This is a genomic window from Peptoniphilus duerdenii ATCC BAA-1640 (assembly GCF_000146345.1).
Lineage (GTDB): Bacteria > Bacillota > Clostridia > Tissierellales > Peptoniphilaceae > Peptoniphilus_B > Peptoniphilus_B duerdenii.
Window position 1 is genome coordinate 1,956,695 of record NZ_GL397071.1, and the last position, 57,671, is coordinate 2,014,365.

Sequence of the window (57,671 nt, forward strand, 5' to 3'; positions counted from 1 at the left end):
TTGAAGAAGAAAGATTTGGTTTAGGTTATGTATAGGATATTTATTTAAATTTATTATAATTTTTGAAATTATTTCATTTGCAAAGACTTGACCGTCGGAAGTTATACCCGTTCGACTCACTTCGTTCGCTCAGGGTGACTGTAGTTGGGAGGATATTGTAGCGTCGAAGCCCTAGCCGAAATCTTTGATTTCGTAGCAGGTCTTATGCATAGTTCCTAAGAAGCCGAATGTAATGAAGGCTGATTTGTTGAACTCGACTGCCCGGCTGTGGAAGCAAAATGCTTCCGCTACAGAGATAAATAATAGGAATGGTTGTCGTACGCCTTACGCCTGAGTTAAGAGAGTTTAATACCGATGTTGATGGAAGCAGATTGCTTCCGCTACAAAGCAGTTTTGATGGGTGAACCTATATAATAAATTACACAAAAAAAGAGACTTGTTACAGTCTCTTTCTTTAATATTTTTTACTTCTATTTTTTAGAATCCTGTTGCTGATTTAAAGAAGAAGTATCCTAGTGGTGTGTAGTAGATTCCCTTGATGTTTGGCTTAGCCATATAAGAGTTGGTGTAGAAGTAGATTGGTGCTACTACTGAGTCTTCTCCTATTAGGATGTCTTCTGCTTTATGCATGTTTTCCATTCTTAACTTTTGATCTGATGTTGCTTTTGCTGCTTTTACTAATTCGTCGAATTTTGGATTCTTGTATTGTGCGTCGTTGTTTCCACCACCGGTCATCCACATATCTATAAATGACATTGGATCGTTATAGTCTGCTATCCAGCCATGTCTTGCTATGTTGAAGTTTCCTTGTTTTCTTTCTGTTAAGAATACGTTCCAGTCTTGATTTTGAAGTGTTACTTGTACGCCAAGTTTTTCTTGCCACATATTTTGTAGTGCTTCTGCTATCGCTTTATGACTTTCCATTGTGTTGTATAGATATTCTATTTGTGGGAAGCCTTCTCCGTTTGGATATCCTGCTTCTTCCATTAATTTCTTAGCTTCTTCTACATTCTTATCGTAGTCTTCAGGTTTAACTGAGTAGTAGTCTCCGCCTGTAGTTCTGAAGTCTTTTCCTTCTGCTCCGTCTGCATCATATACTCCTGCTGGTACATATGCTGATGCTGGTTGTTCTCCTTTTCCTGTAACTTGTTTAACGATGAAGTCTCTATCTATTACTAGTGAGAATGCTTTTCTTACTCTTGCATCATCAAATGGTGGTTTTTCTGTGTTGAAACATACGAAGTAAGTTCCTACTTGTGGTAGTACTTTTAGTTCTTTTGTTTCTAGAAGTTTTTGTATTTCTTCTTGTGGTACTGAGTTTATAAAGTCCAAATCTCCTGATCTATATGATGCGTAGATTGCGTTTTGATCGTCTTGTAAGTGGAAGTTTAATTTTTCTGCTGTTACTGATGATGCATCATAGTATTCTTCGTTCTTAGTTAGTATTAGTTGAGAGTTGTGGTCCCATTTTTCTAGTTTGTAAGGTCCATTACTTACTAGTGTATCTGCGCTAGTTGTCCATGTTTTATTAGATACTACGTCTTCTCTTACTGGCATTACTGCTGGGAATGCACAGATTTCTTCGAAGTATGGGCATTTTACACTTAGATTAACTACAAATGTCTTGTCGTCTGGTGCTGATATGTCTAGTTTCTTGTCTTCGCTGTCATATCCTTTTACCATGTCTAACATGTATTCGTAGTCTGCTCCTGTTTCTGGGTTAACTAATCTGTTCCATGTATATACAAAGTCGCCTGCAGTCATTGGTTTTCCGTCTGACCATTTTGCGTCTCTTAGGTGGAATGTCCATGTTAATCCATCGTCACTTACGTCCCAAGATTCTGCTATACCTGGTTTAAGTACTGCGTTTCCTTGTCCGTCGTCATCCCATCTAATTAGTGATTCAAATAGGTGTGATTCTATGATAGCTCCATCAACTGATGTATTTAGTTGTGGGTCTATGGTTTCTGGTTCTGATGCTATATTTAAATCTAGAACTCCGTCTACTTTTCCTGGTTCAAATTCTGATACGGCTGTATCTCCATTTCCTTTTTCTGCGTTTTTGTTTGCAGGCTTACTGCCTCCACCACATGCTGTTAAAAGCATGGTAAATGCTAATGCTAAGATTAATAGTTTTGATTTTTTTAACATTTTTTTCCTCCTAAACGTTGTGGCAACTTACAAAGTGACCATCTTCTAATTCTCTTATTTGTGGTTCTACTTGACTGCATTTTTCCGTCGCGTACTGGCATCTTTCATGGAACCTACATCCAGTCGGCGGATTTATAGGAGATGGTATCTCTCCTTGTAGTTTTATCCTGGATTTCTGTCTAGTTACTTCTGGGTCTGGTACTGGGATTGCTGATAGCAAAGATTTTGTATATGGATGTAGCGGATTTTCATAGAGTCTTTGTGCATCTACTAGCTCGACTAATTTTCCAAGATACATAACTCCTATTCTGTCGGAGATATGTTTTACTACTGAAAGGTCGTGAGCTATAAATAGATAGGTTAGACCTAGTTCATTTTGCATATCCTCAAGCATGTTTACTATTTGGGCTTGGATGGATACGTCAAGTGCTGAAATCGGCTCATCACATACTATGAACTCTGGCTCTACTGCCAGTGCTCTTGCTATCCCAATTCTCTGTTGTTGTCCTCCAGAAAACTCATGTGGATATCTATTTGAATGTTCCTCATTAAGTCCTACTTTTTTAATCAGTTCTTTTATTCTTTCATTTCTATTTTTTTGGCAAAGTCCATGTATATCCAGTGCTTCTCCTATGATTTCCCTTACAGTCATCCTTGGATCTAGGGATGCGGATGGATCTTGGAAGATGATTTGCATCTTTCTTCTATATGGATACATGTCCTTTTTTATATTTTTTTCACTGTCATAGATCACTTCGCCGTCATAGACTATTCTTCCACTAGTCGGTTCATGAAGTCTTAGTATTGTTCTTCCAAGTGTGGTCTTTCCACATCCAGATTCTCCAACTAGTCCCAATGTCTCTCCCTTTTTTATAAATAGGGATACATCGTCTACAGCTTTTACTTTTGCTTTTCCACTAAAGGCTGAGTTTACATCGAAATGTTTTACTAAGCGATCTATTTCTACTAGTTTTTTATCTTCCATGTACTGCCTCCTTTACGTGTAAGAAACATTTTGATTTGTGATCTTCTGATATATTTATCATCGGTGGTTCTTTTCTCAAGCAGATGTTCATACAATGGTCGCATCTATTTGAGAATCCACATCCTTCCGGTGGATTTAACATGTCCACCGGAGTTCCTTCGATGGATTTTAATCTTTCATTTTCCTTTGAGTCAATTCTTGGCATTGAGCCAAGTAGACCCTTTGTATATGGATGTTGTGGGTTGTAGAATATTTCTTCTACAGTTCCCTTTTCAACGATCTTACCTGCATACATTACGCATACCGTATCACAAATTTGTGCAACTACCGCCAAGTTGTGGGTGATAAAGATTACACTCATCTTGGTCTTTTCTTGAATCTTTTTGATAAGTTCAAGGATTTGTGCTTGAATGGTTACATCCAGCGCAGTAGTCGGTTCATCAGCAATAAGTATGTCTGGTTCACAAATAAGTCCCATACCTATCATGACCCTTTGACGCATACCACCTGATAATTCGTGAGGGTACTGTTTCATACGCCTTTCTGGGTTTGAAATTCCGACTAGTTCAAGTATGTTAACCGCCTTGTCATAGGCTTCTTTTTTAGAAATATTACTATGAACTAGGACAGCTTCCATAAGTTGGTTTCCAATTGTATATACTGGATTTAGACAGGTCATAGGATTTTGGAAGATCATGGAGCACTTAGCTCCTCTGAAATTTCTCATCTGTTTTTTGTCATAGTCTAGGACATTTTCTCCTTTGTAGAGGATTTTTCCACCCTTTACCTTGCCCGGACTTTGTAGAAGTCCCATAATCGCATATGATTCAACGGATTTACCTGAGCCTGACTCTCCAACGATGCCCATGATTTCATTTTCGTGTAAGGTGTAGCTAATCTTGTCCACCGCTTGTACCTCTCCTACTGGTGTGTAGAAAGATACTTGCAGGTCTTCAACCTTTAATATTTCTTTTCTATCTTCTATCTTTAATTCTTTATTTAATTCTGTGTTCATTTCTGTATTCATTGTTCACCTACTCTACTTTTTAAGTCTTGGGTCCAGTGCATCACGTAAGCCGTCTGAAAATAGGTTAAGTGATAGTATCATAAGACTTAGGATTAATGATGGAATGATGAGCCTATATGCGTAGGAATATATACCTCCTAGAGCATCTGCTGCCATAGCACCAAGAGACGTCATCGGAGCTGAAACCCCTATTCCTAAGAAGGATAGGAATGATTCTAGAAATATCGCTGATGGAATTTGCATGGCTGTCATTACGATTATCTGTCCTATACAGTTCGGGAACAAGTGTCTCCAGATAATTCTCTTTCTAGATCCACCTAGAGCTTCCACTGCAGTGATAAACTCTTGTTTCTTAAGCATAAGAACCTGACCTCTTATCATCCTCGCCATTCCGACCCAGTATAGAAGTCCAAAGGCTATAAATATAGATATAAGCGCAGGACCAAGGACTGCAATCTTCTTGGCAAACTCTGAATTGGAACTGTTTACAAAGTCCTTTAAAGGAGTTGATATTCCGATTGAAAGTAGAATTACTACAAGTACATCAGGAATTGAGTAGATAAGATCTAGAAATCTCATCATAAGAGCATCGACTTTTCCACCGAAGTATCCAGAAACCGCTCCATATATAGAACCTATGAAAAGTACGATAAGTGAAGCGAAAACTCCAACTATAAGAGAAACCCTGGTACCATACATAGTTCTTACCATGATATCTCTTCCTAGCTTGTCTGTTCCAAAAGGATACCTAGCACATGGAAATAAATTTTCGTCTCCTCTAAATTGAGTGGTGTAATCCCCTTCCACAAATAGTGGTCCGATGAAGGCAAATATGACAACCACCACGATGAACATAAGAGCCACCATGGCAATCTTGTTTGCTTTTAACCTTCTCATCGCATCCTTAAAATAGGAGGTAGAAGGAGCTTTAGTCATGAAATTTTCCTTTTGTTCAACTGACGCAAGATCAAAGTCGTTTTCAGTGAAGTTATATTCATCAAGATTTAGTTTTTTGTTAAGATTGAAAAAATTTTCCATTCTAAGCCCCTTTCGTTAAGTCAATTCTTGGATCTATAAATCTATATAGAATGTCAACTACCATGTTCATAAAAACAACCAAGGTCGCAAATAATAATGTGGTAGCCATAATAATCGGATAATCTCTATTCAAAACTGAGTTTACAAAATATCTGCCCATACCTTGTACTGAAAATACAGATTCAACAACCATAGAGCCTGTAATAATACCAGCAGTAAGTGGTCCTAAGTAGGTAAGTACAGGTATAAAAGCATTCTTAAGAGCGTGTTTAAAAAGAATCTTAGACTCGGAAACACCCTTTGAACGGGCCGTCCTGATATAGTCTTGACCGATGGCATCAAGCATGGAAGACCTAGACAGCCTAGCGATATAACACATAGAGTAAAACCCTAGAGCGAACACCGGCATAAAGTAGGATTTGATTCCTACAAGCCCCATAGTTGGAAGCAGCTTCAGCTTAACTCCAAATAGTAGAAGTAGAAGCGTCGCAACTACGAATCCAGGAGCAGAAATACCAATGGTGGTCAACACCCGCAGGATTGAATCAACAGGTTTACCTCTGTTATATGCTGCAAGGCAACCTAGAGGAACCCCAACTAATGTTGCCCATGTAAGTGCAAGAAGTCCGAGTTTGGCACTGGTTGGAAACATCTCTTTTATGATGTCAATAACTGGCCTATTCTTTTGCATTTTTAAAGAAACTCCAAAATCTCCTTTAAGAGCATTTAATATAAAATTTTTGAGCTGAACCATCTTAGGTTGATCTAGCCCGTACTTTTTATTTAGAGCAGCCAGAACTTCCGGTGATTGGGATTTTTCACTGGCAAAAGGGCTCCCTGGAGCTAAGTCCATAAGAACAAAAGTGATAATACTTACGAGAAGAATAACCCCAATTGCCTGTAATATTCTTTTAAAAATGTACTTTATCATATTAACCTCCTAATATAGTTATGTATTATATACTTTAACTTGGTAAATTGCAAGCGTTAAAAAGTAAACAATCAAACGGCTATTTCTCGCGAAAAATATGTATAGTAAGCGATTGATATCGCATTCCTAAAAATGAATGCAAAAAAATAATTCAAAAAAAGTTTTGTAATTTTGTTAAATTTTGCGATTTAATGAGTTAAACGATAATAGTTACTATTTATTTAATGATTTTTAATAAATGATAATGTTCTATTAGAAAAAATTTTCTACTTAAAATAAATTTTGTTAGGAGAAATTTGTAGTCAAAATAATATCTGGTTGTACTATATGTAGTTTTGCATAAAAAAAATAGAGCCATCTGGCTCTAAGTTTCATATCTTTAAGTTTTTATTTTTTTCTTTTATTTTCTATTCTTCTTATCTTTTACTTTTTTTAGTCTAAAGAAATCTTCTCTTTCCTTTTCTTGCAAGATATTTTCGATTTCTTTTACTATCTTTGTGTACTTCGGAATCTGTATTTTATCCAAGGCATTGGCTCTCTTTTGAGTCTTTTTTATTTCTTGGGCAAGTTTAAATACTGAGTTTTCTACTTCTGCTAGTTCGTAGATCAAGTACTTAACTCCGTGAAGGTCGATGCTTGCTTCGTCGAAGGCAGATGTAGTTCTATGGAAAGAATATTCTGCTCGTCTTTCTTTTTCTTCGTACTTCACCTTTGGAAGTTCTACTCCCATGACGGATCTGAATTTTACTTCGTAGTCGTCTTCTATTGGCACTGCTTTTGATACTTCAAAGATGGATTCTGTTCCCATGGTGATGGTTGCATCTTCTAGTGCTCTATAGGTCTTGGCAAATTCTACTACGATTTTATTCTGTATTTCCGCTGCCTTTTTGTTTAGGTCCATCATCTCTTTTATAAGGACGGTCCGTTTTTTATCCAGTAGGTCGTAGCCTTTTTTCGCAAATTCCAAGGACGCTTTTGTCTGTAAAAGATTTGCTTTTGTAGGTATTACTTTGGTTGCCATTTTATCCTACCTTCTACTATTTATTGTCTTTACTTTGTGTCTCTACTTCTTCGTGAGTTTCTTTATTATCTTCTACTTTTCTATTTAAATATTTCTTCTTTAGTTCTGGGTCTATTCTGTCTAGGCTTTCTTCTGGCAATATCTTTAAAAGTTCCCATCCTAGGTCCAATGTTTCTTCTATATTTCTATTTTCATCGAATCTTTGGCGTAGGAATTTCTTTTCAAATTCATCTCCAAAGTCTAGAATCTTCTTATCTGAATCGGATAGATCTTCTCTACCGATTATTTGTGAAAGAGCTCTTACTTCTTGCACCTTTGAGTAGGATGCAAAGAGTTGTGAGGATAAGTCCGCATGATCTTCTCTCGTGTAGCCTTCTCCGATTCCGTCCTTCATTAGTCTTGATAGTGAAGGCAAGACGTTGATAGGAGGATATATTCCTGAGCCGTGAAGATCTCTTGATAGTACGATCTGTCCTTCTGTTATATATCCTGTAAGGTCTGGGATTGGATGGGTGATATCATCATTTGGCATGGTTAGTATCGGTATAAGTGTTACTGATCCATCTATTCCCTTTATCATTCCCGCTCTTTCGTATAACATTGCAAGGTCTGAATAGAGATGGCCTGGGTATCCTTTTCTAGATGGAACTTCTTCTCTAGATGATGATACTTCTCTTAGGGCTTCTCCGTAGGATGTTATATCTGTCATGATTACTAGCACGTGCTTATTACATTCGTACGCCAAGTATTCTGCACAGGTTAGGGCACATTTAGGCACGATAAGTCTTTCCATTATTGGATCGTCTGCGTAGTTTACATACATGACTACATTTTCTGATACTCCTGCGTTGTTGAATTCTTCGCGGAAGTAATCTGCTTCATCGTGTTTTACTCCTATGGCTGCAAATACTATGGCGAAGTTATCTTCTCCACTTGCATTTGATATTTTTGCCTGTCTTACGATTTGTGCTGCAAGTTCATTATGTGGTAGTCCTGAACCAGAAAATATCGGTAACTTTTGTCCACGGATAAGTGTCATTAGTGCATCTATGGCTGAGATTCCCGTTTGAATAAAGTTTCTTGGATATAGTCTTGCAACTGGGTTTATCGGTCTTCCGTTTACGTTGTAGAACTTATCTGCGTAGATTTCTCCACCTTTATCTATCGGTCTTCCAAGTCCGTCGAAAACTCTGCCTAGGACTTCATCTGTTAGTGGTATTTCAAATGGTCTAGCTTCAAAGGTTACTTCCATGTTCTTTGTAGAACTTCCTAGTAGGTCACCGAAGACTTGGATGGTCGCCTTGTCTTCATCTACTTTTACTACAGTTCCCACCATGGATTTCTTGCCATCCCTAGTCTTTATTTCAACTACTTCATCGTAGGAGACATGATGAAGGTTCGAAAGTTCAATTAGTGAGCCTTCTATTTTATCTAGTAATAAATAATTCTTTTTCATCTATTCACCTACATTTTCATCTATTAATTTTCTATAAAATTCTTTGATTTCGTTATTTATTTCTACGATTTTTGATAGGTCGTCGTTTGGTACGTCGTACTTCATGTTTATAACCTTGCCGTAGAGGGCGTCGTTTTTAATTTGTGAGATTGGAATCTGTTTTTCTACTGCTTCATTTCCAAGTTCAAAAAGTAGATCTATGGTCTTTAGCATTTCAAACTGTTTTTCAAGTGGCACATAGGTGTCCGTTGGGTTGAATGCGTTTTGTTGCAAGAATCCAACTTTGATTACTCTACAGATTTCCAGCACGAGCCTTTGATCATCTGGAAGCACGTCTTCTCCAACGAGCATTACTATTTCATTTAGTTTTGCTTCTTTGTGAAGTAAGTCTAAGAATTTTGCTCTAAGTGCTGGTAGATCTCCGTCCAGGTTCATATCGTAGTAATTCTTAAGCATCTTTACATAGCCTGAGTAAGAGTTCATCCAGTTTATGGCTGGATAGTGTCTTGAGTAAGCAAGTTCTTTATCAAGTGCCAAGAATACATTTACGAATCTCTTGGTATTTTCTGTTACTGGTTCGGAGAAGTCCCCTCCTGCAGGGCTTACTGCTCCTATAAGTGTAACTGAGCCTTCATTATTTGAAAGAGTTTCCGCGTATCCTGCCCTTTCATAGAATTCTGCAATTCTAGATGGTAGGTAGGCTGGATATCCTTCTTCTGCTGGCATTTCTTCAAGTCTTCCTGAGATTTCACGAAGAGCTTCTGCCCATCTTGATGTGGAATCTCCCATTAGTGCAACGTGGTAGCCTTGGTCTCTGAAGTATTCTGCAATGGTTACTCCTGTGTAGATGGATGCTTCCCTCGCTGCTACCGGCATGTTGGATGTGTTTGCAATAAGGATTGTCCTATCCATTAGCGGTTTATTAGTGTGTGGGTCGATTAGTTTTGGGAAGTCTTCTAGTACTTCTGTCATTTCGTTTCCACGTTCGCCGCAGCCGATGTAGACGATGATGTCCGCGTCGCAATACTTAGCGATTTGGTGTTGGGTCATGGTCTTGCCTGTACCGAATCCGCCTGGTACTGCTGTGGTTCCTCCCTTTGCAATTGGGAAGAATACATCGAATACCCTTTGTCCAGTTACAAGTAGTCTATCGATTGGTAGTCTATTTTTAACAGGTCTTGGAATTCTAACCGGCCATTCTTGGTACATCTTAACTCCATGTACTACGCCGTCTTCGTCTTCCACTTCCAAAAGTTCTGTTTCTATATTATATTTTCCTTCTGGAACTATTGAGGTAATCTTACCTTTTACATCTATTGGTATTAGTAGTCTATGGGTGATGATTTCAGTTTCTTTTACAGTTCCGAAAATCATTCCGCCTTCTACCGTGTCTCCTACCTTAACTTCAAATTTTACATCCCAAAGTTTTTCTTCGTCTAGGGATATAAGACCGATTCCTTCTGGCATGAAGTTGCCGTGTTCATCTTTTATCTTTTGTAGAGGTCTTTCGATACCGTCAAACATATTTGAGATAAGTCCAGGTCCTAGCTTAACTGAAAGTGGTGCTCCAGTAGGTATTATCTTTTCATCTCTTTTAAGTCCGGAGGTTTCTTCGTAGACTTGCACGGTTCCCAAATCTTTTTCGATGGTTATGACTTCGCCGATAAGTTTCTTTTCGCCGACTACTACCATTTCTCTCATTTTGAAATCCGCCATATTCTTTCCAACTACTACCGGACCATTTATTGATTTAATTAATCCTTCTTTCAAAATATCACCTAACCTTTGAGTGCAAAGTGAAGCATCTTGCCTATTTCGTATCTATTATCTTCGAGAATTTTGTAAAGGGATTTGTCGATGCTATATGTCATTTCTTCGTCAAGAATTATAAATCCACCGAGTTTCTTTGGATCTAGGGATACAAATTCTAGACTGATTCCCTTTTCCTTTGCCAAATTTTCCATAGATTTTTTGAGCTCTACATCCACATCTAAAACATGAACGATGTATCTGCCTTCTTGTAGATTGTCTAAAAGTTTTTTAAATCTATTTATCTGTTCATCGTTGTAGGAATCTTCCTTTACATAAGATTTTATCTTTTCATAGACTCCATCGATTAGAAGACCTACGAGTTCATCAGCTTTTTCAAGCTTCTTGATTCTCTTCATTTCGTTAGCTTTACCAATCATCTCATACTTCTTTTCATTGGCAAGGTAGATTCTTCTATCTATGAGTTCTTTCTTCATATCTTGAAGTTCTTTTTTCTTTTTTTGTAGGGTGGATTCTATCTCTTCTTTGGTGGCTTCGATCCTCGCTTCACAATCTTTTTCTCTTTCCAAATACACGATTTTATTAAAGATCGCAATTTTATTTTCAAGTAAAATCATATTTCCCCCTTTAGAGCTTTATTCCTACGGATTCTTTGATATACCTTAGGATAAAGTCCTTGTCTTCGATTCCCTTAGGTCCAGGGATAGTTACTACAAGAGGAAGAGTTCCGCTTAATTTCTTTGCTATGACTTCTTCTTTAATTTCATTGAAGTCTCTCTCCGTTAGAATTATTATTCCAATGGAATCATCATCTTTATATTTTTTGAAATTTGTGCGTAGCTCTTCTACATCTTTGCAAAATTTGCCGTCTATTCCAGACAACCTAAGTCCTGTGGTCACATCTCTATTTCTAGAAATCACAAGAGATTTCATTATAGTCTACCTAGAATCATAATTGAGATGATAAGTCCGTAGATGGCGATACCTTCTGCAAGGCCTAGGAAAATCATAGTTTTACCAAGTATTTTAGAGTCTTCTGATACTGCTCCGATGGCAGATGAACCTACGTTTGCAACTGCAACGCCTGCTCCTAGGGATGCAAGTCCTGTTGAAAGTCCAGCTGCTATAAATCCAAGTCCTTGTGATGATCCGCCTTCAGTTTGTGCGCTTACAAATCCTGGTACAAGGGTGAATACTGTCATAAACATAAGTGGTAAGAAAAATACCATGTTGAATTTTAAAAACATACGAAGTTTCTTTTCATCTACAGAAGTTCCTTTGTACATGTAGTAAACTCCTGTTGCGATAGTTGAAAGCACAAATACAAGTGCTATGATTATTATTTTTTCCATTATTTATCCTCCAAACGTATTGTTGTTGGGACGAATTCATATCCGTCTCCTGTGTAATATTTACTAAACATTTCGTAGTATTCAAGTCTTAGACTTTGAATGAATACTATAAGTCCTTCTAGACCGATTATTATTATATTTCCTACTATAAGTGAGATGACATTCGCACTGGTGGTGCCTATCATCTGTCCAATGGTTTTAAATGCGATAAATAGTCCGACGTGGTTTATGGCAAATGCCCCAACCCTTATGAATGAAATTATATTTGAAACTACACTAAGTATGGTTTCAAGTAGTCCAAATACAGCTCCTATATAGTATCCATCTTCTGTCTCAATCTTTTTCTTTGTTATAGCTGACATGATTACTTTTGAAAGTATCATTGCAAGTAGTGAGACTCCAATGATTGCGATACATAGTTTTGTCGGAACGATGTTTACATTTAAAACTTTTGATGCTGCTAAATTTACAAAACTTAAGAATACGAGAAATCCTGCTAGACCTTCCTTGCCTAAGAAGGCTTCTTCATACTCTTTATTCGTTATTTTATTTATGAATCCAAGGGCATAAGATATTATTAAAAATACGATCCCCACACCTATGGCTGCTCCAAGGGTGGTGTTTATATTTTCAAATGGCCTTATTAGAATTGGCTTTATTAAGTCTTCCATTCCAAATACGGATCCGTATAGAAGACCGAAGATTGCTGAGCTAAGTCCCAGGCGTTTTAAAAGTCCTCCAAAGCCTTTGTTCTTCTTAGATAAAAATATTCCCCCTAAGAAAAATACTGCCCCTTGTCCAAAATCACCAAACATCGCTCCATAAAGTAGCATGTAGGTAATTGCAAATAATGGGGTCGGGTCTTTTTCCGTATAGCTTGGAACCCCATACATGTTTACTAAAAGTTCAAAGGGCTTAAAAAAATTTGAGTTTCTAAGTTTAGTCGGTGGTTTGATGCCCTGTTCTATAGGATCTTTAAAACTTATAAGTAGTCCATCGTACTTGGATAAGATCTTTTCGATGCTCTCCTTATCCCTTAGACTCACCCAACCTGATAGGTAGAAATACTTATTTGATTTTGCCATAAATCTCTTTACATCTTCTATGTTTTCTGAAATCAGCATGGAGGTTATGGCGGTTTCTACTTTTTCTCTATTGCTCTTTAAGAAACTGTCTCTGTATTCCAGGATTTCTTTTTCTTCTTTTCTTAAAGCTTCCTTTTCAGATTCGAAATTTTCTAGGATTTCTTTTGCGGTCCCTTTGTACCTTCCTAGGATTTCTACATCTTCCCAATTTAGACTCTTTAAGATTCTGTCTATTTCCTTTTCAACTTCCTTTGGAAAGATTGCAAGATATACTTCACCTTCATCAATGGTTGCGGTGTGAAATATCATCGCAAGAATATTTCCATAGTTTTTCTTTAATCTAAATCTAGCTTCCTTATCAAGGATTCCAAACCTTACCTTAAAATATTTTAAATCTGAAAGTTTGGATAGATCTATGTTTACATTTTTAAAATAGTCGTAGTTTTCTTCTATTCCATCTATGACTTTCAAATCCTCTCTGATTTCTTTTAATCTTTTGGATTTGTACTTGATTTCATCATAGAAGGCTTCGTAGTCCACTCCCATATCTATCCTGTCGTAGTCAACCTTTAGATCCTTTATACCAAAGAACTCTTCCATCTCTTTTGCCTTTTCTATGGTTACATTTAGCATTGAGTCCCTTTCAAAAGGCGCTATATGATTTAGTTCTATAGCTCGCTCTAGGTTGTTTTCATTTTCAAGATTGAAAGTAAAGGCGTTGTTGTCGATTTGATTTTGTGAGTTTATGATGCTTACTGCACCAGTCTTTAGAATATCTACGACCACACTCTCCATTACTTCCAGTGGAGCGACCACATTCATTATTCTCATTTTTTCTACAGCCAAGTCAATTCACTTCCTTTATAGCTTCTTACCAAGTAGTTTAGAGTTTCTCCTGGAGATAGATTAAATCTAGTTGCCTCCATAATTCCTCTTATATCTTTAACTTCAAAGTCCAGGATGTACATAAATGCTGCGAACTTTGAAAAATCAAAGAAGTCTCTCTTAAATACCTCTCTACATGTGTAGTAGAGAAATCTTGAACTTCTTCTGTCCAGGTAGATATCCTGAGATTCACCCTGGAATAGAAATTCATAATGGGAATTTAAAATATATGGAACAAACTCTTTTTCTATATCCATGTATACCATTTCTCTAAGTCTATCGAAGTTAAAAACTTTTCCTCCGATTACCGCAAAATTTAATAGTTCCTCAGGCATTAGCCCATAGTACTTAATTCCACGATATATCCAAGTTATATTTAAGAGATCGATCTTAACTCCTAGAACTTCATCCACCTTTTGTTTCTCAGCTTTTGAAAATGTATTTGAAATTTCAACTAGCTGTTGATAGTAGAGCTTGTCCAGGTTCATCTCCATATAAAAAAGCACTACATCCTCCGCATCGTCTACGTATTGGCGCAGAACTTTGTAGTACTTGGTGCCTTTTAGCTTTTCAACAAAAGTCTTTATCGTGTCATTTTCTTCTATTAAATTATCGGAATTTAGAACTATCAGTCTATCTTTTAAACTTCTTCTGCCATCCTTTGTCTTTAAATACCTAAGGACTCTTTTTATATCATCTATTTCAAATTCAGAAATAGCTGCATTTACAAAGTTTAAGTAATTTCCTTTGTAGTAATGTCTTAGCTTAGTCAAAAGATCTAGCTTGTAAAGATCCAGCTTTCTTTCTGCTTCGTAGGAATCTTCATATCCGTCGAAGTAGGAGGATAGCTTTGTGTTTTCTTTTAGATAGGTGATTATTTCAGAAACGGTTTGAAATCTAGACATGCTTATATAGTCCCTATCAGTTAAAAATTCAGAAGTCATCTTGCTCATTTTAGCTGATACTGCATTGAAATCTCCCATTTCTATCCCTTCAATATAAATTTTTTAAATGCTTCTTCTACCAGTTCATCTTTTTGAAGTTTAAAATTTTCATCAATCTTTGAAAGTTCATTTTGAATTTCGTCTTTTCTCTTCTTTACTTCTTCTTCAGCAGATGCCATGATTTCAGAAAATTTAAGAGAAGCTTCATCTTTTGCTTCCTTTGTAACTTCACTTTCCATTTGAGAGAGTTTCTTTTGAAGATCTTCTTTCATGGAATTTATCTTTGCGTCGGTTTCTTCCATGACATTCTTGGTTCTCTCTTCTATGTCTAAGATGCTGTTAATAGTATCTTTCATGCCATTCCCTCTTTCCTATAATAATATACTCCTAAAAAATAATATATACAAGGAATATCTTACTGTAATTTTCAGTAATACTATATTTTTATTGTACCCATTTTTTTATTTTATTAGTAACAAGTATTAAAATTAAATTAAAAAAGAGTTCGTCGCCGAACTCTTTAACTTTTTTATTATAGTGATCTTATTTTGTTTAAAATAAGTTTTTGTTCTACTGAGGCTATTAGTCTTCTTGTGTATTCAACCGTATCTGGGTTTACAGAGATAGATGTGATTCCACATTCCACTAAGAATTCTGCAAGTTCCGGATATTGAGATGGACCTTGTCCACAGATTGAGCAGGTCTTGCCTTTTTTGTTGCAAGCTTCAATAAGTGTCTTAAGGGCTGCCTTTACAGATGGATTTCTTTCATCGAAGTAACCCATATTATTTAGTACTCCGTTGTCCCTGTCTGCTCCCATTATAAGTTGAGTTAAGTCATTTGATCCTATTGAGAATCCGTCTACTAATTCTGCAAATTCTTCTGCTCTAAATACTACTGCAGGTACTTCTGCCATGATCCAAATCTTAAGTCCATCTGATTGTCTTAGTCCTTCTTCAGCCATGATTGCTTTAACTGTTCTAAGTTCATCTGGAGTTCTTACGAATGGAAGCATAACTATTACATTGTGTAGTCCGTATTCTTCACGCACTCTCTTTATAGCTTTACATTCTAGTCTAAATCCTTCTTCGTATTCTGGAGAAATATATCTGGATACTCCTCTCCAACCAATCATAGGATTTTGTTCTATCGGTTCTACTTCGTCTCCGCCTTTTAATCCTCTGAATTCGTTGGTCCTGAAGTCGCTCATTCTAACTACCACATTTCTTGGGAAGATAGCTGTTGCTACTTTTGAAATTCCTTCAGAAAGTTTGTCTATCATAAGATTTCCACGACCAGTTTTGAGTAGGTACATTGGATGTTCACCAATCATATTTGTGAATATAAATTCAGTTCTCATTAAACCGATTCCGTCAAAGGATAGATCTTTGTACTTATTCGCAAGATCTGGTTCACCAAGGTTCATGTAAATCTTTGTTGCTGTGATTGGTGGATTGTATGCTGTAACAGTTTGAGTTTTTTCAGTAGATTTTTCTTCTACTTTTACTTCTTCGTTTAAAACATTTCCTTTATATACTATTCCTCTAGTTGCATCGACTGTAACTTCTATTCCATCTTTAAGAACCTGTGTTGCATTCTTTGCTCCAACTATACATGGAATTTGTAGTTCACGAGATACGATTGCTGCGTGGCAAGTCCTTCCACCTTCGTCTGTAACTACTGCTCTAGCCTTCTTCATAGCTGGTACCATGTCAGGATTTGTCATTTCAGTTACAAGGATATCTCCTTCTTCAACTTGAGAGATTTCTGTTAAATTCTTAATATTTTTAACTATTCCACGTCCGATTCCAGGGCTTGCTGGAAGTCCTTTACAAAGTGGAATTAATTTTTCTTCTTTTTCTTCTCCACCAATGGTTGTTATTGGTCTTGATTGTAGGAAGTAAAAATCTCCTGTATCTTTGTCAAACGCCCATTCAGTGTCTTGAACTGAACCGTAAATATTTTCTATTTTTAGTCCCATTTCGATGAGTTTGTTTAGTTCTTCTCTAGTTAGAGATTCAGCTTCAACTGCATCTTTTCCAAGATAGTCTTCAACATTTACTACTTCTGTTCCAACACCAACTTCCTTCTTAACTACCATTGATAGTTTAGAAGCGACGTGTTTTTCTTTGATTTCTTTTGTTTCTTTGTCGATTATATATTCGTCTGGAGTTACTGTTCCGCTTACCACCGCTTCACCAAGTCCCCAGGATGAGTTGATCATCATCTCATCTGTACTCTTGTTGATTGGATTTGCTGTGAACATTACACCAGCTTTTTTAGCATTTACCATCTTTTGAACTACTGCAGAAAGTAGCACGTCAAAATGATCGAAATGTTGTTTTTCTCTGTAATAAATTGCTCTACCGGTCCATAGTGATGCCCAACACATCTTAACATGATTTACGAGTTCTTTTTCTCCTCTGATGTGTAGGTAGGTATCTTGTTGACCAGCAAAGGATGCATCTGGTAGATCTTCAGCGGTTGCTGAACTTCTAACAGCTACTTCTGGATCTGTCATATTTATAGATTTTGAAAAATCTAAATATGATTTTTTAATTTCTTCTTCAAGTTCTGGAAGTATTGGGGCTTCCATAATCTTTTGTCTAATTTCTTTAGATACGTCGTTTAGCTGTTCTACATCGTCCACATTTAGTGATTCGATTAAAAATGTAACTACTTCGTCAAGTTCAGCATAATGTATAAAATCTTTGTAGGCTCCTGCGGTTACGCAAAATCCTGGAGGAACTGGCAATCCATTTCCAGTCATTTCGCCTAGGTTTGCTCCCTTTCCACCTACTACTGGTAGATCATCTTTTTTGATCTCGTTAAAAAATTTAATATATTTGTAAGACATCCTCAGCCTCCTCTTTCAATATTATTATAACACAAAAAAAATCTATTGCACTAGTCTTTTATTTTTTCGATTAACTCCTTGATGGAAAGTGTGGATACAAATTCATCCTTTATGTTTAGTTCTTTTAAAAGTTCATCTAATTTATTTTTATCTTCTACTTCAATTTCTAAGTATGGATATGGAAGCACAGATTTTTCATGGGTATCAAAATCAAATCTCGCCCCTTTGTAAGTGTAAGATCTTCTATTTTTCTTAGTACTATCAAAACTGTCGTAACCAAGCAGTTTAAGCGTTTCAATCATAGGTTCAAGTTCATTTATTACGACTGTATGCTCAATGCTTTTTCTAAGATTATTATCTTTTATCCTCTCTTTAAAGGTCAGTTCAATCTCATCTTCATTTCTTTCTACAAAGTGGGTTTTCCTAATTCTAAAGTATCCTGTGCTACTTTTAATTGGATGGGATTTTGAATTTATAAGTATATTTACTTGATCTTCTTCGCCGAGATATATGCCACCATTATTTTTCAAATATGTTTCAATATTTTCTAAATCTGCCCCAATTATTTTTACTTCTTGCTCTAGTCCCATATCTTCTTTACCTCGAAATTTATAAAGTCAGATGAAACGCAGATGACTTCCATTCCATCGAAATTACCTTCCACAACTTCCCTATGTCCTTCGCCGTGAAGATGCCCGTAGAGAAGAACCTCCGCCTTATATTCCAATGCAATCTTACCAAAATCATTTAGATTTTTATTTCCATCAAATGGCGGATAGTGAAGAAGGACGATTTTTCTCTCTGCTTTTGAACTTTCTATTGAGTTTCTAAGCCTTCCCATCTCTCTTAAATATATATTTTCCATATCGGATTTGTATTCGGAGCTGGATTTGTCCATCCAACCCCTAGTTCCGCATATTCCTATGCCATTATATTCGTAGGAAGTGTTATTTAAAAATATTGTTTTCTTAAGTTGTAGTGCATTTAATTTGCTCATGGAGCTCCACCAATAGTCGTGATTTCCCTTGGTGATGATCTTGGTCCCAGGCAAAGAGTCGATTATTTCTAAATCACGCCTTGCATCTTCTAGTTTAAGTCCCCAGGAAATATCTCCCGGCAACAAGACTAAGTCATCTTCTTTTATATTCTTATTCCATGAGTCAAATATTTTTTTATCGTGGCCTATCCAATTTTCACCGAAGATATCCATCGGTTTTTCGCCACTGGAGTCTAAGTGTAGGTCTGCTATTGCGTAGATCATTTTTCTAGCCTCAATATATTTATTTTCATTTCATCCGCAACTTTTAGGTCCCTTGTTGAGGATGTGAAGTAAAGCACCTGGCGATCTTCTGAGATTTTTCTAAGAAGTTTCATGGTGGTTCTAGCCCTTCTATCATCGAAAGTAAGTAACGCATCATCCATGATAAGAGGAATCTTTTCTTCGCTTATGATTTCAATTAGAGCAAGTCTAAATGAAAGGTAGAGCTGACCGATGGTGCCTGTGCTTAGGTTTTTCTCATCGATTGTAATGCCTAGATCTCTTGATTTTACTGAAAGTTTCAAATCGTCATCTATCATTACGTATTCGTACTTATCTTCTGTTATTTCTCTAAAATATAGAGAAGTCTTTTCGATTATCTTAGGTAGGTTGTCCTCTTTGTTTTCAAGCATAACCCTAAGAAGTGTTGATTTTGAAAGTTCCAGTGCTTCTCTTTCGAAATTTAAATCTTCCATGGAGCCTCGAAGGTCTTCGATCTCTCCTTCAATCTCTTGGATTCTGTTTAAATTTAGATCCAAGTTTTGAATATTTATTTCGTTTTTGGAGATATTTAGTTCAACTTCTCTCTTTTCTTTTCTCAATGTTTCGAAATCAAAGTCTGTACTTACCACTTCTCTATTTAAATCTTCAAATTTCTTTCCATTTAGATGAAATTCTATTGCTCTGTTAAGTTCTCTTATTCTATTATTTACAGATTCTTCTGTGGCTGAGTTTTTGAACTTTTCACGAAGTTCATCAAGGTTTGAAACCTCTTCCATCCTAAGGCTATTATCTAGTTCTGATTGGAGTTTATCCCTTAATTCTTTAAGTCTATTTAATTTTTCTAGATTGTCTTCATAATTTTTGTCCCTTAGAGATTTTTTATAATCATTGATGCTTTCGTCTCTCATTAGATTTATTAAAGTATCTTCAAGCTCTGATGTTTTCACAGAGTATTTTGAAGATAGGGCTGAGAAAAGAGTATCCATCTCTCTTTTTTCAATAGTTTTATCTTGAGATAGTCTTCTCAAAGCATCCATTCTAGAGATAAGGGAACGAATGAGCCCATGGTTTACCCTAAATTTAACTATCCTCAAATGAAAATAGAAGGCTATTGGCAGAAGTAAAATTAATAGATAGTAAATTTTAAATTTAAAAGAAGCTACAGCAATTCCAATAGATATAACCCCTAGAATTACAAATAGTAGGTAGAGGAATTTTTCCTTTATTTTTAAATTTTCTACGTCATGGGCTATATTTGCAATCTCTCTAGAGTAGTTCCTGCTGTTTAACTCCTGTAATCTATTTAGACTCTTGCGGAGATTTTCGTAGTCCCTCTTGACGCTACTGGTAAGAGTTTCGACTTTTTTCTGTTTCAGTTCTAGATTTACTTCATCAATCTCGCTAAATACTCTCTTAAGTCTATCATTTAAATCCAAAAGTTTTTCGTAACGATGGATGTCTAGATTTTTAAGTTCTCTAATCCTTTCGATTTCTTTTTTTAGTCTTTCAACTTCCTTGTAGGTTTCATATTCAGATTTTTGGTTGCAAAGAACTAACTCTTCATCCAATGATTTATTTCTTTTGTAGAGATCTTCTAGGTCTTTTAGGTAGGAATTATACTTTTCAGACTTTTCATCAAGCTCTAGTTTCTCTTTTAAAAGTCTATCCACCTTTACTTGAATAGCACCAAGTTTAGAGCTTTTTAAACCCTCATTTCCAAGAGATTTTATTCTGGAATCCATCTCCTTTAATGCAACTGAAGTGGATCTAGATATGTCCATAGTGCTACTTACTTCAAGAATAAGGTCTCTTAACTCTGTTCTAAGACTCTCAACTAGTGCGATGGCATCTGATTCTACGAAAAATGTGGATTTGAATATGGATGAGCTCATGCCAATGAACTTGGCTCCCGGTTGTTTGATTCTGGAGTACTTGTTAAATTCAATATCGTCTGAGATATCTTCTGAATCTGTTAAATTTAGTACCTTTACATTTTCTGAGGCAAAATCTCTTTCGATTCTAAAATCTTTTTCATCGGCAAATTCTATGTTCGCATGATATTCTCCTCTTAAAAGAGGTCTATAATTTTCAAATTTATCGTCATAGAGCCTTCTCTTAATAGAATCTTTTGAAAATCCATAGAAAAGTCCATAGATTGCTGATTCCATAGTGGATTTACCCGCTTCGTTTTCTCCATAGATGAAGTTAAATCCATCTTCAAAATCTAAGGTCTTGTTATTAAATTTTCCAAATGATTTAAGTTCAATCTTTTTAAATTTCATTATAATCACCCAGAAGTTCCAATCCGATTTCTATTGCCCTTCTTTCCAATGGTTTATCAAGGCTTAGCTTTTCCAAGTATTTACCTAAGAAATTATCTTGATTCCTGTCTATAATCTCTTCTAGGTTCACCTTCATCTCCATTTTATTTTCAAATACTATACTTGGAAATCTTTCATTTAGAGTTTCGAAGAAATACTTAGGATTTTCCGCCTTGCCCATAAGTTCGATGCGAACTACATCTTCATCACTAAACTTAGAAATTCTATCTATAAGTTTATAAAGTTCAACACCCGTCACATCTATCTTTTCATTTACAACATTTCTACGATTTGATTTTATCTTTTCAAGAATTATGTTTTTATCCACAATATTTACGAGATTATAAGTTTTATCTCCTGTTTCAGAAAAGCTAAGACCTTCTGGACTTCCTGAATAGTAGACATTTTTTGCAGGTTCACAGCTCTTGTGAATATGGCCCAAGAAAACGAAATCGTACCTTGATATGTCTTCCTTTGTGAAACTAAAATATTTATCCATGTCTTCATAGGAACCATGAATCATAAGTATATTCGTAAAATTATGGTCTAAATTAATATTTAAATCGATTTTTGGATCAGAGTCTCTGTCCCAGGAAAATCCGTAGAACCTCGTATCTTCAAATTCAAAATAATCTAGACTATTTCCAAAAATATATACGTTTTCTGGAATATCTACTATGTCTAGAACTTCTCTATCTACGATAAAGTCGTGGTTTCCAAAGCAGAGTAAGACTCTTGCACTTGTGCTTGCCAATGTTTGGAAGAATCTCTTTAAGTCAGAAAGAGTAAAGAACTCCCTTTCGTATAGATCTCCACAAAGAAGCAGAAAATCCACATCGTTTGAAGCCTTTACAATATTTTCAAAAGTGATCCAAAGATCTTCTTGTCTTAGTTTCTTATCAAAATTTATATTATTAAAGGATTTTTTTAAATGTAAATCCCCAGTGTGTATTAGTTTCATATTACTCCTTATCTTTTCATAAAAAAAGGAGCCTAGCTCCTTATTCTAATGGTAAAAGTAATGCTGCTACAATGTATATCCATAGGCTCATGCCGCCAAATAAAATTAAAAGTACGGTTATAAGTCTAACTGTAGAGGAATCTAGATTAAATGTTTCAGCGATACCCCCGCATACTCCTGCGAATACTCTGTCTGTTGATGATCTGTGTAAGTTCATAATTTTCCTCCTTTTATAAGTAAATTATACCCTAAAAATAAAAAAAATCCTAGATTTCTAGGATTTAATTTGTCTATGTTATTTTGCTATTCTAGTTGCGTTTACATAACGAGTTCCGTAGTACTTTTCGTTAAGTGAACTAATTACAACTTTTTTCTGACCTGATGAAGCATGCACAAATTTACCTTCACCAATGTACATTCCCACATGGGAAACTTGATTTGAAGAAGTGGTAGCAAAGAATACTAAGTCTCCTGCAACTAAATCTTCTTTTGCAATTTGTGTACCAAATCCTGAAAGTTCACGAGAACTTCTTGGCATATTTATTCCAAATGTATTCTTGTAAATGTCATACATAAGACCTGAACAGTCATATGATCCGTTTCCAGCTGTACCATATACATATGGAGTATCAAGCTTAGTTAGAGCTATTGCTACAGCCTTGTTAGCCATGTCAGATGCCTTACCATCTTTGAAAGTTACTATACCGTCAAATTGGTTTGTGCTTCCTTTCTTAGCTATTTCTTCTAATTCTGCTTCATCTTCTTGGATACTTTCTTCAGTGAAGTTTATAGTTTCACCTGTTTTGATATCTATAACTGCAGGGCTTAGATTGTAAAGTTTACCATTTACATTTATAGCAAAGAATTTATTTCTATAATCTACAAGATTTACTTTATCTCCAGCTTTTAAATCGATACTTCCATCTTTTGATGTAGCCTTAGCTTTTGTCTTTAAAGTAGCTACAGTTACGTTTTCTTTAGAAGTTTCTTCTTTTAATGTAAGCGCTGATTTAGAAACACTGCCTCTAAAATTGTCTTGTGTTTGTACAAGCACAGTGTTTTCGTCAGTTGAAATTACAGTTACAACTTCGCCAACGAATAGATTTCTTAAGATATTACCAGAAGCGTCCTTAAGTGTAGTCGGATTTTTAACTGTATATGTAGTTATATCTTTTTCAGTTATTAATACTTTGTCCTTTGGAACAGTTACTCTAGCTGGTCCTTTTTTAACTAGGTATCCACCTTCAACTTCTTGTAAGATTTCTGCCTTTTCTTCTAGTTCAAAGTATATTTTATTACCTGAATAGGTAGTCTGAACATGTTCATTTATGAAAACTCCAGTATCGCGTGCTCCAAGAGCTGCTGCCAAGCATAATGTCAATGCTGCGACAGTTGTTTTTTTATTCATAACTTAATATATTCACTCCTTAAATTATTTCACTGTCCATAGTATAACAAAGCGGTAACAAAAAATCAATAAAAAGTTACAAAATAGTTAAGAAATTTTAATAATCTCTTAACTATTAAGTAAATATGTATTGACAGAATCATCTGTCAAGTAAATCTATAAGCTGCGTTCTGTTTATTCGATCATCTATCTAGACCAACTGTTACCAATTGGTTCAAGCGACCTACCATTCCCGGAAAGCGCGAGCAACGCTTTTTACTCCTACTTGGTCTTGCTCCGAGTGGGGTTTACATAGCAGGTATATCTCTATACCTCTGGTGAGCTCTTACCTCACCTTTCCACCCTTACCACGTGTGTGGCGGTATATCTCTGTTGCACTAGCCTTAGAGTCGCCTCCACCGGTCTCTCACCGGCACCCTTGCTCTGTGGAGCGCAGACTTTCCTCAGTTTCCTGCGATCGATGGATTTACTCTTAAAATTTTATCAGATAGAAATTTTATTTTCAATATTTTGTAACTTTTTTTAAATTAGATTAGGCTTGTTATACTATCTTTGTTTTTCATAGCTAAAGCTAAAAATCCCTGGTTAGACCAGGGGTTACAAATTATAATAAAATTTATGGTATTCTATATTAACTTTTAACAATAATTCTTGTATAACCTATATGATATAGGCAAAGATATTAAAATAAATAGTATGGTTACAATAATACTTCCAAATTCTATATTTTGTTGAGAAAAAAACTTTATTTTATCATAAATATTTAAGATTTCTATATTATCTTTAAATGTAATTAATGCTTGAATCACAGGTATTCCATAAGCAAATATTTTATACATTTTTTTCTTAATTAATGAACTAATTAATATTGATATATTTAGACTTATTGAAAACAACATTATTAACTTAATATTAGTTATTTGTTCGTTAAAATTTAGGTTGACATCTATTTTCTTTAAAATTAGTAAATAAATTAAGGAAAATAAACATCCAATCGAAGAATAAAATATTATAACTAAATACTGAGTTCTTATTATATTTCTAACATTTACAGGAATTAATCTTTCAAATATAAACTTTTTATATTTTTGATCATAGCTATATGCAAGCAATATAGTAGGTAAAAAGCCTAAATACAATAATACCAACTCATGAGCAGATTCAAATATACTGATTAAAATTACTATTATTAGTAAAGACATAAATAAGAGAAATCTTCCTTTTGAAAGATTAATGTAATATGAAAACAATCCTCTCATGCATCCTCCTTATTTAATATTCTTTTTTCATAAAAATTAGTATAGACACTAAATATGATATTACGAAAAATACTATAGAAAAACCTATAAAAGCTAATATTATATTTGTGTAGCTATAAAAATCAAAAACATTGGTTAAACCCAGAACTTTTTTTACTATTTCCATAAATAGTCTTACAGGAATTAAGGTAAATATGAAAGCTGCAATCCCTATTTCCTTAATACGATCTTGTCCGACTACAAACATCATACACAGTACTAACCCACCATATATGAGAGTCATTCCTATACCTGTTGCTAATAAATTTATTTGATGGCTTTCAAGCTGCGTTTTATCAAATACCTGTTTTACATAAACCATTATATATATTAATGTAATGCAAGTTAAAGATATAAGGAAATATTCCAGAAATCTCGCACTTACTATTGTTCTTTTTCTTATAGGAAAAAGAATTTCAGTTTTGTAATCATCATTTTCCATATAATTCGATATACTTAAAAAGAAAATAAGAGGAGCAAACAACATAATGCCATAAGCGATAAGCGAGATATAATCTCTTGTTATTTCAAGAAAGAACAGTCCTAGAATAAGCATTAAAAATACAAAGATGTACTTTAACTTAAGTCCAGAAACAATTAAATCTTTTTTTATTAGTCCCATCATAATATTGTACCTCTAGAATATATATTCATAATTTCTTCAAGCGTCGGATTTTCTATTATAATATTATCAATTGATTGGTCTAAGTCATCCCTAGATTTTAATAAAACGACTACTTGGTTATTTTTTTGTAAATATCCTATCATATTTGATTTATCAAGTTTATTAAAACTTTCCGATGTACATCTAGCAATACAATTTTCATACAATAGCTCAATTGTAGGCCTTGCGAATATTAAGTTTCCCTTGTTTATAAAAACTACATAGTCACAAATGTGCTCAATATCGGTGGTAATATGACTAGAAAAAACTATTGAACGATCTCCATTTTCTATAAATTCTTGAAACTTTTCTAATACTTCACTTCTTTTTACAGGATCAAGTGAACTTGTAGGTTCATCTAAGATTAATAATTCAGGTGAATGTGACATTGCTATTACTATGGATAACATTTTTTGCATTCCTTTTGAATAATCTCCAATTTTTTTCCCATTATCAATTCCAAAATTACTTAAACTACTAAAAAAATATTTTTCATCCCATCCATGATATATACTTTTATATATTTTTGAAATTTCTTTGGCATTTAGATTAGATGGCAGGTAAATTTCATCAAAAGATACACCGATTTTTTCTTTTATATCTACATCATCTATATTAAATTCTCTACCAAATATTTTAACAGTACCACCATCTTTGGATTTTAATCCTAAAATTAAATTCAAAGTAGTAGTTTTCCCAGAGCCGTTTTCTCCTATGATTCCTACTATAGATCCCTTAGGGACATCAAAGTTTATTTTATTTAGTTTAAATCCATCATTTGGATATGTTTTTTCTATATTTTTAACTTCTAATATATTTTCCATTATTTCTCCTTTCTCATATCGTCAAAAAGCTTAACTTGTAAATTTACCAAGTCTAAGAACTCATCAGAATTAAAGCCATTAATATAAGCAAATTTAATTGTTTCATCGATTTTTGTAATAAGATTTGCTTTTTGATTAATTTTTAAATCGTGCATCTCTGGCATTTCTACAAAAGTACCTTTTCCTACAACAGTGTTTAAAAAGCCTTCATCTCGTAAGATTTCATATGCTTTCTGAACAGTAATAACACTGACATTTAAATCTTTGGCTAAAGATCTCATTGCAGGAATACTATCACCATGTTTTAATTTTCCGTCTAATACAAGTTTTTTAATTTGCGATACAATTTGAATATATATAGGGTCTTTAGACTGATAACTTATAAGTATTTCCAAACTCTACCTCCGTATAAATAAAAAAATAAAATGCTTATACATTTAATTAATTTTTAGACTCGTATAAATTAATGTTTTTTTCATAGATTTTACCTTTCTTATATTTATTTTAATTATGTTTAGTAATAACTTGGTGGAATAAGTAACTGATTAGTGTGCATAATGTACTTAATGTATAAGTACATTTTATACTGTTGGATGTAATAAATCAAGACCTTAATTTAATATTATAGGTATCAAATATTTGCTTAATACGCAAAGGCTTAAACACAGCAAACTTTTGTATATTAAGACCTACCACAATTTATGAAGTCATAATGCAATCTATTTGACTATAACAAAAAAAGCAGGGTCTCCCCTGCAATATTTTTATTTTCATCTCATCGAAACTGGTTTATCTAATATTTCTTTCATGACCACAGCTTCTCTTAGATGTTCTAGTCTTATATCTTCATCTGATTCTTCCATCAAGTCACCATAAAAACTGTCTTCTTCTATGGTCTTATAGTCTTTTATATCTTCATTTAATGAACCCTTGTAGTTTTTTTCGTAGTCGACCACACTACTGGTAAGATCCTGTGGTTTTAGATCTTCAGGTTTCATATTATCCTTAGATTTTACTTCTAAGTCAGTGTCTTTCTTTGCAATACTTTTTTTCTTTTTATTTTTAAGTCCTATTGCTTCTCCCAAGGAATTGAAAGATTCCCTTTGATAGTTCGTCTTGATCTCAGCGTGTTTGTTGGATTCTTCTTCTATCTCCTTAGTTATTTCTTTTAGAATATCTTTAAAAGAGTTTTTTCTCTCTTCTTGATCTTTCTTTATTTTATCGATGGAAGTTTTGTTTTTTTCTTTGCCAGTTGAATTTTTTTTATTGTTCTTCGCCCTATTTATTCCAGATTCAAGAGCATTTGATACTATCATCATCGCGAGAAATATTAAAAAAGATCTCATACTACACTTCTTTCTTTAAAACTTCTATGGCTTTTTGAAGTTGTGTGTCTTGCTTCAAGAATTCGTAGCCGATTCCTTTTACATTTTCTTTTAATTTTACTTCTATGTCTGGTTTTATTCCTATTTTATGGATATTTTCTCCAGATGGTGTGAAGTATTCTGATGTGGTAAGTTTAACTCCTGTGCCGTCTTGGAATGGAAATACTGTTTGCACGATTCCTTTACCAAAACTCTTAGCTCCTACAAGTTTTCCTCTCTTGAAATCTTTTATCGCTCCAGAAAGTATCTCTGATGCTGAGGCTGATCCTTCATTTATAAGGACTACGATTGGTTTGTTGTATTGATCTTTATCTGATTTGTATTCAAATACTATTTTGTGATTTTTATCCTTTGCTGAGACTATGGTTCCTTCTGGTAGGAGCATGTCCGCTACCTTTACTACTGAGGACACTGTTCCTCCTGGATTTCCTCTTAAGTCAAGGATTAGTCCCTTTACATTTTCTTTTTTTAATTTATCTAGGTGGGTCTTGAATTCTTCGTCTGTGTGATCATTAAATTGTATGATTCCAATGTATCCTAGATTTTCTATTTTGTGAGAGATTACGGTTTCTATTTTGATTTCATCTCTTTCTACATCCATCTCCAAGGTCTTCTTTGTAGATGGTCTGTAAATAGTTAGGTGAACCTTGCTTCCCTTTTCTCCCTTTATTATCTTTATTGCGTCCTTCATTTCGTCGCCTGTAAATGGTTTGCCATTTACTTTTACGACTATATCCTTTGGTTTTATTCCCGCTTTATCTGCAGGAGTTCCTTTAATCGGACTTACTACTTCTATTTGATTGTTTTCATTCTTAAATACTGTGAATCCTATTCCGTAGAAGGAGCCTGTTGTTTCTTGATTCATCTCCTTTAGATCTTCTTCTGTTAAGTATTCTGAATATGGATCTTTTAGAGCTGCAACCATTCCTTTTAGTTCGCCATCCCTTAAGTCTTCGTCCTTTACTTCATAGAGATAGTCCTTCTTTATTTTGTTTTCCACTAGTTTTAGCTTCAAGAATTTTTCTTGATCTTCCGCTCCGAGGAAGTTCTTGGTGACAAATCCAAAGGTTATAATATTGGTTCCTATTATTAGTAGAACTACTAGTACAAATTTTAGAAATTTTTTCATATTTTCTCCTATACAAAGTTAAGTGGATTTTGTGGAGTTCCATTCACTCTTACTTCAAAATGTAGGTGAGGACCTGTTGAAAGTCCCGTGGAGCCAACTAATCCAACCACTTGTCCCTTGTCAACCCTATCTCCTTGTCTAACTTTTATTACAGATAGATGGGCGTATACTGTTACTGTGCTTCCATGATCTACCATTACTACATTTCCATAGGATCCAAGGGTCCTAGCCATTAATACTGTTCCCTTAGCTGCAGAAAGTGCAGGTGTTCCAGTTGGAGCTGGTATATCGATACCGGTGTGCATCTTCATATATCCTAGGATTGGATGCTTCATCATTCCAAATCCACGAGAAAGTCTAGTGTGACCTGGTACAGGCCATCCAAGTGATGCTCCTGCTCTAGTGGTGATGTTCATCCTTTGAGATGTACTTTCTCTTGCTTCAGCAGATTGTATTTCTTTTTTTAGGTTTGCTATTTCTTTATCTAGGCTTGCCCAAAGTGCTTCGGATGCTTCATACTCTTGTTTGTACTTTTCAACATCTTTTAATAATGATTTCATGTACCTGCTTTTGTTTTCAGAAGCAATCGCAAGTTTGCCCCTTTGCACTTCCAATGCTCTCTTGCTGTTATCCAACTCTTGGTGAGCAACTAATAGTTTTTCTTTGGCTTCTTTGATTTGGGTTATTTGAAAATCTACATAGTCAATCATCTTTTTGTCAGATTCTGCAATTCTCTTCGCCATTTCTATATTGTTTAGCAGATCTTCTATGGATTTAGAGTTCATGACAACTTCTAAGTATCCGACTCTGCCGTTCATATAGGAGGCTCTCATCCTTTCACCAAATTCATCCTGTACAGCATCCAGGTTTTTGTTAGCTTCGTCAAGTTTCTTTTCATTTTTTGCGATTTCTACGTTTAAAACATCCATCTTTTGATTTAAATCGAAGATTGAATTATCGTATTTTGAAATTTCCGCATCTAGCTTTTCAATTTCTTTTTCAACATTTGAAGCTTCTGCATTTTTCTTCTTAACTTTTTCTTTGGTTTCTTTTAATTTCTGTTCAATTTTAGTCTTTTGATCTATTTTGCTGTCTCGCTTCTTCTTTAATTCTTTTGTGCTTGCAAAAACCGATGTTACAAGCAAGCTAAAAGAAAGAAAAAATACTGTAAATCTTTTAAATTTCATTTTACACGTCCAAGAATTTCTTAGTTGAGAAAAGTGAACCTAGGTAGCCTACACATACTCCTATTGCCAAGAACATAATAAATATGTCTATGTTTATAAATTTAGGATTTAGTATAAATAGGTCCATTTTCATCAGTTCAATCATAAACTTATCGTAAATTATTCCATATCCCTTGTAGATTGCAAAGTAGGATATGCAAGCTCCAAATACTCCAAAGAGACATCCTTCTATTAGGAATGGTCCTCTTATATATGAGTTGGTTGCTCCAAGGTACTTCATGATGGAGATTTCTCTTTTTCTATTGGATACTGCAATTTTAATGGTGTTGTTTATAATTACCACAGATACAAATACTAGGATGGATACTATTCCAAGACCTAGGATTTTGATTCCTCTTTCCACACTTAGCATCTTATTTATGATGTCTCCGTGGAAATTGTAGGATTCTATTCCATCTTCATCCTTTATATCATCTATTATGGTTTCAGATTCTTCTAATGAATCCATGACTACCACAAGGGATGCAGGGAATACATTTCTCTTTAGAGAGTCAAGGACATAGCCCTTACCTTCTAATGATTCCCTGTACTGTTCCTTTGCTTCTTCCTTAGAAACATAGGAAATATTCTTTACATTTTCATGTTCAGCTATTTCTGAAATCAGTTCATTTATTCTGTCTTCTTTAATATCATCATTTAAATAAAATATAACCTTGTCTATCTTGCCTGTGGTTTGGTATACCAATGAGTTTACATTTAACACAGAAAGAAATACCATTCCAAATAGGATTAGCATCGCCGCTATGGATACGGTAGAAGCTATAGCCATGGCTTTATTTCTCCACATTCCTTTGAATGCGTCCTTTAGTACGTTTATAAATTGTCTAAACTTCTTCATAGTAACCTCCACTTTCTATATCTGAGATTACTCTACCTTCGTTAAGTGTGATTACACGCTTCTTCATACTGTCTACGATTTGTTGAGCGTGGGTCGCCATTATTATAGTGGTGCCTTGTTTATTTATATTTTCAAGGGTCTTCATAATTTCAAAGGCTGTTTCAATGTCCAAGTTTCCTGTAGGTTCGTCACAAACAAGGATTGGAGCTTCGTTTACAATCGCTCTTGCTATTGAAACTCTTTGGGATTCTCCACCAGATAGTTCGTCTGGTTTTGAATGTTCTTTGCCAGAAAGACCGACTAATTCAACCGCTCTTGTTACTTTTTCTTTGATATTTTTCTTTGAATATCCCCTTATCTCTAAAGCATAGGCAACATTTTCGTACACTGTCTTATTAGGAATAAGTCTAAAGTCTTGGAAAACTACAGAAATTCCCCTGCGTAATTCAGGAATTTTAGATTTTCTAAGCTTAGTTATATCTTTTCCATCTATTAAAATTTTCCCTCTTGACGCTTGAAGTTCTCTGATAAGAAGCTTGATCATGGTGGATTTTCCTGCTCCGGAAGATCCAACTAAGAATACAAAGTCTCCCTCAGGTATATTCAAGTTTATATTTTGTAGGGCTAATGATCCATTCGGATACTCTTTAAATACATTTTCAAATACTATCATAAATTCTCCTCACTAAACATTATATAGTAAATTGCCGATTTTGTTTAGTTTTATTTTAAAAACTATGATTTGACAATAGTTTCGGTTTATTATATCAATCTTTTGACACAAAAGAAAACACCCGCCTAGGCAGGTGCTCTTATAAATTTTTTAATGATAATTTTTTTGTTTAGTTTAATTTTGGTTTTAATGCTCTAAGGGCGTTTAGTACCGCAAGTAGTGCTACCCCAACATCGGCGAAGACTCCAAGCCAGATGGATGCATGACCAAGTCCTGCAAGTCCAAGTACTAGAACCTTGACTGCAAATGCCAAAATTATATTTTGATTTACAATATTTACAGTGTTTCTAGAAATCTTAATTCCGTCTATTATCTTATTTAAATTATCTTTTAAGATAACTATGTCTGAAGCTTCAACAGCTATATCTGAACCGCTCATTCCCATCGAAATCCCAATGTCTGACACTGCGATAACAGGACTGTCATTTACTCCGTCGCCAACGAAGGAGATAAGTTTCTTTTCTCTTTCCTTGATCTTTATAAGTTCTGCTACCTTATCTTCCGGAAGTAATCCTCCAACTGCATGGTCGATTCCCACTTCTTTTGCAACATTTTCTGTCACTGTCACTTCATCTCCAGATAACATGTAGGTTTTGATATTATTCTTCTTTAGAGAGTTTATAAAATCTTTTGCTTCTGGTTTTATAATATCTGAAACTGTAATTTCGCCGATTAATTTTTTGTCATAGCTTACAAAAATATTTGTGCCTTCTACTTCTTCTGCATCGACGATCTTACTATTTCCTACTAACACTTCTTTGCCATGAAGGATGTACTTTATTCCCTTTCCAGGCACTTCTTCAAAATCAACCACGTCGTTAATATTTATTTTATTTTTACTCTTTCTTACAATTGCCTTTGCGATTGGATGGTTACTTGACATTTCACCAGCTGCAGCAATCTCTAGCACATCTTCTTCACTAAATCCTTCATAGGATTTTATATTTGAAACTTCAAACACACCTTTTGTGATGGTGCCTGTCTTATCAAATACGAATATTCCTACATCTTTAAGAGCTTCCAAATAGTTTCCGCCTTTTACAAAGACACCGTTTTTGGATGCAGCACCGATTCCTCCAAATATTCCAAGAGGAACAGAAATTATAAAGGCACATGGGCATGAAATAACTAGAAATACGCAGGCTCTATACACAGCTTCTCTAAGTTCAATCTTAAATAGGCTCGGTCCAAATACAACTAAAAGTAGCGCGATTGCACATACCACTGGAGTGTAGACCTTTGCAAATTTTGTAATCTTTCTTTCAACATTTGCCTTTCTTTGACTGGCGTTTTCTACCATGTCTATGATCTTTGCAATTGCTCCATCGGAGTATTCCTTAGTAACTCTAAGCTTTATTGCGTGGGATTTATTAATAGATCCACTCTTTAGTTCTTCTCCCACCACTGCTTTAATCGGCACAGATTCACCAGTTAAGATAGAAGTATCTAAGTAGGATTCTCCTTCTATAATTTCACCATCAAGGGGCACTTTTTCTCCCGGCTTAACTAGAATTATTTGACCAACCTTTACATCTTCTGGTTTGTAGGTAATTAAAATTCCCTTGTCGTCCAAAACATTTGCAAATTCTGGTTTGATTTCCAATGCGGATTTAATATTTTTTCTAGAATTATCAAGGGCGATATCTTGTAGAAGTTCTCCAACTGAATAGAATAACATAACCGCTACTGCTTCTGGATATTCTCCAATGGCTATCGCTGAAAATGTCGCAATCATCATTAGAAATTGTTCGTCGAAAATCTGTCCCTTTAAAATATTTTTAAAGGCAGAGAATACTACTTCATATCCCACTGCTACATATAGGGCTAAGTAGACAATCTTTTTAACATTTAAATTGTAATCTACAAAATGATTTACGATTAACATCAGTAGAACAAAACTGTAAATAATTATATTTTTTTTGAAGTCTTCTTTTTCATCGTCTTCTTCATCATTTTTTTGAGAATTATTATCTGCTAGTAAAACTTCAATTCCATCTTCGAATTTATTTACAGAGTCCTCTATCTTTTTATGCAAATCTTCTATTTTTTCATGCTCTACATAGAGCATCTCATTTATAAGATCGTAATTAACATCATTGATGCCGTCGTACTTTTTTATATCGTCGACGATCTTTGCGCTACAGTTAGGGCAATTTAATCCCTTTAAATAAAATTTCGTCTTCATAAGTCCTCCTCGTAAGTAATATTATATGAATACTTGTTCATGTATTTATATATACATTATCTATTTTTATTCCCCTTCTGTCAATAGATTTTTTAAAAATCTTAAAGGAATTTATAAAAATTATTTTCTATCTCTTTTGGAATTAAATATTATACATGTTACAATTTATAAAAGGTATAAATAAGATGAAGAGGTGTAATATGAGTGTTAATTTTGGAAACAAACTACTTGGCTTTGGTATGATGAGACTTCCAAAGATAGTAACAGGAGAAAAAGAAGAAATTTTATACGACAAGGTTTGTGAAATGGTGGATTATTTCTTAGAAAATGGATTTAACTACTTCGACACAGCCCACGGATACCACAAAACTTTTTCAGAAGTTGCTGTGAAGAAATGTCTTTCATCTAGACATAGCAGGGATAAATATATTCTGACCAATAAACTTACTGCTATGTACTTCGAAAAGAAGGAAGACATAGAGCCTTTATTTATGAATCAACTTGAAGCTTGCGGTGTGGAATATTTCGACAATTATTTAATCCACTCTGTGAGCAAAAATAATTACGGAAAATATATGGACTGTGAAGCCTTTGAAGTGGTTAAATCCCTAAAGGAAAGAGGATTTATAAAACATATTGGAATGTCCTTTCACGATAGTGCAGAACTTCTTGATAAGATTTTAAGTGAACATGAAGAGATCGAGATGGTGCAAATTCAATTTAACTATATAGACTTTGACGACAAAATCGTACAGTCCAAGGCTTGCTACGATGTGTGCAGAAAACATAATAAGGAAATAATTATTATGGAGCCTGTCAAAGGCGGAAAACTCGCAAACCTACCTAAAGACGCTAGAAAAATATTAGAAGATCTAAACGGTGGTTCTATGGCAAGCTATGCAATTAGATTTGCAGCTTCCTTCGAAGGAGTAAAGATGGTTCTCTCCGGCATGTCAAGCCTCGATGAAATGAAGGACAACTTATCCTACATGAAGGATTTCAAAAAAATAAATGATAAAGAGAGAAAAGCAATAGATAGAGTTGTAGAAATTTTAAATTCTATCGATTTAATTCCTTGTACAACTTGCGAATACTGTCTCGAAGGATGTCCTCAAAACATTCGTATTCCAAGTATGATTTCCATTCTAAACCAAAAGAAGATGTATGAAACAGCAAACTTCGAACATAATTATGACTTGGCGACGAGAACAAATGGCAAAGCATCTGAATGTATAGAATGCGGTCACTGCGAATCAGTCTGTCCTCAACACATTGAAATCATAGATGCTCTTAAAGATGTGGTAGAAAAGATAGAAAATCAAATTTAAAAAATGATGGTAGTTGGAAAATCCGACTACCATTTTTTATTTGTAATATAAAGAAAAGTTTAATTCCTAGAATAACTAGAAAAGATAGAATAGAAAATATTTTTTTGATATACTATTATTGATGATAAATATTATTTAAAGAAAGAAGGAGACAAATGAATTTTAAAATTGAAAGTGGAAAAGGAGTAGAATTAGTCCTAGTTCCAGAAAATTTTGAAGGTTTAAACGTATGCGACGAAACTCTCGGATACCTAAAGGAATCTTTTAGTCCAAAACTTGGAAATATTTTAACCATCCTAGGACCTGGCAAAAGAGAAAGAGTATTCGTAGGAATTGGAAAAGAAAGTAATCTTGACCACCTAAGGCGCGCAATCTTCGCAGGAACCAAAAAAATTATCGAAATCAAAAAAGATATGAAGTTTTCTCTTAAAAAAGTTTCATCTTTTGAAAAGGAAGATGTGCTTAAAGTGCTAGTTGAAGGCGCTCTACAAGCCACTTACAAATTCGATAAATATCTAAAGAAAGATGAAGACGAAAGAGAAACTACAGTATTTATAGAAGGTGCTGAAGGACTTGAAAATTTAGTCGAAGAATATAAAAATGTACTAGAAGGCGTATTCGTAACTAGAGACCTTGTAAACACACCAGCAAACGACATGTACCCAGAAGTACTTGCAAACTTCGCAAAAGAAGATCTAGGAAATCTAGGAGTAAATGTAAAAGTTCTAGGAAAATCTGAAATTGAAGCACTAAACATGGAAGCATTCCTACAAGTTGCAAGAGGATCAGACAAAGAACCTAAATTTATAATTATGGAATACCTTCCAGTTGCAGATGAAAAACCAATCATGCTAGTAGGAAAAGGACTTACCTATGACGCAGGTGGATACGCAATTAAACCTGCAGGCTCAATGGCAAGTATGAAATCAGACATGGGTGGATCAGCAGCAGTAATAGGAGCTATCCATGCCCTAGCAAAAAATAAAGTTAAGAAAAACGTAGTTGGAATTGTTGCAGCTTGCGAAAACCTAATCTCTGGTGACGCATATAAAAACGGAGATATCATCGGTTCAATGAAAGGTCTAACAATCGAAGTTGTAAACACTGATGCAGAAGGAAGACTAACCCTTGCAGACGCACTTTACTATGCAGCTACTAAGTACGACGGAAAAGTTATAGTTGATTTAGCTACACTTACAGGAGCATGTATCGTTGGACTAGGAATGTACACCACAGGATCAGTTTCAAACTGTGACGAAAACTATAATAAGATTGCTAAAGCTTTCGAAAAATCCGGAGAATTAGTATGGAGATGGCCAACCTTTGAAGTTCATAGAGAAGCAGTAAAGGGAACTATTTCTGACCTATTAAACTCTGTTTCAGGTGGCGGCGGATCAATCACCGCAGGATTATTCTTAGAAAACTTCGTAGAAGAAAGACCATGGGTTCACCTAGACATAGCAGGTCCAGCATTTGGCGACTCACAAAAAGGCTACCTACCAAAAGGAGCAACAGGAGTACCAGTTAAATCACTTTACGAATTTGTAAAGAATTATTAATTAAATAAATCAAAAATTATCGGCAGAAGGATTTCCCTCTGCCGACTTTTACAAAAAAAATTAAATATTATGGAAGAAATAATAATTGAAAATAATCTAAAACTCATTTCATATTTTCCAAATCAAGAAATTACTCTGAAATGGTATCAAGATTTAGATGTTTGCAAACAAGTTGATAACATAGATATTCCTTATACAATAGAAAGATTAGATGCGATGTATGACTATCTTTCTTCTAATGGCGATTGTTACTACATTGAATTTAATAATACCCTAGTAGGCGATGTGTCTATTTTTAATGATAATGAAATTGCTATTGTTATCTCAAAAGAATTTCAAAATCAGCACATTGGTAGAAAATGTATTAATCAAATGATATTACTAGCCAAAGCAAAAGGTATAAAAGAATTAAAAGCAACCATATTTTCTTTTAATACACAAAGTAAAAAGATGTTTGAAGCTGCTGGTTTTAAACAAGTAGGTAAAGAATTGTATATATACAAAATTTAAAAATATAAATTAGTTTTTATTGGCTATAATATCTGTTGGGGAGTAAAACACCAACAGATATTTTTATGTAAAAATTTTATTGTCATTTGGATAGATTATTTAAAAGTATTATATTTTCATATCTCAAATTTATATTCGTAAAAATTACATACTTTTGACATTCGCCATATTTTAAAAAGCTATGCAAGAATTTTAATCTTTGATAACATATACTTGAAAGAAAGAACTAAGTCATGATTTTTAGAATTCGAGGTACTTATGGAAGTTAAAAAAATTAAAGTGAATAAAAAGAAAAATATTGCCCTTGTTGCCCATGACCACAAGAAAAAAGAACTTTTGGATTGGGTAAAAAAGCATGAAGAAAAACTGAGAGGTCACAATTTTATTGGAACTGGCACAACTGCTACACTAATCTCTCGCGAGACTTCCCTGGATGTAAAGAAGCTTGTCTCTGGTCCTCTTGGTGGCGATTTGCAGCTTGGAGCAAAAATTTCTGATTTGGAAATTGATATTTTAGTTTTCTTCTGGGATCCACTTGAGGCGCAACCTCATGACCCAGATGTCAAGGCTCTCCTTAGAATTGCAACCCTATATAACATCGCTATGGCAACTTCTCCTACTACTGGCGACTATATTTTATCTTCACCTATGTTTAACGAGGAATATGAAGTTGAGATTTTAGACAATGAATATTCTGTGGAACATAGAATTTTAAAAAATAAATTTGATTAATCTTTTATATTTTAAAGGCGGCTGGAGGTCGCCTTTTTTGAGATAAATTTTAACATCAAAAAAAGCGGTCTAAGCCGCTTTTATTTTTATATTAAATTACAGCTACTATTACTCCGCCAACATTTGCATAGGTGGATGTAAGTCCATTTGCTGTGAAGTAATGATAGTTTTTAAAATTATACATTTCTTCTAGTTTTTCTCTTAAAAATTCGGATCTATCTTCTGATCCAACTCCTACTGTGATGATCAGTCTTTCTCCTAAATCATCGAACATTTCTCCAATATTTTTAGCTAAATTTACAAGAGATTTTTTAAATCCTCTATTGATTTGAAAAACTTCGATTTCACCATTTACTCCGTGCATAATTGGTCTAATGTTTAGTGCGCCTGCCATGATGCCTGTAACTTTTCCCATTCTTCCATTCTTAACTAAGTTATCAAACTTATCTAGTATAAAGAATGTTTTCATGCTATCTCTTAGATTTTCTATCTTCTCAACAATTTCTTCAAATGTTAATCCTTCTCTAAGTTCTACTAGTTTTAAAAATAGTGCAATCTCTCCTGCTCCAGCTGCTAAAGAATCAATAACATGTACTTTTATATTTTTATTCTCTTCTTCTACCATTTGTTTTGCAACCATCGCTGAGTTATAAGATCCAGATAGTTTGCTTGTAATTGTGATTACAAATACCTCGTCTGTATTTCTTGAAAGGATTGCTTCTTTATATTCAAGAGGCGATGGACAGGATGTAACGACTCCTTTTTTAGATGCTTGCATATTAGTCAAGAATGATTCTAAATCAAGATTTTCATCGTCTACATATTCTTTTGATTCTATAGTCATTTTAAATGGTACGACTGCAACATTATATTTTTCAATAATTTCTCTTGTAAGGTCGCAACATGAATCTACTACTATTCCTACCATATTTCCTCCTAACTGAGTTTGCTTTCAATAAGCTTTTTCAAATCTCTCGCATACTCTCCTATTACTTCTGTGTCTTTTCCTTCAATCATAACTCTTATTACAGGTTCTGTACCAGAGGTCCTTATGACTACTCTTCCTTCCCCTTCTAATTTTTCTTCGATTTCTTTAATCTTTGCTACGATTTCAGAATCTTCTTCGTACTTGTACTTGAGTTCATTTCTAACTCTTGCATTTTCTAAAACTTGTGGATATGAAACCATAAGGTCGTTTAACTCTGATAGTTTCATGTTCATATTTTTCATAGCTTCAAGTAGGAATAATCCTGTGCCAAGTCCATCTCCTGTGGTGTTGTAATCTAAAAATATTACGTGACCAGATTGTTCTCCACCTAGGACTCCATCTCTTTTTCTGAGTTCTTCTAAGATATATCTATCTCCAACCTTGGTGGTTATTAGCTGTGCACCTATGGTTTCTAAGTATCTTGCAAGTCCGATGTTTGTCATTACTGTTCCAACTACAATATTATTTTTAAGTCCCTTTGTATTTTTAAGATAGGTTGCACAGATTGCAAGGATATGGTCTCCGTCGATTTCACGACCGAGCTCATCGACAGCGATTATTCTGTCCGCATCTCCGTCGAAAGAAAATCCAACGTCAAGTCCATTTTCTTTTACCAGATTTTTTATAAGTTCAGGATTGGTTGAGCCGCAAGATTTATTTATATTGGTTCCATCCGGACTGTCATTTATAATTATAACTTCTGCATTTAAATCTTCTAGCACTTCTTTTGCAATTTTGTATAGGGCTCCATTTCCAGCATCGATTCCAATTCTTAGTCCCTTTAGATCGAAATCATGACAAGATTTTAAGTATTCTTTGTATTTTTCTCTAGCATCTGTGTGGATTACCTTTCCGATTTCGTCGAAAGGAAGAGTTTTGTAAAGAGCTACGTCTGAATGTATAAGCTCTTCGATTCTATCTTCAACTTCATCACTTAGTTTGTAGCCTTCGTGACTGAAAAATTTAATTCCATTGTATTCAAATGGATTGTGAGATGCGGATATAACTATACCGAAATCATAATCTCCATTTCTAGTTAAATAGGCTATTGCCGGTGTAGGTTCAACTCCTACAAGTTCAACATCGTAACCTATGCTCATAAGAGCAGACGCAACCGCACATTCCAAAAGATTTCCAGAAAGTCTAGTGTCCCTTCCGATTATAACTCTTCTAAATGTACTTTCATTTCCAAGCACATATCCCGCTGCTTTTCCTATATCATATGCCAATTCTGGAGTTAGGTATTCATTTGCAATACCTCTTACTCCGTCTGTTCCAAATAGTCTAGCCATTGTAATTCCTTTCTACTATCTGTCTTAGTTTTTCGTTTGTATTTATTTCAGGGTCATCGAGCACCATTTCTGTCAAATCATTTAAAATCTTTTTAAATTCTGGTCCCGGTGTAAAACCCATTTCAATTAAATCTGACCCACTGATGTTTAAAAATTTTGGTTTCGAAGTCGGCTCCTTTAGAAGCTCTTCTACCCTATCTCTTCTCGTGTAAATATCATCAGCAGAACGAGATTTCATAGTGCCAAGTCTATCAGCAACCATAAGGTCGTAGAGATCTAAAATATTTTCGTTTCCTACTTTTCTGATCTGTCTTCTAAGCGCCCTATCTGTCATGACACTTTGAAAAGTCATGTGATTTTCAATAAGTATGACTACCTTTTTTATAATTTCATTTGAAAACTTAAATCTTCTAAGCACTTCTTTTGCAATTTTGCTGCTCTCTATTTCATGGCCGAAGTAGTGAGCCACTCCATCATCTCCCATAGAAAATGTAGCAGGCTTACCAATATCGTGTAAAAGTGCTGCAAGTCTAACCTCTAAAACCTCTGGAGAATATCCAACCACATTTAAAATATGATCATAGAGATTGTTCTCGTGATACTTAGAATTCTGATCGTAATCGTAGGTTTGTAGGATTTCCGGAAGTATAATATCAAAAATATGTAGCTTCCTTAAAAGATTCATACCCTTTTTTACATTTTTATCAAGTAAAATCTTTACAAATTCATCGCGAATTCTTTCGAAAGATATATTTTTAAGTAGATTTACATTTGAAATTATAGCAGATTCTAAACTTGCCTCAATTTCAAAATCATACTTTGTGGCAAATCTCACTGCCCGAAGAATTCTTAAGGCATCCTCTTTTATCCTTATATTCGCATCTCCTATTGGACGAATAATTTTATTTTTTAAATCTCGAAGTCCGCCAACGTAGTCGATAAATTCTCCGTTGTAGAGTATAGCGTTTATAGTAAAATCTCTTCTCTTTAAATCTTCTTTTACATCCTTAGAAAAAATAACTTCCTCCGGCTTTCTAAAATTTTTATATTCACCATCGAGTCTAAAAGGAGTAATGTCCACAGAATAATTTTCTGTAAGAGCAAGCACCGTTCCAAGAGATCCACCTATATCAATGGTGGTGTACATCTTAAGAGTCTTCCTTATTTCATCTGGAGTTGCCAAGGTTGTGATGTCATAATCATGGATACTGTATCCGAGAATCATATCCCTAACCGCCCCACCAACGAAGTAGGATTCATAGTGACTATTTAAAATATTAAAAAGATTCATAAGTTCATCAGAAATTATATTTTCCATGATTATATTATAACACAATGATTATCACTAGTTAATTTATAAAAGTAATGAGAATAAGAAGCAAAAAATAATTATAAAATTCTTTTAATTTAAAATTTTGCAATAAAAAACACACTGAAATGAAGTGTGCTAAAAATTATTCTATAAACTTAAATATGTTTCTAAATGATTTTTTTAACTTTTCAATATCTGAATCATTCAAATTGTAAATTTTATTTCCTAATATTCTTTCTGTAGAAACTTCCCTTAATTTATTTATACGTACAAAAGCTTTCTCATATGATGGATTCTGCTGATAGTCTCTACAATTTATTGTAAATCCTCCACGATATTTTTTCCCTGATTTTTTACTTGTAATTGGTGCAACTAAAATTGTACTATCTCCATAAGAAAAATCTGAAAGTATAACTGCGTAATGTTTCCCTTTTAGTTCACCACCAATGTTGTTTTTAAAATCTATTAAATAAACATCAAATAATTGAAATTTCACTATTATCTCCTAAAAAAAATTAAGCAGGCTTAAAGCCTGCCTACAATGTCCTTAACGAATAAGGCTCTTTCCTCTTATGAGTACCTTGTCCTTAACGAATAAGGCTTTCGGTAAATAAATTATAACACTTTATACAAAGATATACAAGTTTATGTTGTTTTGACTCCATTAATTCTTAACATAATTATATCTTGTTTTATAAATTTTAAAAGTAAAATATTTATGATACAATATACATAATAGGAGGTTTTTATGAAAAGAAAATTATTTATTATACTTCTAATACTTCCTCTTCTTTTAGTAGGTTGCAAGAAGAATAAAACTACTAAACTTCCAGTAGAAAATCAAAACACAAAGACTACTGAAGTTACAAATAACAAAGAAGGCGAAGATAAAACGGATCAAGAAGGAACTACAAACACTGAAAACGGAGAAAATCCTGATGGTACAGATTCAGAAAATACTGAAGGCGAAGAAGGTACTGCTCCAGAAGCTACTCCAAAAGCTTATAACAAAGAATTTTTAAAGAGCCTTTGCGATGACTCTTCTTATATTTCTCGTATAAGAGTTAATCAAGATTCAGCTGAAGGATATACTGCAAGCTTCGTCGTAGACTACAAGGGTGATCTTTCTCAAGTTGAGATGACCATTCCAAAGACTCTTAAATCCGGAAGAGAATACATCATCTTCTACAAAGACGACGAAAACGGCAAGATTGTACCTGCTAGATCAGAAGATTCTTTCATCGAAATCATGTCAAGCGAAGACAAGAGTCTAAACTATGTAGAAAATAGATACAAGAGAGAAGAAAAACAAGCAGAAACAACTATAGAAGATACTACAAACGACAAGAATTGAGGTCAAAATGAAAAATAAAATATTTACAATTATACTAGCTCTACTACTTGTACCAAGTTTTGTACTTGCAAGCGGTGCAAATAAAATATCCATCGTTTTAAATAACGAAGTAGTTGCTACAGATGTAGAGCCATTTCTAAAGGATAACAGAACCTTTGTACCAGTTAGATTTATTTCTGAAAAACTTGGTTTCAAGGTTGACTGGAACGAAAAAGCACAACTTGTTATTATTACAAACAATAATAAAAAAATCGAACTTACCATCGGTAATAAGGAAGCAAAAGTAGATGGCAAAGCTGCTATGATTGATGTTGCTCCACTTTTAAAGGATAACAGAACCTTTGTACCACTTAGATTTATCTCTGAAAACTTCGGAGTTAAGACTTCTTGGGATGCAAAAACTTACAAAGTTATCCTTGAAACTAAATCTGCTGACGGACTTAATTTAACTGCAGAAGAAAAAGAATACTACGATATGGCTAAGAGTTTAGAAGAAGAATTAAAAATAAAATTTGACGAAATGAAGTCATATCTATTCGAAAATGCAAGCAAGTATAACGAAACTGAGCTTAAAGAAATCTACGAAGCTAAAAAGGCTGAAGCTACTGATATCATAAAGAAGATTGAAGATCTAAAGGTGCCTGATAAGTTTAAAGAATCTCACAATTTCCTACTAAAATCTATGGAAACTCTAAAGAATGTTATAAATGGATTTGACGATTCTCTTATCAAGAAGGATCAAAAGGCTGCTACGAAAGTTGTAGAAGATCTTACAGTTTTTAACATCAGAATTGCAGAACATTTGAAAGCACTTAAATCAAATGCGGAAGGTATTCCTTACAATCCTGATGAAGCTATAAAAAAATACAATGAAACTAAAGACAGCCTACTTGGAGATCCAACTATAAAGAACCTTTTAGACAAAGTTAATAAATAATAAAAAAATTAACCCGGACTTTTAATCTAATGTCCGGGTATTTTTATGGAAAATTTTATTTTTTTATTTTTCAAGTGGAAGATAGATGGTAAAGGTGCTGCCCTTTCCAATTTCTGATGTTACTTCAATCCTTCCTCCGTGGGCTTCTACTATATGTTTTACTATGGATAGTCCAAGTCCTGTGGAGGATATTTTTTTAGATCTGGAGTTATCCACTACATAGAATCTTTCGAAGATTCTGTCTAACAATTCTTCTTCTATTCCTATTCCATTGTCGGATATCTGCACTAAAGCAAATCCATCTTCTTTTGCTATTTTGAACTCGATTTCGCCACCGTCTCTATTGTACTTGATCGCATTGGTTAAGAGGTTCATCATAGCCTCTTTTATCATTTCTCCGTTTACCTTTGCCTTTACCCTGTCAAAATCTTTTACTAGGTTTAGATTTTTATTTTTTATTTCGATTGCAAGGTCGTCACAGACTTCGTCTCCAAGTTCGTCTAAGCTCAACTCTTCGATTATTACAGCATCATTTGCTTCTAGTTTAGATATCTTTAAAAGATCATCTATTAGTCTTTGTAAATTGGTGGATTGTTTGTAGATTATTCCACCGAATTCCTTTATCTTTTCTTCTTCAACATTTCCAGATTTTAGAAGTTCTGCAAATCCTGAGATGATGGTAAGAGGAGTTTTTAGTTCGTGGGTTACATTGCTTGTGAACTCTTCTCTCTTTAATTTTAGGCCCGCTTCATAGGTTTTATCTGTAAGAAGAAGTGCTACTCCTCCTAGAGATTCTGATTCTGGTGAGATGAAGTATTCATAGATTTTATTATCTATTTCAATCTCGCCCTTTATATATTTTCCTTTGAAACCTTCATTTACCGCATCTAGAATTTTAGATTCGTTGGTAAGTTCCAATATATGGGAGCCCTTCTTTGAGTTGATTGGCTTTAATATATTTATGGCAGAATCATTTATCAGAACTAGCCTTAGTGATCTGTCAAATATGACAAGTCCTTCTTTCATTTTCGTTAAGATTGCTTCCACAGTATCGTTTTGACTCTTTTCAATGGAATAGAGTTTTTCAAGTTCTAGATTTTTTTCGTCTATCTCTCTTAGATATGGATCTAGTTCTGGATATAGGTTTTGATGCTTGTAAACTCCTAGTTTTATCGGTTCCGTTATATTTTCTGTAATTCTTTTGGAAATAAAAAGTGAAAGTAGAAATAACGCTACGACTATTAGTATTTCCACTGGAAATATTATTCTAAATATGGAAAATACCGAGTTTACTTCTTTGGCAACCCTGATTATTTTGTCATCCGATTTCATAGCGTGGTAGATGGTGTCCCTGTTTAATGTCTTTGAATACCTTATGGACTTGCCTTCGCCTTTTGCCAGTGCATCTTTTATCTCCGGTCTTTCTCTGTGATTTTCAAAGGTGGAAGAATCTTTCTCACTATCGTATAAAACCTTGCCATCACTATCTATTAAATTTATTCTTAAACCCTGTGCTTTTAATCTTTCCAGGCTGGTCTTATCCATTTCATACTGACTTACTATGAGCCTAGTTGTGGTTTTAAGATTTTTCTCTACGTTTTGTCTATATATTCTATAGAATACAAGTCCAGAGAAAAATGCTGTAAATAGTAAACAGTAGACGGATATCAAAACCATGGAATTAAATATTTTCTTTCTCATATTACTCCATCTTGTAGCCTACGCCACGAATAGTTGCTATATAGTCTTCACCGATTTTTTGTCTTAGACTGGCAATATGCATATCCACCGTTCTCGTCTCTCCAATATAGTCGAAGCCCCATATCTTTTCGATGATATTTTCTCTAGTTAAGACTATGGATTTATTTTCCGCCAAGTATTTTAAAAGTTCAAACTCTTTGTAGGTGAGATTTATTTCTTCTCCGTCCTTTTTAACGGTTCTTCTCTTGGTGTCGATCATAATATCTCTTACTTCGATTTCTTCTGCTTCTCTTCCAATCCTTCTGATGTGAGCTTTGACCCTAGAAATCAGTTCCATTACTCCAAACGGTTTTTTGATATAGTCGTCCGCTCCCGCTTCAAGGCAGCTTACCACATCCATCTCTGCTGATTTTGCGGTTAACATGATTACAAGTGTGTTGTCGAACTTTCTATTTTCTCTAATCTTTTTTAATATTTCCTGTCCGCTCATACCTGGAAGCATTATGTCTAGTAGAATTATATCTGGTAGAATCTCCGTTTTGAAAAAATCTGGACCTTTTTCGAAGGTACTTACTTCAAATCCCTGGGTTGAAAGTGCATATTCAATTAATTTTCTTATATCCTCTTCATCTTCAATTATTGCTATTTTCAATTGTTCCCCCTGTAGAATATTTTACCCATTTTGCAATATTACTACCGTGATCAGCAATTCTTTCGAAATATTTAGCTATAATTATTATATCAACTATCATAGATGCATCTAGATCTCCGTTCTGTATTCTTTTAATCATTCTATTCTTTATATTTATAAATTCTTCGTCCACCGAATCATCTTTTTTCGTCACTTCTTCCGCATCTTCGTAGCTATTTTTGATAAAGGAATAGATTGCACTTTTCACTACATCTTTTGAATAGGTGGCTATATTAAATATTTCAAGGTAGAGATCTTTCTCCACCACAGGATCCATGTCGGCGATTATTCTTGCAATATTTATACATTGGTTTCCGATTCTATTTATATCTGTGACCATTTTTAGGGCGGAACTTATCTTTCTAAAGTCTCCTGCTACCGGTTGAAACTCAAGAAGCATTCTAAGACATGTGTTTTGCACCTGTTTGTCTAGAGAGTCGAGCTCTTCATATACAGAGTTGAAATGTTCGAGGCTTATATCTTCCTCTTCTTTTATCGCTTTTAAAAGTTCTTCAATTGCTCTTTCCACAAGTCTACTCATTTCGAGCATAGTGGTATTTAAATCCAATAATTTATTATCTAATCTATTCATTAACCGAACCTTCCTGTTATATATTCTTCTGTTTTCTTCTTCTTTGGTCTTTCAAATAATTCTAGGGTCGGACCCTCTTCGATTATTTCTCCAAGTAAGAAAAATACTGTTTTGTCAGATATTCTTAAAGCTTGACTCATATTATGGGTGACAATTATTATTGTGTAGTCCTTCTTTAATCTGTCCACCAATTCTTCAATCTTTGAAGTGGATATAGGATCTAGTGCAGAGGTTGGCTCATCCATAAGTAGCACTTCTGGCTTCGTTGCCAAGGCTCTTGCGATGCAAAGTCTTTGTTGTTGCCCACCAGATAATCCAAGAGCTGAGCTCTTAAGTCTGTCTTTAACTTCGTCTAAAAGAGCTGCATCATAGAGAGACCTCTCAACTATTTCGTTTAACTCCTTTTTATTTTTTATTCCTTGAACTCTTGGACCGAAGGCTACATTGTCATAGATGGATTTTGGAAATGGGTTTGGATTTTGAAATACCATTCCAACCCTCCATCTCAGTTCAATTGGGTCCATCTCTGTAAAAATATCTTTGCCATCAAGTAGAATTTTGCCATCTACTTTTGAATTGTCATTTAAGTCGCTCATTCTATTTAAGATTTTTAAAAATGTACTCTTTCCGCATCCAGAAGGTCCGATAAGTGCCGTCACTTCCTTCTCCTCCATCTCCACGTTTATATCTTTTAGAGCTTTGAAATTTCCATAATAAAAATCCAGGTTCTCTATTTTAAATTTACTCAACTTTTCCTCCCAATTTTCTATCCAATGATTTTGAATACTTCCTTACAAATATATTGAAAAGAAGAACTATTATTATAAGCACCGCAGAAGAAAAGTTTGCTATATCTTTTGCGTTTACTGCCGTTGATTCTGTGAACTGCGCCCATATATGAAGGGACAATGTCTCTGCTGGTCTAAATGGATTTAAGAAGTTGGTCCTAGATGTAATATCTAAGTTTGACCAAACTATGTCCGTACTCATTCCCGCCGTATATAGAAGTGCCGCTGCTTCTCCAAATGATCTTCCCGCTGCAAGTAGTACTCCCGTGAAGATTCTTGAGATACAAGCTGGAAGCAAAACTTGTAAGATTGTAATCTTAGATGTTGCTCCAAGGGCGTAGGCTCCAAGTCTTACTTCTTGTTTAACTCCGTTTAGTGCATCGATGGTTGTAGTTGCAATAAGTGGTACTGAGAGAATTGAAAGTGTAAGAGCTCCTGCGAGCATGTTCCACTTTGCTCCTGTCATTAATATAAAAACCAAGTATCCAAAGAGTCCAACGATGATAGAAGGAAGCGAACTTAGAGTTTCTATTGAAAGCTTAATAAATTTCTTCATCCTTCCTTCCTTTGCAAACTCAACGATGTAGATCCCCGTTAAGATTCCAATGGGGGCAGAAAATACCAAGGATAGAAATACCATATAGATGGTGTTTAGGACCTGGTTCATTATTCCCTTTCTGGTAAAGGTTAAAAATTCTAAATCGAATGATCTTATCCCCTTTAAAACCACATAACTTACAAATGCCATAAGCAGAAGTATGATCATCGCCGCAACAGTGGTAAATAAAACTGTGATGCATTTATCTATCTTTCTTGCCCTATTTATTTTGTTCATTTCTATCTCCTACCTTGTGAATTAAAAATATTAAAAGAATGGAAATTATAAATAGTAGCGCTGACATGGACCATAGAACTGAATTGTACTCCGTCTTGTCAAAAGTATTTCCCATGTTCGATGCAATTACAGAAGTTAGAGTTGAGGCAGATTCAAAGATGGATTTTGGTACATTTCTAGTCTTTCCAATTACCATGGATACTGCAAGTGCTTCTCCCATGGCTCTTGTAAGTCCAAGAATAATTCCCGTAATCATTCCAGATTTTCCCGCAGGAACTAGAACTTTGTAAATCATTTGCCATCTCGTTGTGCCCAGTGCATAGGATGCATCTTTGTAAGCTTTTGGAACTCCTTTTAGAGAGTCGATCATGACAGATGCAATGGTCGGAAAAATCATGACAGATAGAACTATTGCAGCAGTGAAGATATTATTTCCATAGCTTAGATTAAATAGATTTCTTATAAATGGTACAAGCACCACCAGTCCCGTCCATCCATAGACGATGGATGGAATCGCAACGAATATTTCTATGGTTGGTCTTAAAAATTTCTCTCCCAATTTAGGAGACACTTCAGTTATAAATATTGAAGATATTGCCGCAAACGGAGTTGCAAATAGAAGCGCTAGTCCACATGTGTAAAAAGAGCCAAGTATAAATGGTACTGATCCAACAGTGCCCTTGGCTCCCACAGAATCCGCAGGATTAAAATCAGATGAGAATAGAAATTCTTTTAGAGAATGTCCAAGGGCAGTAAATGTATACTGTCCCTTGTACATTAAGAATACTCCTATAAAGATAGTTATAAGGATGGTAGAAAATGAAATCCCATATACTATCCCTCTGAACATTGTGTCCTGGCTAGATATTTTTCTTGTTCTCTCTCTTATCATCTTTCTACTTTCATATTGGAAGTTGCGCCGTAACCTTGTTCTTCAATATGAGATGCATACTCATCGGACATGATGTAGTCGATAAATGCTTTTACCACTTCATTAGGTTCGCCTTTTGTATACATGTGTTCATATCCCCAAACAGGATAACTTCCGTCGTAAGTTGTTTCAAGACTAGGTTTAACACCATCTATGGCAACAGGGGTAACGTCACTGTTATTTATAATATATGGTAGAGCTACATATCCAATTGCACCTTTGTTTGATTTTATAGTTTCTAGAAGTTCTCCAGAGTTATCTGTTTCTAGATAAGATTCACCTTGAGTCTTATCTCCATCAAGGGCATATTCTGTAAATAGTGCTCTAGTTCCTGAAGAGTCAGGTCTTGTTACTAATAGAATCTTTTCATCAGGGCCGCCAACTTCGCTCCAGTTTTTAATTTCACCTGTAAAGATTTTCTTAAGCTGATCTTTTGTTAGGTCGTTTACTTTTTCTCCAATATCGTTATTAACTATTGCAGCCATTGTAACTACACATACTTTGTGGTCCACCAATTCTTTTGCTTTTTCTGCATCTAGTTTATCTTCTGCAAATACGTCAGAAGATCCAATATCTACTGAACCGTCAAATACTTGTTTAAGTCCAGTTCCAGATCCTCCACCATTAACTGTGATGGAAATATTTGGTTCAACTTCTTTGAATTTGTCTGCAGCGTCTTGTGCAAGTGGAAGTAGTGCAGATGATCCAGATGCTGTGATGGATCCTTCTAACTTATCTGACTTTTCTTCAGTCTTTGTGTTTGTGTTTGTCTTTTCGTTTGTACTATTTTTCTTAGCTGTATCTTTTCCGCAAGCCACTAGTAGGGCAAATGCTAGGACGATAACTAATCCTTTCATAAAATTTTTCATTATTATCACCTCTTGACTTTCATTATAGGTGGTTAGTGTAAAGGCAATATAAAGATTAATCCTAGTTTATGTAAAGAATCTTTACAATTAAATTTTATTTGCAATTCATCTCATAAAAAAACCACCTTCGATATTAATCTAAAGGTGGTTATTTTAAAATTTTGTAAGATCTATGACCTCTCCGTCAAGTCTTTCTATAAGTCTCTTATTGTGGGAGATTAAAATCATTCCCATATTGTGTTCTATTCTAAAATGTTTTAGCACTTCGAAGAGTTGCACCTGAGTTATTGCATCTACCATGGTGGTTATTTCGTCAAGAACCAGGTACTTCGTCTCACCAGACATTATTCTTGCAAGGCAAATTCTTTGGAGCTCTCCTCCAGATAATTCCTGTGGAAATTTCTCCAGCCAGTAGTCCTTTATTCCGAATTTTTCTGCCACATCTCGATTTACATTCCAACCCTCATTTAAAATCTTGCCGATCTTCCATCTTCTGTTTACAGATTTTTCCGGATGTTGAAATGCCATCTGCACAGGAAGATATCCTTTGTAGTCTAGAATGTTTTTGCCGTCGACCAAGACTTCTCCTCTACTTGGTTTTAAATATCCTCCGATTAATTTGCCTAAGGTTGATTTTCCATATCCGGATGGTGCGGTTATAATCGTCAGTCCTCCCGGTGAAAGACTCAAATTTATATTTTTTAAAACTTCTTTATTTCCATATGAAAACGAAACATTTTTAACTTCTAGCATAGGTCACCTGCTTCTATTGAATGGAATCCATTTTCTGGAAGAGCTCTAAATAATGCCCTAGAATATGGATGGGCAAGTCCACTTCCATCTTCGCCTATCTTTTCTATTTCTGTAGTTTCTATAATAGTTCCGTCATAGAAAAATGCAATTCTATCTGCACATTTCATCGCCATTTCGATGTCGTGGGTGATTACCACCGCAGATTTCCCTTTAGCTTTCACAGATTTAAAATAATTTATGATGGTGTCAGTGCTTTTCGTATCCATTCCCGGCGTTGGTTCGTCTGCTATGATGAGATTTGCATCCGCAAGAATTGAATCTGAAACTAGAATTCTTCTTAACATTCCACCAGAAAGTTCGTGGGGATATAGATTTAAAACATCTTTTTCTAAACCGAATTCTTGGTAAACTCTTTCCACATCTCTTTTATCTGCAGTGTATTCGCTCTGTCTTCCAACTTTTAAAAGGGGATTTAGTGAGTTTACTGTCTGTGGTATAAAAGAAATTTCTCTTCCATAGAGTTTATTTAATCTCTCCTTGGTTAAATCTTCTCCCTTATACTTTATTTCTCCAGAAACTAATGCGTTATATGGAAGAAGGTCCAAAATCGCGTGAGCAAGTAGACTCTTCCCTGAGCCTGATGCGCCGAAAATAGCTAGGATTTCTCCATCCCTTACTTCCAAATCCAAATCGTGAACCACGTGGACGATCCTCTTTCTAAAGAAGCTTGTATATTGTTCAAATGATATATTTAAATTTTTAACTGTGAGTAACATAACATCACCTGTGAATTTCATTTGGATCTAGGAAACTTTTTAGATTTTCTCCCAACCTATTTACACATAACACCAAGAATACGAGCATAAGCCCAGGAAATAGTGCAAGATAAATATGTCCTGTGGTTATATACTTCATACTCTCTTGAAGAATGATTCCTATTGCCGGAGTGGAAAGTGAAAGTCCAAATCCAAGAAATGTTATCCCCGCTTCGTGTAAAATCGCGTGTGGAAATAATAGTACAAGCCCTACCAATATCTGTGGAAGTAGGTGCGGCAAAATATGATTCTTAAAGATATAGAAATTGCTTTTTCCCATGGCTTTTGAAATTTTTATATAGTTCTCATCCAGAAGTTCTAGAATTTCTGATCGAAGAATCCTCGTAAGTCCAGTCCAATGTGTGAGGGCAAGTCCGATTATAACTCCTCTTATTCCCCTTCCAACAGCAACGGAAATGAGTATTAAAAACATCATATGTGGTATGGATAAGAATCCGTCGATTAAGAAATTTACAACTGTATCCGTCTTTTCTTTTCCAACTACAAGTAAAATACAAAATATTATTGAGATTAAAAAACTGGCAATGGTTCCGATAAATCCAACTTTAATGGAAGTTGCGAGACCTTTAATCGTTCTAAGATACATATCTCTTCCTGCATGATCTGTGCCAAAGATATGATCTCTAGACGGAGCCATAAGTTTTTCTCTGAAGTTTGAAGATAGTGCTTCTTCATTTATAAGTGATCCATGAATATATACATAGAGAATAAATGATGCGGTTAAGATCATGATGATCATCATCCAAATTCTTTTTCTGCTAAGTTCTTCCTTGTATTCAACTTGCCTTTCCTTAAGCAGACTTTCTCTTATGGTACTTGAATCAATCTTCATCTTGCCACCTCATTCTCGGATCTAGAATTACATACATAAGGTCGCACATTCTATTTCCAACATAGACAAATATCATACTGAAAAGAACGAGACCAAGTAGTAGAGGTACGTCTCCTCTTAGACCAGCTTCTACAGTTAGACTTCCAAGTCCCGGATAGTTAAATACATTTTCTGCAAGGACTGCTCCAGAAAATAATTCGCTAAAGTATGTAAATTGTATGGTGAGTCCTGGTAGGATCATATTTTTTAAGGCGTAACTATTTACGATCCTGTTCTTTTTTATTCCTCTTGAATAGGCGTAGAGCACATATTCTGAATTCATAACGTCTATGACCTTCTGCCTGGTGTGAAGGGCAATATTTGAAATTCCAACTATGGCAAGAGTTATTCCCGGCAGTATCATGTGGTGAAGCCTACTTGCTATGGAAATATCTTTTTCAAGCATTCCTATTGGACTTCCCATGGATGCAGGAAATAGTCCTAGCTTAATGGAAAATATTATAATCATAAGCATTCCCACCCAAAATTGTGGTGTAGATGCCAAAACTATTGCGTATAATTTTATAGATCTATCTCTTAAACTATTTTCGTTTGAACCTGCGACAATTCCTAAAAATAGCCCGAATATTCCTTGAATAATCCAGGCAAAACTCATAAGCATTATTGATGATTTGAAACCTCTTTTTATTATTTCCAGAACAGGTCTTCCATAGATGTTTGAAATCCCAAGATTTCCTCTTACAAGATGGCAAATCCAAATCCAGTATCTTTTTATAAATGGAAGGTCAAGTCCCCACTCTCTTATAAGTTTCTCTCTCATCTCAGGTGTAAGACCCACGCCTCTGCTCCTCGCAAAGGCAGAGACGGGATCAATAGGGGAGATGTCCATCAAAAGAAAAGATATAAATGTTACAAAGATTAGTAAACAAATGAAGTAAGTTATTTGTTTTAGTACTTTTTTAGCCATCTTCCCCTCCTATTTATTTAGTCCATTTCCAATTAGAAATGTTGTCTAACATTGGCCATCCACCACCGTGTGGTTGAATTTTTTGTCTACCTATATCGAGACCATCTCTTACTAGGTACACATGATTTTCATTTACAAGCCATACCCATGGGCAGTCTCCCTTAGCAGAAAGTCCTGTTTCTCCATCCCATTGAGCAAGCTTGAAGTTTTCATTTAACTCTTCAACAGTATCTGAAGATAATCCTTTTTCAAAATATTCGTCAACTTTTTTATTTGAATAGAAGTTTGAGTTGTAGTATTCAACTCCTCTGTACAAAGATGAATAACTGTAGAACATTTCAAGTGGATCGTAACCTCCCCAACCGAATAGAACTGCGTCTGAATACATATGTGGAGTTACGAAGTCCCAGTCTCCGAATAGAGGATTAATTTCGATACCGATTTTTTTCGCTTGGTCGCAGAAATAAACCGCTATGTCTTCACGATCTTGGTATGCGTAGTAGAGGTCAAACTTAGCTTTTACGCCGTCTTTTTCTCTAATTCCATCAGTTCCTTCTACCCAACCTGCATCCTCTAGGATCTTCTTAGCTTTTTCTATGTCTCCGTCATTTTCTTCTACAGTTTTATCGTTAAACCATGGAAGTCCATCAGCGATAGAATATGCAGGAGTACCTTCTCCATCTAGGATAGTTTCGATCATTTCTTTTCTATCCATAGCGATATCAAGAGCGCGTCTGATATTTATATCGGAAGTAACATTGTTTCCGATAGGTGAACCAGGCATGATTGATTTATCATCCGTCACCTTTCCTGTAGATGGAACAGTTGGAAGAGATATCCCTCTGTTGTCTACAGTCTTTATAGATTCAATGTGAAATCCTGGGAAATCTGTGTGCTTTGCAGTAATAGGAATTCTAATTACATCGCAATCACCAGCTTTTGCTGTAGCAAGAGCTTGGTCTTGATCCTTAAAGAATAAAAATGTAATTTTCTTAAAAGGAACTTTTTCTCCGATATAGTATTCGTTTGGCTCAACTATAAGTTGTTGACCAACCTTCCATTCAACTAGCTTAAATGGACCGGAGCCAATAGGATTCTTTCCATAGTCAGGACCATAAGATTTTTCTGGCACGATTGCAAGTGAACACATGGATGATGTAAAAGAAATATCTGGTTCATTTAGATGAATCTCAATGTGTTTATCATCAGTTGCAACAGCATCTACAAGTCTAGTTAGATTAACTCCTGGAGTACCTTCCTTTTTAGCAAGATTGTATGTAAAAGCCACGTCACTTGCAGTTAAATCTGAACCATCTGAGAATTTTAAGTCTTCTTTAAGTTCAACTTTAATAGTTTTTTTGTCTTCTGAAAGTTCATAAGATTTTGCAAGATCAGGAACTATATTTAAATCCAGGTCTCTTTTAAGTAGAGCTGATTGGAAAATAGAAGTTCCGTAGTGCCCAGAGCCATGTATAGGGTCCCAACCCTTGTCCGGTTCAGAACCAAAACCTAGCACAAGCTCATCCTTGTTAGCTAAACTTTCTGTCTCTACATTGTTCTTATCGTTTGCGGCTTGATTTCCATCATCCTTTTTGCCACAAGATGTAAGAATTAATGTAAATAATAATAAAATAGATAATTTTTTAAATAATTTTTTCATAAATACCTCCTATTTGAAATTTTATCATAGTCTAACATTTGTTACAATAATTCAAAATAATATGCAATTTGTTACAAAAATATAATTATTTTTAGTTTTGAAAATTACTTGAAGTGATTTTTGTTTAATAAAAATTTTTATGACAATATATATGGTAAAATCATATTTAGAGACTATTTTAAAAATTCAGGAGGAGAATATGTTTAATAAACATTTTTCAGAAATTAAAAAAACTCAATTAATTGCAATCATAACTGGAATGATGAATTCTATCGGTGCTGTTCTAAGTGCTTTTATGATTCAAAAAATCGTGGACGCAGTTACTTCTAACGAAGTGCATCTAATAAAGGATCTGTCCATCAAATTCGTTATACTTTTAGTAGCATTTTTAATAGTTAGTTTCGCTTTTCAATACTATTTAAGGATTATTATTCAAACCGGTTCTTTTCAAATTAGAAAGAATTTATTTTCCAATCTTTTTAAACTGGACTACATAGATATTTCTAAGTTTAAATCTGGAGATATATTAACATCCATTACCAGCGATACTGAACGTATTTCTGAAATGTATTCTCTATCCACAGTTACAACTTTTATGATGGCGACCCAATTTATAATAACCATAAGCCTTATTACCTACTACAACTACTTTGTAAGTATATTTGCTCTAGTCTGTGTCTTAATCGGTATGTTTGTTTCTAAGATAACTTCTAAGAAAATCGCGGAATATAGCGTAGAGCTTCAAGCTATCTCTGGAAAAGAAAATTCCCAAATCATAGAGACCATTGAGGGTGCAAGGACTGTTAAACAACTGAAAAAAGAAGAGTATTTCTTCGATGAATATAAAAATATACTAGATGATAAGTACAAGGTCTCTAAAAAGCTTGCCGTACAAATAGCTCTCTACTCTGACGTGTATGTATTTGCAAATAATATTATGCCTTTTGCAACCGTTGTTATTTCATTAATATTTGTACTTAGAGGAACTATGACCATTGGACAACTTGTTGCAATTCTTTCTATCGCAGGAGCCCTTACCGAACCGATCACATTCCTTGGAGATCTTATAAGCAAGAAAAAAGTTGCTGACGAACTTCTAAAGAAGAATGAAAATCTATTGGAACTTCCTAGTGTAGATACTAAGAAACCTATGCTAAACACAGGCAGCTCATTTGAAAGTCTAGATTTTAAATCATCTGGCTATTCCTTTGGAGAGAGAACTATCCTAGAAGATGTTGATTTTACTTTAAATAAGGGAAGAGTCTACGCCATCGTTGGAGAAAGCGGTAAGGGCAAATCTACTATTTACAATATTATTTCTAAGTTCGTGGATAATAAAGATGTAAAAGTTTTGATAAATGGAAAGGATATTTCCGAGATTTCATCAGCTGCCATCTATGACAATATCATGCAGGTGGACCAAAAACCTTTCACTATCAATAAATCCATTAAAGAAAATATAATCCTTGGGGATAAATTTAGTAATGAAGAACTAAATAAAGTTATCGAAGTTTGCCAACTTAAAAACTTGGTAAAGGAGAAGGGATTAGATTTTGTAATCGATGAAAGAGGAGAAAATGTAAGTGGTGGAGAAAAACAGAGAATTTCAATTGCAAGGATGCTTATAAGAAAACCAGATCTTCTACTTCTTGACGAGCCTACCAGTGCTCTTGACGAAGCTACCAGCGAAAACTTCGTAAGTGATCTTGTAGATTTTGCAAAGGAAGAAAATATCACCATCGTATCCATCACCCACAGAGAAGACTTTACGAAAAAAGCGGATGAAATTATTAGAATTTAAATTTAAAATTAAGCAGGCTTACATAAAAATAAGCCTGTTTTTTTGTATTGAATTAAATTTAATCAGCATTTTAAAAATTTATAAAAAAATAGAACCTTGCGGCTCTATTTAAAATTACTTTCCTTCTATTTTCTTGTTAGATTTTTTTATTATCAGTCCTATTCTATTTAGGATAACCGTGATTGCGATGGTGATAAGAATATTTACAAATGTTACTCCTAGATAAAAGTCCTTAGTTAGAAGCTTTCTATAAATTATAAATCCAATTGCCCAGGATAGTAAGTGACTGATTTCAAATTCTTTTCTAATATATTTTGATTTGAGAATTAATTGGTCTGCTATCAATACTGCTGTCATAGGTGCAAAGACTGAACCTATAAGATATAAAAATCCTGTAATGTCATCCATATTGTAGACCATTGCGAGTACTGTTCCAAGTATTGTTACTACAACTCCGACGGTCTTCGCATTAAGCCTTTTAAAAATACTTTTAGAAGATATCCCTGCTGAATATGCATCGAGGAAAGTGGTGGTAACTGTAGATAGTACGACTATTAAAAGTCCGATTGTTCCTATTCCCGCCTTGATCATCACAAGTGAAATATCCGTTTCTCCTGCATATAACGCTGCTCCAAGTCCGATAAATT

The 57,671-nt window shown here is 34.6% G+C and carries 55 protein-coding genes and 1 other RNA gene (1 of these 56 cut by a window edge); 7 read left to right on the forward strand and 49 right to left on the reverse strand.

Translation table 11 applies throughout. The features are described 5' to 3' along the window. Positions 1–477 precede the first annotated feature (477 nt). The 32 genes from HMPREF9225_RS08820 to HMPREF9225_RS08970 all read right to left on the reverse strand — a co-directional run bounded on the left by HMPREF9225_RS08820 (position 478) and on the right by HMPREF9225_RS08970 (position 33,756). The gene (locus tag HMPREF9225_RS08820; protein ID WP_008902601.1) at positions 478–2,151 is read right to left on the reverse strand and encodes a peptide ABC transporter substrate-binding protein; all 1,674 of its coding nucleotides are present in this window, start codon (positions 2,149–2,151) and stop codon (positions 478–480) included. 10 nt (positions 2,152–2,161) lie between these two features. Next, a complete protein-coding gene (locus tag HMPREF9225_RS08825; RefSeq protein ID WP_008902602.1) occupies positions 2,162–3,136 on the reverse strand; it encodes an ABC transporter ATP-binding protein in 975 nt (324 codons plus the stop codon). Continuing rightward, the gene (locus HMPREF9225_RS08830) at positions 3,126–4,163 is read right to left on the reverse strand and encodes an ABC transporter ATP-binding protein (protein ID WP_008902603.1); all 1,038 of its coding nucleotides are present in this window, start codon (positions 4,161–4,163) and stop codon (positions 3,126–3,128) included. The genes HMPREF9225_RS08825 and HMPREF9225_RS08830 overlap by 11 nt, the downstream gene beginning before the upstream one ends. Positions 4,164–4,175: 12 nt before the next feature. Then, complete coding sequence (locus tag HMPREF9225_RS08835) at positions 4,176–5,201, reverse strand: ABC transporter permease (RefSeq protein WP_008902604.1); 1,026 nt, start codon at positions 5,199–5,201, stop codon at positions 4,176–4,178. 1 nt (position 5,202) lies between these two features. Then, positions 5,203–6,132 (reverse strand): ABC transporter permease, encoded by a 930-nt coding sequence (locus tag HMPREF9225_RS08840; protein ID WP_008902605.1) that lies wholly within the window; start codon positions 6,130–6,132, stop codon positions 5,203–5,205. A gap of 400 nt (positions 6,133–6,532) precedes the next feature. After that, positions 6,533–7,153 (reverse strand): V-type ATP synthase subunit D, encoded by a 621-nt coding sequence (locus tag HMPREF9225_RS08845; protein ID WP_008902606.1) that lies wholly within the window; start codon positions 7,151–7,153, stop codon positions 6,533–6,535. A gap of 16 nt (positions 7,154–7,169) precedes the next feature. Next, on the reverse strand, positions 7,170–8,609 hold the full coding sequence (locus tag HMPREF9225_RS08850; RefSeq protein ID WP_008902607.1) for a V-type ATP synthase subunit B: 1,440 nt from the start codon (positions 8,607–8,609) through the stop codon (positions 7,170–7,172). Then, positions 8,610–10,379: a V-type ATP synthase subunit A gene (locus HMPREF9225_RS08855; RefSeq protein ID WP_008902608.1), complete on the reverse strand. Its 1,770-nt coding sequence runs from the start codon at positions 10,377–10,379 to the stop codon at positions 8,610–8,612. It lies immediately after the preceding gene. 8 nt (positions 10,380–10,387) lie between these two features. After that, positions 10,388–10,996: a V-type sodium ATP synthase subunit E gene (locus HMPREF9225_RS08860; protein ID WP_008902609.1), complete on the reverse strand. Its 609-nt coding sequence runs from the start codon at positions 10,994–10,996 to the stop codon at positions 10,388–10,390. A gap of 10 nt (positions 10,997–11,006) precedes the next feature. Next, complete coding sequence (locus tag HMPREF9225_RS08865; RefSeq protein ID WP_008902610.1) at positions 11,007–11,312, reverse strand: V-type ATP synthase subunit F; 306 nt, start codon at positions 11,310–11,312, stop codon at positions 11,007–11,009. Next, on the reverse strand, positions 11,312–11,731 hold the full coding sequence (locus HMPREF9225_RS08870; RefSeq protein ID WP_008902611.1) for an ATP synthase subunit C: 420 nt from the start codon (positions 11,729–11,731) through the stop codon (positions 11,312–11,314). The genes HMPREF9225_RS08865 and HMPREF9225_RS08870 overlap by 1 nt, the downstream gene beginning before the upstream one ends. Continuing rightward, positions 11,731–13,662: a V-type ATP synthase subunit I gene (locus tag HMPREF9225_RS08875; protein WP_008902612.1), complete on the reverse strand. Its 1,932-nt coding sequence runs from the start codon at positions 13,660–13,662 to the stop codon at positions 11,731–11,733. Before HMPREF9225_RS08875 ends, HMPREF9225_RS08870 begins: the two co-directional genes overlap by 1 nt. Then, positions 13,653–14,684 (reverse strand): V-type ATPase subunit, encoded by a 1,032-nt coding sequence (locus HMPREF9225_RS08880; RefSeq protein ID WP_008902613.1) that lies wholly within the window; start codon positions 14,682–14,684, stop codon positions 13,653–13,655. The genes HMPREF9225_RS08875 and HMPREF9225_RS08880 overlap by 10 nt, the downstream gene beginning before the upstream one ends. A gap of 2 nt (positions 14,685–14,686) precedes the next feature. Further along, positions 14,687–15,001, reverse strand: coding sequence for a kinetochore Spc7 family protein (locus HMPREF9225_RS08885; RefSeq protein ID WP_008902614.1), 315 nt, complete (start codon positions 14,999–15,001; stop codon positions 14,687–14,689). A 176-nt stretch (positions 15,002–15,177) separates the two neighbouring features. Next, a complete protein-coding gene (ppsA, locus tag HMPREF9225_RS08890; RefSeq protein WP_008902615.1) occupies positions 15,178–17,502 on the reverse strand; it encodes a phosphoenolpyruvate synthase in 2,325 nt (774 codons plus the stop codon). A 50-nt stretch (positions 17,503–17,552) separates the two neighbouring features. Next, the gene (locus tag HMPREF9225_RS08895) at positions 17,553–18,092 is read right to left on the reverse strand and encodes a class IV adenylate cyclase (RefSeq protein WP_008902616.1); all 540 of its coding nucleotides are present in this window, start codon (positions 18,090–18,092) and stop codon (positions 17,553–17,555) included. After that, the gene (locus HMPREF9225_RS08900) at positions 18,083–18,763 is read right to left on the reverse strand and encodes a metallophosphoesterase (protein ID WP_008902617.1); all 681 of its coding nucleotides are present in this window, start codon (positions 18,761–18,763) and stop codon (positions 18,083–18,085) included. The genes HMPREF9225_RS08895 and HMPREF9225_RS08900 overlap by 10 nt, the downstream gene beginning before the upstream one ends. Beyond that, a complete protein-coding gene (locus HMPREF9225_RS08905; RefSeq protein WP_008902618.1) occupies positions 18,760–21,045 on the reverse strand; it encodes an ATP-binding protein in 2,286 nt (761 codons plus the stop codon). The genes HMPREF9225_RS08900 and HMPREF9225_RS08905 overlap by 4 nt, the downstream gene beginning before the upstream one ends. Next, positions 21,035–22,045, reverse strand: a complete 1,011-nt coding sequence (locus HMPREF9225_RS09895) for a metallophosphoesterase family protein (RefSeq protein WP_008902619.1) — start codon at positions 22,043–22,045, stop codon at positions 21,035–21,037. Before HMPREF9225_RS09895 ends, HMPREF9225_RS08905 begins: the two co-directional genes overlap by 11 nt. A gap of 40 nt (positions 22,046–22,085) precedes the next feature. After that, positions 22,086–22,262, reverse strand: coding sequence for a PspC domain-containing protein (locus HMPREF9225_RS08915; RefSeq protein WP_008902620.1), 177 nt, complete (start codon positions 22,260–22,262; stop codon positions 22,086–22,088). A 78-nt stretch (positions 22,263–22,340) separates the two neighbouring features. Next, positions 22,341–23,453 carry a C40 family peptidase gene (locus HMPREF9225_RS08920; RefSeq protein ID WP_008902621.1) on the reverse strand — a complete coding sequence of 371 codons (1,113 nt, stop codon included), beginning with the start codon at positions 23,451–23,453 and terminating at the stop codon, positions 22,341–22,343. A gap of 143 nt (positions 23,454–23,596) precedes the next feature. Continuing rightward, positions 23,597–23,926: RNase P RNA component class A (gene rnpB, locus HMPREF9225_RS09910), an RNA gene on the reverse strand. A gap of 165 nt (positions 23,927–24,091) precedes the next feature. Beyond that, a complete protein-coding gene (locus tag HMPREF9225_RS08925; RefSeq protein ID WP_040551484.1) occupies positions 24,092–24,712 on the reverse strand; it encodes an ABC-2 transporter permease in 621 nt (206 codons plus the stop codon). Positions 24,713–24,725: 13 nt separating this feature from the next. After that, the gene (locus tag HMPREF9225_RS08930; RefSeq protein ID WP_008902623.1) at positions 24,726–25,376 is read right to left on the reverse strand and encodes an ABC-2 transporter permease; all 651 of its coding nucleotides are present in this window, start codon (positions 25,374–25,376) and stop codon (positions 24,726–24,728) included. Continuing rightward, complete coding sequence (locus tag HMPREF9225_RS08935; RefSeq protein WP_008902624.1) at positions 25,373–26,239, reverse strand: ABC transporter ATP-binding protein; 867 nt, start codon at positions 26,237–26,239, stop codon at positions 25,373–25,375. Before HMPREF9225_RS08935 ends, HMPREF9225_RS08930 begins: the two co-directional genes overlap by 4 nt. Further along, positions 26,239–26,634, reverse strand: a complete 396-nt coding sequence (locus tag HMPREF9225_RS08940; protein ID WP_008902625.1) for a GntR family transcriptional regulator — start codon at positions 26,632–26,634, stop codon at positions 26,239–26,241. The genes HMPREF9225_RS08935 and HMPREF9225_RS08940 overlap by 1 nt, the downstream gene beginning before the upstream one ends. A gap of 375 nt (positions 26,635–27,009) precedes the next feature. Beyond that, positions 27,010–27,585 carry a hypothetical protein gene (locus HMPREF9225_RS08945; RefSeq protein ID WP_008902626.1) on the reverse strand — a complete coding sequence of 192 codons (576 nt, stop codon included), beginning with the start codon at positions 27,583–27,585 and terminating at the stop codon, positions 27,010–27,012. A 1-nt stretch (position 27,586) separates the two neighbouring features. Further along, positions 27,587–28,753 (reverse strand): S41 family peptidase, encoded by a 1,167-nt coding sequence (locus HMPREF9225_RS08950; protein WP_008902627.1) that lies wholly within the window; start codon positions 28,751–28,753, stop codon positions 27,587–27,589. A gap of 8 nt (positions 28,754–28,761) precedes the next feature. Further along, on the reverse strand, positions 28,762–29,940 hold the full coding sequence (locus HMPREF9225_RS08955) for a murein hydrolase activator EnvC family protein (protein ID WP_008902628.1): 1,179 nt from the start codon (positions 29,938–29,940) through the stop codon (positions 28,762–28,764). Between the two features lies 1 nt (position 29,941). Continuing rightward, positions 29,942–30,838, reverse strand: coding sequence for a permease-like cell division protein FtsX (gene ftsX / locus HMPREF9225_RS08960; RefSeq protein ID WP_008902629.1), 897 nt, complete (start codon positions 30,836–30,838; stop codon positions 29,942–29,944). Further along, entirely contained in the window at positions 30,825–31,511 is a 687-nt protein-coding gene (gene ftsE, locus HMPREF9225_RS08965) for a cell division ATP-binding protein FtsE (protein WP_008902630.1), read from the reverse strand. Before ftsE ends, ftsX begins: the two co-directional genes overlap by 14 nt. 169 nt (positions 31,512–31,680) lie before the next feature. Further along, positions 31,681–33,756 (reverse strand): heavy metal translocating P-type ATPase, encoded by a 2,076-nt coding sequence (locus HMPREF9225_RS08970; protein WP_008902631.1) that lies wholly within the window; start codon positions 33,754–33,756, stop codon positions 31,681–31,683. A gap of 200 nt (positions 33,757–33,956) precedes the next feature. Here HMPREF9225_RS08970 and HMPREF9225_RS08975 point away from each other — a divergent pair, with 200 nt between their 5' ends. From HMPREF9225_RS08975 to HMPREF9225_RS08990, 4 genes are all read left to right on the forward strand, one after another. After that, positions 33,957–35,084, forward strand: a complete 1,128-nt coding sequence (locus HMPREF9225_RS08975) for an aldo/keto reductase (protein ID WP_040551486.1) — start codon at positions 33,957–33,959, stop codon at positions 35,082–35,084. 155 nt (positions 35,085–35,239) lie between these two features. Further along, a complete protein-coding gene (locus HMPREF9225_RS08980) occupies positions 35,240–36,643 on the forward strand; it encodes a leucyl aminopeptidase (RefSeq protein ID WP_008902633.1) in 1,404 nt (467 codons plus the stop codon). Between the two features lie 69 nt (positions 36,644–36,712). After that, complete coding sequence (locus HMPREF9225_RS08985) at positions 36,713–37,153, forward strand: GNAT family N-acetyltransferase (RefSeq protein WP_008902634.1); 441 nt, start codon at positions 36,713–36,715, stop codon at positions 37,151–37,153. Between the two features lie 258 nt (positions 37,154–37,411). Then, positions 37,412–37,885, forward strand: a complete 474-nt coding sequence (locus tag HMPREF9225_RS08990) for a methylglyoxal synthase (RefSeq protein ID WP_008902635.1) — start codon at positions 37,412–37,414, stop codon at positions 37,883–37,885. Positions 37,886–37,976: 91 nt separating this feature from the next. Here the strand turns inward: HMPREF9225_RS08990 and HMPREF9225_RS08995 are convergent, their stop codons facing one another. The 4 genes from HMPREF9225_RS08995 to HMPREF9225_RS09010 form a co-directional block, all read right to left on the reverse strand. Then, a complete protein-coding gene (locus HMPREF9225_RS08995; protein WP_008902636.1) occupies positions 37,977–38,813 on the reverse strand; it encodes a DegV family protein in 837 nt (278 codons plus the stop codon). An 8-nt stretch (positions 38,814–38,821) separates the two neighbouring features. Beyond that, a complete protein-coding gene (gene glmM / locus HMPREF9225_RS09000) occupies positions 38,822–40,165 on the reverse strand; it encodes a phosphoglucosamine mutase (RefSeq protein ID WP_008902637.1) in 1,344 nt (447 codons plus the stop codon). After that, positions 40,158–41,501, reverse strand: a complete 1,344-nt coding sequence (locus tag HMPREF9225_RS09005; protein ID WP_211203948.1) for a CCA tRNA nucleotidyltransferase — start codon at positions 41,499–41,501, stop codon at positions 40,158–40,160. Before HMPREF9225_RS09005 ends, glmM begins: the two co-directional genes overlap by 8 nt. A 118-nt stretch (positions 41,502–41,619) precedes the next feature. After that, positions 41,620–41,973, reverse strand: a complete 354-nt coding sequence (locus HMPREF9225_RS09010; protein WP_008902639.1) for a type II toxin-antitoxin system PemK/MazF family toxin — start codon at positions 41,971–41,973, stop codon at positions 41,620–41,622. 252 nt (positions 41,974–42,225) lie between these two features. Between HMPREF9225_RS09010 and HMPREF9225_RS09900 the strand changes: the two genes are divergently transcribed. Then, positions 42,226–42,831 (forward strand): hypothetical protein, encoded by a 606-nt coding sequence (locus HMPREF9225_RS09900; RefSeq protein ID WP_008902640.1) that lies wholly within the window; start codon positions 42,226–42,228, stop codon positions 42,829–42,831. Positions 42,832–42,838: 7 nt separating this feature from the next. Further along, entirely contained in the window at positions 42,839–43,768 is a 930-nt protein-coding gene (locus tag HMPREF9225_RS09020; RefSeq protein WP_008902641.1) for a stalk domain-containing protein, read from the forward strand. A gap of 63 nt (positions 43,769–43,831) precedes the next feature. Here HMPREF9225_RS09020 and HMPREF9225_RS09025 read toward each other — a convergent pair whose 3' ends face one another. From HMPREF9225_RS09025 to HMPREF9225_RS09080, 12 genes are all read right to left on the reverse strand, one after another. Continuing rightward, positions 43,832–45,469 (reverse strand): sensor histidine kinase, encoded by a 1,638-nt coding sequence (locus HMPREF9225_RS09025; protein ID WP_008902642.1) that lies wholly within the window; start codon positions 45,467–45,469, stop codon positions 43,832–43,834. A gap of 1 nt (position 45,470) precedes the next feature. Further along, a complete protein-coding gene (locus tag HMPREF9225_RS09030) occupies positions 45,471–46,121 on the reverse strand; it encodes a response regulator transcription factor (RefSeq protein ID WP_008902643.1) in 651 nt (216 codons plus the stop codon). Then, the gene (gene phoU / locus HMPREF9225_RS09035) at positions 46,102–46,752 is read right to left on the reverse strand and encodes a phosphate signaling complex protein PhoU (protein ID WP_008902644.1); all 651 of its coding nucleotides are present in this window, start codon (positions 46,750–46,752) and stop codon (positions 46,102–46,104) included. Before phoU ends, HMPREF9225_RS09030 begins: the two co-directional genes overlap by 20 nt. After that, positions 46,752–47,501, reverse strand: coding sequence for a phosphate ABC transporter ATP-binding protein PstB (pstB, locus tag HMPREF9225_RS09040; RefSeq protein WP_008902645.1), 750 nt, complete (start codon positions 47,499–47,501; stop codon positions 46,752–46,754). The genes phoU and pstB overlap by 1 nt, the downstream gene beginning before the upstream one ends. Further along, the gene (gene pstA, locus HMPREF9225_RS09045) at positions 47,494–48,375 is read right to left on the reverse strand and encodes a phosphate ABC transporter permease PstA (RefSeq protein ID WP_008902646.1); all 882 of its coding nucleotides are present in this window, start codon (positions 48,373–48,375) and stop codon (positions 47,494–47,496) included. The genes pstB and pstA overlap by 8 nt, the downstream gene beginning before the upstream one ends. Further along, a complete protein-coding gene (pstC, locus tag HMPREF9225_RS09050) occupies positions 48,359–49,267 on the reverse strand; it encodes a phosphate ABC transporter permease subunit PstC (protein WP_008902647.1) in 909 nt (302 codons plus the stop codon). The genes pstA and pstC overlap by 17 nt, the downstream gene beginning before the upstream one ends. Further along, positions 49,264–50,175 (reverse strand): phosphate ABC transporter substrate-binding protein, encoded by a 912-nt coding sequence (locus tag HMPREF9225_RS09055; RefSeq protein WP_008902648.1) that lies wholly within the window; start codon positions 50,173–50,175, stop codon positions 49,264–49,266. The genes pstC and HMPREF9225_RS09055 overlap by 4 nt, the downstream gene beginning before the upstream one ends. Before the next feature lie 153 nt (positions 50,176–50,328). Continuing rightward, positions 50,329–50,928, reverse strand: coding sequence for an ABC transporter ATP-binding protein (locus HMPREF9225_RS09060; protein ID WP_008902649.1), 600 nt, complete (start codon positions 50,926–50,928; stop codon positions 50,329–50,331). After that, a complete protein-coding gene (locus tag HMPREF9225_RS09065; protein WP_141553748.1) occupies positions 50,922–51,704 on the reverse strand; it encodes an ATP-binding cassette domain-containing protein in 783 nt (260 codons plus the stop codon). Before HMPREF9225_RS09065 ends, HMPREF9225_RS09060 begins: the two co-directional genes overlap by 7 nt. A 4-nt stretch (positions 51,705–51,708) precedes the next feature. Beyond that, a complete protein-coding gene (locus tag HMPREF9225_RS09070) occupies positions 51,709–52,596 on the reverse strand; it encodes an ABC transporter permease (RefSeq protein ID WP_008902651.1) in 888 nt (295 codons plus the stop codon). Beyond that, the gene (locus tag HMPREF9225_RS09075; protein WP_008902652.1) at positions 52,586–53,563 is read right to left on the reverse strand and encodes an ABC transporter permease; all 978 of its coding nucleotides are present in this window, start codon (positions 53,561–53,563) and stop codon (positions 52,586–52,588) included. The genes HMPREF9225_RS09070 and HMPREF9225_RS09075 overlap by 11 nt, the downstream gene beginning before the upstream one ends. Before the next feature lie 13 nt (positions 53,564–53,576). Then, complete coding sequence (locus HMPREF9225_RS09080; RefSeq protein ID WP_008902653.1) at positions 53,577–55,223, reverse strand: ABC transporter substrate-binding protein; 1,647 nt, start codon at positions 55,221–55,223, stop codon at positions 53,577–53,579. Between the two features lie 199 nt (positions 55,224–55,422). Here HMPREF9225_RS09080 and HMPREF9225_RS09085 point away from each other — a divergent pair, with 199 nt between their 5' ends. Further along, the gene (locus tag HMPREF9225_RS09085; protein ID WP_040551488.1) at positions 55,423–57,024 is read left to right on the forward strand and encodes an ABC transporter ATP-binding protein; all 1,602 of its coding nucleotides are present in this window, start codon (positions 55,423–55,425) and stop codon (positions 57,022–57,024) included. Positions 57,025–57,138: 114 nt separating this feature from the next. On the opposite strand, the gene cytX is transcribed toward HMPREF9225_RS09085, so the two are convergent. Then, on the reverse strand, positions 57,139–57,671 hold the end of the coding sequence (cytX, locus tag HMPREF9225_RS09090; protein ID WP_008902655.1) for a putative hydroxymethylpyrimidine transporter CytX. Its footprint extends 649 nt past the window's final position; 533 of the gene's 1,182 nt are visible here — the last part of the coding sequence; its start codon lies off the right edge, out of view; its stop codon occupies positions 57,139–57,141.

Bases quoted from the DNA above. Each gene is read 5' to 3' on its own strand.
- HMPREF9225_RS08820 (WP_008902601.1), bottom strand. From the start codon at position 2,151: ATGTTAAAAAAATCAAAACTATTAATCTTAGCATTAGCATTTACCATG.
- HMPREF9225_RS08825 (WP_008902602.1), bottom strand. From the start codon at position 3,136: ATGGAAGATAAAAAACTAGTAGAAATAGATCGCTTAGTAAAACATTTC.
- HMPREF9225_RS08830 (WP_008902603.1), bottom strand. From the start codon at position 4,163: ATGAATACAGAAATGAACACAGAATTAAATAAAGAATTAAAGATAGAA.
- HMPREF9225_RS08835 (WP_008902604.1), bottom strand. From the start codon at position 5,201: ATGGAAAATTTTTTCAATCTTAACAAAAAACTAAATCTTGATGAATAT.
- HMPREF9225_RS08840 (WP_008902605.1), bottom strand. From the start codon at position 6,132: ATGATAAAGTACATTTTTAAAAGAATATTACAGGCAATTGGGGTTATT.
- HMPREF9225_RS08845 (WP_008902606.1), bottom strand. From the start codon at position 7,153: ATGGCAACCAAAGTAATACCTACAAAAGCAAATCTTTTACAGACAAAA.
- HMPREF9225_RS08850 (WP_008902607.1), bottom strand. From the start codon at position 8,609: ATGAAAAAGAATTATTTATTACTAGATAAAATAGAAGGCTCACTAATT.
- HMPREF9225_RS08860 (WP_008902609.1), bottom strand. From the start codon at position 10,996: ATGATTTTACTTGAAAATAAAATTGCGATCTTTAATAAAATCGTGTAT.
- HMPREF9225_RS08865 (WP_008902610.1), bottom strand. From the start codon at position 11,312: ATGAAATCTCTTGTGATTTCTAGAAATAGAGATGTGACCACAGGACTT.
- HMPREF9225_RS08870 (WP_008902611.1), bottom strand. From the start codon at position 11,731: ATGGAAAAAATAATAATCATAGCACTTGTATTTGTGCTTTCAACTATC.
- HMPREF9225_RS08880 (WP_008902613.1), bottom strand. From the start codon at position 14,684: ATGGGAGATTTCAATGCAGTATCAGCTAAAATGAGCAAGATGACTTCT.
- HMPREF9225_RS08885 (WP_008902614.1), bottom strand. From the start codon at position 15,001: ATGAAAGATACTATTAACAGCATCTTAGACATAGAAGAGAGAACCAAG.
- ppsA (WP_008902615.1), bottom strand. From the start codon at position 17,502: ATGTCTTACAAATATATTAAATTTTTTAACGAGATCAAAAAAGATGAT.
- HMPREF9225_RS08895 (WP_008902616.1), bottom strand. From the start codon at position 18,092: ATGGGACTAGAGCAAGAAGTAAAAATAATTGGGGCAGATTTAGAAAAT.
- HMPREF9225_RS08900 (WP_008902617.1), bottom strand. From the start codon at position 18,763: ATGATCTACGCAATAGCAGACCTACACTTAGACTCCAGTGGCGAAAAA.
- HMPREF9225_RS08905 (WP_008902618.1), bottom strand. From the start codon at position 21,045: ATGAAATTTAAAAAGATTGAACTTAAATCATTTGGAAAATTTAATAAC.
- HMPREF9225_RS09895 (WP_008902619.1), bottom strand. From the start codon at position 22,045: ATGAAACTAATACACACTGGGGATTTACATTTAAAAAAATCCTTTAAT.
- HMPREF9225_RS08915 (WP_008902620.1), bottom strand. From the start codon at position 22,262: ATGAACTTACACAGATCATCAACAGACAGAGTATTCGCAGGAGTATGC.
- HMPREF9225_RS08920 (WP_008902621.1), bottom strand. From the start codon at position 23,453: ATGAATAAAAAAACAACTGTCGCAGCATTGACATTATGCTTGGCAGCA.
- HMPREF9225_RS08925 (WP_040551484.1), bottom strand. From the start codon at position 24,712: ATGAGAGGATTGTTTTCATATTACATTAATCTTTCAAAAGGAAGATTT.
- HMPREF9225_RS08930 (WP_008902623.1), bottom strand. From the start codon at position 25,376: ATGATGGGACTAATAAAAAAAGATTTAATTGTTTCTGGACTTAAGTTA.
- HMPREF9225_RS08935 (WP_008902624.1), bottom strand. From the start codon at position 26,239: ATGGAAAATATATTAGAAGTTAAAAATATAGAAAAAACATATCCAAAT.
- HMPREF9225_RS08945 (WP_008902626.1), bottom strand. From the start codon at position 27,585: ATGAGATCTTTTTTAATATTTCTCGCGATGATGATAGTATCAAATGCT.
- HMPREF9225_RS08950 (WP_008902627.1), bottom strand. From the start codon at position 28,753: ATGAAAAAATTTCTAAAATTTGTACTAGTAGTTCTACTAATAATAGGA.
- HMPREF9225_RS08955 (WP_008902628.1), bottom strand. From the start codon at position 29,940: ATGAAATTTAAAAGATTTACAGTATTTTTTCTTTCTTTTAGCTTGCTT.
- ftsX (WP_008902629.1), bottom strand. From the start codon at position 30,838: ATGAAGAAGTTTAGACAATTTATAAACGTACTAAAGGACGCATTCAAA.
- ftsE (WP_008902630.1), bottom strand. From the start codon at position 31,511: ATGATAGTATTTGAAAATGTATTTAAAGAGTATCCGAATGGATCATTA.
- HMPREF9225_RS08970 (WP_008902631.1), bottom strand. From the start codon at position 33,756: ATGAAGACGAAATTTTATTTAAAGGGATTAAATTGCCCTAACTGTAGC.
- HMPREF9225_RS08975 (WP_040551486.1), top strand. From the start codon at position 33,957: ATGAGTGTTAATTTTGGAAACAAACTACTTGGCTTTGGTATGATGAGA.
- HMPREF9225_RS08980 (WP_008902633.1), top strand. From the start codon at position 35,240: ATGAATTTTAAAATTGAAAGTGGAAAAGGAGTAGAATTAGTCCTAGTT.
- HMPREF9225_RS08985 (WP_008902634.1), top strand. From the start codon at position 36,713: ATGGAAGAAATAATAATTGAAAATAATCTAAAACTCATTTCATATTTT.
- HMPREF9225_RS08990 (WP_008902635.1), top strand. From the start codon at position 37,412: ATGGAAGTTAAAAAAATTAAAGTGAATAAAAAGAAAAATATTGCCCTT.
- HMPREF9225_RS08995 (WP_008902636.1), bottom strand. From the start codon at position 38,813: ATGGTAGGAATAGTAGTAGATTCATGTTGCGACCTTACAAGAGAAATT.
- glmM (WP_008902637.1), bottom strand. From the start codon at position 40,165: ATGGCTAGACTATTTGGAACAGACGGAGTAAGAGGTATTGCAAATGAA.
- HMPREF9225_RS09900 (WP_008902640.1), top strand. From the start codon at position 42,226: ATGAAAAGAAAATTATTTATTATACTTCTAATACTTCCTCTTCTTTTA.
- HMPREF9225_RS09020 (WP_008902641.1), top strand. From the start codon at position 42,839: ATGAAAAATAAAATATTTACAATTATACTAGCTCTACTACTTGTACCA.
- HMPREF9225_RS09025 (WP_008902642.1), bottom strand. From the start codon at position 45,469: ATGAGAAAGAAAATATTTAATTCCATGGTTTTGATATCCGTCTACTGT.
- phoU (WP_008902644.1), bottom strand. From the start codon at position 46,752: ATGAATAGATTAGATAATAAATTATTGGATTTAAATACCACTATGCTC.
- pstA (WP_008902646.1), bottom strand. From the start codon at position 48,375: ATGAACAAAATAAATAGGGCAAGAAAGATAGATAAATGCATCACAGTT.
- pstC (WP_008902647.1), bottom strand. From the start codon at position 49,267: ATGATAAGAGAGAGAACAAGAAAAATATCTAGCCAGGACACAATGTTC.
- HMPREF9225_RS09055 (WP_008902648.1), bottom strand. From the start codon at position 50,175: ATGAAAAATTTTATGAAAGGATTAGTTATCGTCCTAGCATTTGCCCTA.
- HMPREF9225_RS09060 (WP_008902649.1), bottom strand. From the start codon at position 50,928: ATGCTAGAAGTTAAAAATGTTTCGTTTTCATATGGAAATAAAGAAGTT.
- HMPREF9225_RS09065 (WP_141553748.1), bottom strand. From the start codon at position 51,704: ATGTTACTCACAGTTAAAAATTTAAATATATCATTTGAACAATATACA.
- HMPREF9225_RS09070 (WP_008902651.1), bottom strand. From the start codon at position 52,596: ATGAAGATTGATTCAAGTACCATAAGAGAAAGTCTGCTTAAGGAAAGG.
- HMPREF9225_RS09075 (WP_008902652.1), bottom strand. From the start codon at position 53,563: ATGGCTAAAAAAGTACTAAAACAAATAACTTACTTCATTTGTTTACTA.
- HMPREF9225_RS09080 (WP_008902653.1), bottom strand. From the start codon at position 55,223: ATGAAAAAATTATTTAAAAAATTATCTATTTTATTATTATTTACATTA.
- HMPREF9225_RS09085 (WP_040551488.1), top strand. From the start codon at position 55,423: ATGTTTAATAAACATTTTTCAGAAATTAAAAAAACTCAATTAATTGCA.